The organism is Tritonibacter mobilis, from assembly GCF_001681715.1.
GTDB classification, from domain to species: domain Bacteria; phylum Pseudomonadota; class Alphaproteobacteria; order Rhodobacterales; family Rhodobacteraceae; genus Epibacterium; species Epibacterium mobile.
The window spans coordinates 1-56,789 of the sequence record NZ_LNWY01000003.1 but is presented as its reverse complement, the minus strand read 5'-3'; the positions used below and the strand labels follow the sequence as shown (position 1 = coordinate 56,789).

Here is a 56,789-nt window from a genome sequence, read left to right as displayed (position 1 = left end):
CCGGACGGGCACCGCTCCTCGGGCTTGGATCGGGGGTGCTTTTTGCCTTTTCCGCGGTAAGTTACCGTGGCGCATCATTGCAATTGCTCGAGCCGGACGCGGTGCTGCGTGCGGCGGTGACGCTGGGCGTGGTGGTCTGTTTGCAGACCGCGATGATGCTGGTCTGGCTGGTGCTGCGCGATCCGGGCCAGATCGCCCGCGTTTGGGCCGCGCGCCGGGTGGCGGTCTGGGTGGGGCTGACCAGCATGGGCGGGTCGTTTTGCTGGTTTCTTGCCTTCACCTTGCAAAATGCAGCCTACGTCAAAGCACTGGGGCAGGTGGAGTTGCTATTGTCGCTGCTCGCGTCGCTGGTGTTCTTCAAAGAAGACGTCACCCGCCGCGAGATCATCGGCATGGCGCTCTTGGTGCTGTCGATCCTTGCCCTGATCCTCGCTCTTTGAAGTTGAGAGTCTGATTCAAATCACCTCAGCGAGACACGTTAGGGTCGGGGAGGCTCCCGCCCGTCGCTGCAGTCTTCCCTATCGGGAAGCACAGCGCTCCCGTTGGGCCGGGCACCGCGCGTGCCGCGCGGTGCCGCAGCCTGCCCTCAGGGCAGGCTGCCGGGCCCAAGACCGATTGGCGGTGACCCTTTGATAAAAGGGGCGCAGCCGAGGGCGCGGGAGGCCCCCTCATCTGCGGGTTCACCGCCGCGCTCAGTCTGCCCGTGACATCGGACGGCCGTGCAAGCGCAGAAACAGGCTCTCTTCGTCGTCATTGCAGAAAAAGGGTGTGCTTTCCGGCGGGGTCTCGCTGCGCAGATTGGCGGTGACCTCTGCCAGCACCACTTCGGTGATGAAGGGCAGATCAAAGCTGCGCACCTGACTGAGCGGGATCCATTGCAGATGCGACAGCTCGTCCGAGGCGCGGGAGAAATCATCGAGATCGCCCACCAGCGCTTCGGCCTCCACCAGAAAGAACCGGGCATCAAACCGGCGCGGGCGTCCGGGCGGGGTGAGGGCGCGAAACACAAATGTCAGCGCCGAGGCATCGGGCAGGTGACCCGTCGCGGCAAAGCTCTGCCAATCATCAGGCACCGCGTCATCCCATGTCCCGCGCTGGCCAAGGATCAGGCCGGTTTCCTCCCACAACTCACGCGCGGCCGCCACACAAAGTGCGCGCCACACATCCGCACCACCATCCGCCTGCAGGCGGCCCCGGCAGGGTTCGGCGATGTCACCGCCCAAGGCGATCTCGCGGTCGCCTGCATCCATCGCGCCACCGGGGAAGACGAATTTGTTGGGCATAAAGGCCGCCTTGGCACCGCGCTGCCCCATCAGCACCCTTGGGTCATCGCTGTCACCGTCGCGCACCACGATCACCGTGGCAGCATTGCGAATCGCGGTCTTGTCGACCCGTGCTTCGCGTTCACCAATCTGTGTCATCGCTGCGGCCTCCGAAATGAACAAAACGGCCCGCAATCTGCGAGCCGTCCTCAGTGTCACGTCTTTAACATGGAAAGGAAAGAGGCAGGATCAGGCCGCCGATACCTTTTGCTCTGACGTTTTGTCAAACCCATGCATCCGGCGTGCCCATTGATAGGCGACCACCACACCTTTGAGATGCGGCAACAGATAAAGCGACGCCGCCAGACAGCCGGTCGAGAACACAGATGCCATGACCCAGGGCGAGGGACGCCACTCAAACGCCATATAGTGCATCAAGGGCGCCATCAGGTGCCCCACGATCAGAATCGTCAGGTAGGCCGGGCCGTCATCGGCGCGGTGGTGGTGGAATTCTTCGCCGCAGTTGGAGCAGCTGTCATTCACCTTCAGGTAGCTGTGCAGCAGCTTGCCTTCGCCGCATTTGGGGCATCGCCCGCGCCAGCCCTTCCACAGGGCAGGTTTGGTGGGGCGGTCTTCATGGATCGGAGCCTTCTGCGGGGTGAGGCCTTGCGTGTCTGTCATCTGATACTCCGTGACCTATGCGCGCCGTGTGATTTAATCTGAATGGCAATGGTCGTCTTAATTTCAATATTAGACCGAAATATGCAAATCACAGATTTATTTCGCTGTGACCGGGTGACGCGGGTGTGGAGAAATTGACTAAAAGTCCTTTTCCAAAAGGGACATAGAAAAAATCCACAAATATGCGACGGAAAGCGGGGAGCGGGCCGTTTTACTCATACATCGGGCAGCATGGTGCTGCTGAGGCTCAATAAAGGAACGATGTTATGAAGAAACAGATCCTGATTGCTACCCTTCTTTCGCTGACCACTGCTGCGGCAGGAACGCAGGTTTTGGCAAAGCAAGGGGCCGGGCCACGGCACGAAAAGCCGACATTCGAACAGCTGGACGCCAATGGTGATGGCGCATTGACACGTGACGAGCTTGAAGCGCGCGGGCAAGAGCGGTTTGCCAAAGCGGACCAAAATGGAGATGGCGTGCTGAGCGCGGATGAACTCAACGCCCGGGCGCAGGAACGCGCTGCAAAACGCACCGCTGCCATGATCGAGCGGTTTGACAAGGATGGCGATGGTGCATTGAGCGCAGAAGAAATGCCCAGCCGCCGCGGCCCGTTCAATTTGCTGGAAAAGGCAGATACCGATGGCAATGGCTCGATTTCCAAGGCGGAATTCGATACGGCTCAGGCTATCATTGAAGCGGTGACAAAACGTCAGCATCATCGCGGCGGGCCGGACAAACCCCGTCATGGCCAAGGTCACGGCGAGGCATCGGAGTAAATCATATCCGAACGACACAGTGCATATGCGTGCCACAAAACCGGTGCTCCCGCCAAAGGGCGGAGCATCGATGACCGAGGCGGGCCAGCGACTGCAGGCGCGACAGGTGGCGTCTCGGTCGGATCCCGAGGCCAGCGATGAGGCGTTGCTGGTCCGCTTTGGCAATGGCGATCCATCCGTGGCGGCCGAACTCACCCGGAGGCTCGCTCCACGGGTGCTGTCACTGGCGACACGGGTGCTGGGGAGCCGGGCCGAGGCGGAGGATGTGACCCAGGAGGCCATGATCCGGCTGTGGAAGATCGCGCCCGAATGGCGTTCGGGCGAGGCGCGGGTGACCACTTGGCTCTACCGTGTGGGGATGAACCTCTGTATCGACCACAAGCGCAAGGCGCGCGGCGGTCATGTGGATCTGGATGCCATCCCCGAACCGCCAGACCCGGCCGCAGGGGCGGCGGAGGCCCTGCAGGAGGGCGCGCGGCGTGATGCGTTGCAAGAGGCGCTTATGACCTTGCCGGAGCGGCAGCGTCAGGCGGTGGTGCTGCGCCACATCGAGGAACTGACAAACCCGGAAATCGCCGGGATCATGGACATCAGCGTGGAGGCCGTGGAAAGCCTGACCGCGCGAGGAAAACGGACCCTCGCCAAAGCACTGGCCGGGCGTCGCGAGGAATTGGGGTATCAAGATGGCTGATCATCACAACCAGCGGGATGGGTTCGACGATCTCGATACGCTCTTTGCAGAGGCGCGCGCGACCCGCCCCGAGGTGCCGGATCGGCTGATGCAGGCGATCCTTGCCGATGCCGCAACCGAGCAGGTGCAATGGCAGCTTGAGAGTGCGCCCGAGCGTGCGAGCCGAGGGCCAATTGCGTTGCTAGTTGCCGCGCTCGGGGGCTGGCCGGCGGTCGGCGGTCTGGTCGCCGCAAGCTGCACCGGGTTGTGGTTTGGCATCAATGCGCCGGACCTGATGCTTGATGCACCGGGGTTGCAGACGCTGGCGATGACAGGCAGCGAGACCTCTGACTATGAGGTTTACGAAACTTTTGATCTGGCCACGGTACTGGCTGAGGACTTGCAATGACACAGACACCTGAACCCAAACGCGCGTCGCGGATGCCCCGCTGGATGAAGGCGGTGTTTGCGCTGTCCCTAGCGGGGAACCTCGCCGTGGTTGGCATCATGGCAGGGGCGGCCCTGCGCGAGGATGGCCCCGGTCATCGCCGCCACAAAGCGCCGCCACCGCCTGCGGCTGCTGATGCCATCGGGGCGGTGATGTATCGCAGCTTTGACCGTGATGAGCGCCGCGCCCTGCGCGACATGGCCGGTGGCAAGCATGGTGATATTGTTGAGCGTCGGCTTGCGGAACTGAACGACTTGCTGGAGGTGATCCAGAGCGATCCGCTGGATGTGGACACCCTGCACGCCCGGATTGAGGCGCAAACACGCGCGGCGCAGGCGTTTCGCAGTACTATGCATGAGGTCTGGATTGCTGAGCTGCAAAAGATGACACCCGAGGAGCGCGCCGCCTTTGCCGAGAAGGTCAAGGAACATGTGGCCCGCTTCCGCAAACCCCGCAGCGAACGCGAGAGAGGCGAGGCCCCGCGCAACTAACCGCGGGCACATTACTTTGGGCGTTACCTAGGGAGTGTTTGGGCGGATCAGGCCGCCGCGCTTTGCGGCAGGCCTTTGATCACGGCCTGGTTGCGCCCGGCGTTCTTGGCCTCATAAAGGGCGCGGTCAGCGGCAGTAAACAGCTCCTCTGAGGACAGTTGGCGTTCGCCCTGACCCCCGACAATTGCGCCGATACTGATCGTCACATCCAGTGGCGTGGCGCAGCCTTTGACGACAAAGGGCGCAGCATTGATCGCGCGACACAGCCGGTTGGCCATGGTGGTGACCTCATCGCGGCGCAGGTTCGGCAGCACCAGCATAAATTCCTCACCGCCGATGCGGGCCAACAGATCACAGCCACGCAGTTCGGCCTGCAAGCGACGGGCTGCTTCGATGAGCACCGCGTCACCGACCGGATGGCCATGCGCGTCGTTGATATGTTTGAAGTGGTCCAGATCCGCGACCATCACCGCAAAATTCGACCCCGCGCATTGGGCGTCCTGTGTCACCTGCTCAAGGAACGGGCGGGCGTAGCGGCGGTTATAAAGCCCGGTCATCGGGTCGCGCATCGCCGCGCGGTAGCCGTCGCGCAGGTTGTTGCGGATCATCTCGGCGCGGTGCTGGTGTTGCAACTGAGTGTTGATGCGCAGCGCCAGCTCATCCACCTGAAAACCGCAGTGCAATACATCATGCGCGCCACGGTCCAGCGCTTCGGCGGCGATGCCAGCATCGGCGGGGTTGGGCACTGCAATCACCACACTGTCGCGGGTGCTGATGCGAGCGCGCAGATCGGCCAGCAAGCGCAGCGCCATGCCTGCGGATTGCTCGTTGAGTTCGATCACGATCACATCCGGCACCGGCGTGCGCATGAGATCCTGAATGGCGTCCACGTTATAGGCACGTAGGCTGTAACCGACGCTGGCCCCCAGCCGCGCCTTCCATTTATGAGCGGTTTGCAGGTCATGACAGACCAGCGCGACACTGGCGTCGGACTGACTGATTTGCCCGCCAACGGCGTCTTTAGGCGCCATAACAAAGGCGGCAACCCCGTCTTCGCGCAGGTGCAAATCGTCCTCTTGCATGCGCATGCGCAACAGGCTGCGGATGCGGGCCTGCAGGATCATATCGTCCACCGGCTGCGGCAGTACCTCGTCGATACCTGCCGACAAGGCCATGATCCGTGTGCCGCGATCATTGTTTGCGCTGAGCGCGATCACCGGCACCCCGGTGCCGTGCTGCATCCGGTCAAGCGCACGCTTTACATCGGCGGCGTCGCCATCAGGCAGGCTCATGGCGGTGAGAACCAGATCGGGACGGTTGTCCTTCATCAGCGCCATCGCAGCCGACAGGCTGTCTGCCTGCAGCACCTGAAAACAGGCGGCAGTCAGTTGCACCTTTAAAACGATGCGATTGGTGGATACCCCATCTATGACCAGGATCGTGCCTTGCACGTTAAAACACCTTCAGTTCCGGCTTTTGCTTGCGATTGAGTGTTGATGAGACTGGTTAACAAACCCTTTCGGGGTTAGTGCAAATTGACGTAAAAGTGTCGACAAGGGGGCTGATATGCCATTTTCCGCCGATCACGCCGAGGTTCTGGGCTTAAAGGCGCTGAGTTGGCTGGCCAGCAGCGATGAGCTGTTGCCAGTGTTTCTGGGATCAAGCGGTGCATCGATCTCGGATCTGCGGGATCGGGTCAATGATCCGGAGTTTTTGGGCGCGGTGCTCGACTTTCTCCTGATGGATGATTCTTGGGTCGTGGCCTTTTGCGACAACGAGGGCGTGGCCTATGCCTCGCTCGTTGAGGCGCGCGCGATGCTGCCCGGGGGTGATCAGGTCCATTGGACGTGATAACCGCACTGACAACAGATACTTCGACCAAGGATGTCCCATGACCCTCTCTGCGCTTCTGTTTGACAAGGATGGCACGCTTTTTGACTTTGCCCGCACATGGAATGGCTGGTCGATGGCGATGCTTACGGAACTCGCTGCGGGGGATCAGGCGCGCCTTGCGGCGATGGCCGATGCGGTGCGTTATGATCTGAGCGCGGCGGCGTTTCGCGCCGACAGCGTGGTGATCGCGGGCACCAACGAAGAGGTGGCGGAGGCCCTGCTGCCGCATCTGCCGCACATGACGCTGAGCGATCTGGAACAATTCCTGATCCGCACGGCGGGTGAGGCAGAATTGGCGCAGGCGGTGCCGCTCGCCCCTTATCTCAGCGCGTTGCGCGACATGGGGCTGAAGCTTGGGGTGATGACCAATGACGGGGCGCATTCGGCCCAGCGGCATCTGACGCGTTCAGGGGTCTATGATCTCTTTGATATGGTGATCGGGGCCGACAGCGGCTTTGGCGCGAAGCCCGACCCAGACCCGCTGCTGGCCTTTTGCTCAAACGTGGGTGTTGCGCCCGAGGCAACCGCGATGGTCGGCGACAGCCGCCACGATCTGATCGCCGGACGTGCGGCAGGCATGCGCACCATTGGCGTGCTGACGGGTATGGCCCGCGCCGAGGATCTGGCGGATCTGGCCGACGTGGTGCTGCCAGACATTGGCCATATCCCCGAGTGGCTGGCGCGCGCATAAGCGGCAGGGCGTTTTCGCGGCATCAGGCTGGTCAAAAACGACATGCTGTGTCGGTAATGGACAGGTGTGTCTGGTGCCTTCCGTCCCAATCTGGACCGGAAACGATCCGTCGCAGGAGAGGGGACCCCATGTCGCAGACACAAGCGCGCAGGCGCCGGGGCGGTGGCAGGGCAGGCGCAGCCGCCCGTCGCGGAACCGCCACATTGGAGCAGATGCCGTGGAAGCCTCCGACCAATATTGATCGCCCGGTTGAACCGCTCACCGAGGAGGGCATTGCCGCGATCCACGATGGCGCCATGCGTATTCTTGAGGAAATCGGCGTCCAGTTTCTCAATGACGAGGCGCTGGAGATCTTTAAAGAGGCGGGTGTTCAGGTCGACGGCGAACTGGTCCGCATGGACCGCGATTTTGTGATGGAAATGGTGGGCAAAACGCCGTCGGAGTTCACTCTGACACCGCGCAACCCAGATCGTGCCATCCGGATCGGCGGCAATTCCATGGTCTTTGGCAATGTGTCGTCGCCGCCCAACTATTGGGATATGGACCTGAACAAAAAGGTCCCCGGCACCCGCGAACATTGCCAAAACCTGCTGAAACTGACCCAGTATTTTAACTGCATCCACTTCGCCGGGGGCTACCCGGTAGAACCCGTGGACCTGCATGCGTCGATCCGGCACCTTGATGTGCTATATGACAAACTCACCCTTACCGATAAGGTGATGCACGCCTATTCGCTCGGCAAAGAGCGGGTCGAGGACGTGATGGAGATGGTGCGGATCGCAGGTGGCCTGAGCCATGCGGAGTTTGACGCCACACCGCATATGTACACCAACATCAACTCCACTTCGCCGCTCAAACATGATGAGCCCATGATTGACGGCTCGTTGCGGCTGGTGCGGCGCGGCCAGCCGGTGATCGTCTCTCCCTTCACGCTGGCCGGTGCAATGGCGCCGGTGACGATGGCCGGTGCGGTGGCGCAATCGCTGGCAGAGGCGCTCTGCGCGATTGCCCTGTTCCAATATGTCCGCCCCGGCACCCCCTGCGCGATCGGGACGTTTACCTCCAATGTTGATATGAAATCCGGCGCGCCTGCTTTTGGCACTCCTGAATATATGCGCGCGACTCAAATGACCGGGCAGATGGCGCGATTCTACGGCCTGCCACTGCGCTCGTCGGGGGTCTGCGCGGCCAATGTGCCCGATGGGCAAGCGATGTGGGAGACATCCAATTCGCTCTGGGCGGCGGTGCAGTCGGGGACCAATATGGTTTACCATGCCGCAGGCTGGTTGGAGGGCGGTCTGATTGCCTCGCCTGAGAAGTTCATCATGGACTGCGAAGTCCTGCAGATGATCCAGCGTTACATGGACCCGGCGGTCAATGCGACAGGCCCCGAGGAGATTGCGTTGGATGCGATCCGGGAGGTTGGCAACGACGGTCACTTCTTTGGCATTCAGCACACGCAGGACCGCTATGCCACCGCCTTTTACCAACCGTTTCTCAGCGACTGGCACAACTATGAGGCGTGGGAAGCTGCGGGTGGCACATGGACGGCCGAGCGCGCAAACGGGCTCTTCAAGCAGATCATCAATGAATTTGAGGCCCCGGCGCTGGATGAGGGCATCCGCGAAGAGCTGCAGGCCTTTGTTGCCCGTCGTAAGGAAGAGGGTGGCGCGCCCACAGATTTTTAACCATTGTTACCATTTGGACGCGGCATGGGCAATTTTACGCGCTTATGTGCGATCTATGTTCAGTATTCGGTTGGAGCAGCCCCGCGCCTTGCGGTATGGTCCGCCCCGATACGATTGAGTGGGGTAGGGCTTTCATAAGTTCAGAGCTTTGGATTATTGAAATCCGCAGGCAACGTAACTGAACGCAACGCAGCAAGTAGACACTACAAGTCTTGGTGGTATTCTTTGGCCGTGGGAAATGTCCCTCAGGCTTTTGTTTTGCATGGGCGACATGCATGATTTCGGAGCCGTTTCACATGATTTTGTGACATCCGGCTTCGGGTTGGACGCAGATATTTGGGCTTTCTTAAGTATGTCAGCTTAAGAAGGGGCAGAGGTGAAATAGGGAAACGACCGTATGCACGGTTTGATCAACAGGGCTGTTCAGGCTTTTGTCATTACCACCTATGGTGACAAGCGTTGGATGGAAATCATGGATGAGAGCGGCCTCGGGTTTACCGAGTTCGAAGCAATGCTTGTCTACCCCGAAGAACAGTCCACCCGTATGCTGCGCGCGGTCGAAACCAAGCTGGAGCGCCCTCTGGATGAAATCCTCGAGGATGTGGGCACGTTTCTGGTGTCCAATCCGCAGGTCGAGGCCCTGCGCCGCCTGTTGCGCTTCGGCGGCGTGAACTACGTGGATTTCCTGCATTCCCTCGATGATCTTCCGGACCGTGCGCGCCTCGCGGTTTCTGATTTGCATTTGCCGGGGCTGGAATTGATCGAACAGGCTCCCGGACAGTTTCAACTGCTTTGCCAACCCGGGGTGCTGGGCTACGCGCAGGTGATGACTGGCGTGCTGCGGGCGATGGCCGATGATTACGGCGCGCTGGTGATTCTCGATATCACGGGCAAGCAGGACGGATCGGATGTGATTTCAATCACCCTCGTTGAAAGCGAATTCAGCGAAGGGCGAGCCTTTGAATTGGGGGCGCATACATTATGATGAGCTTCGATCAACTGACGGGCCTCGCCGATCAACTGTGCCCGATGCATGTGATTATTGATGCAGAGGGTTTGGTGGTGAGCCACGGCCCAACACTGAACAAGATTCGCGGCGACGAAAGCTGGGTCGGAAAACCGTTCCTTGAGGTATTGGACCTGCAGCGCCCGCGCTCGGTCAAACAGGTCTCAGACCTGATGCAAACTGCTGGCAGCAAACTGCATTTCCAACTGAACGAGGCGCCGCACACGCGGATGAAAGGGGTCTTGGTGCCCCTGCCCGAAGGACAGGGCGCGTTCATCAATCTATCTTTCGGGATTTCGGTTCTGGATGCGGTGCGCGATTTCAACCTGACCAGTCAGGATTTCTCGCCCACCGACCTCACGATTGAGATGCTCTATCTGGTTGAGGCAAAATCCGCCGCGATGGAGGCTTCGCGCCAGCTGAACCTGCGTCTGCAAGGGGCCAAGATCGCAGCCGAAGAGCAGGCCTTTACCGATACGCTCACCGGGCTCAAGAACCGCCGCGCCATGGATCATGTGCTCAATCGCCTGATCAGCGGGGGGCGGGATTTTGCGCTGATGAATGTCGATCTCGACTTCTTCAAATCCGTGAATGACACCTACGGCCATGCGGCCGGGGATGCGGTCTTGCAGCGTGTGGCTGCAATCATGGTCGAATGCACCCGCAAGTCGGACACCGTCGCCCGCATCGGCGGAGACGAGTTTGTGCTGGTGTTCGAGGGCCTTATGGACCGCAACCGACTGAATGATCTGGCCTGCCGCCTGATTGCGCGCCTAGAAGAGCCGATCATGTACGGTGCCGATGAATGCCGGATCTCCGCATCTGCGGGCACGACGCTCTCGACGGATGTGGTTCAGCCACTGCCAGCGACGCTGCTGCATCAGGCCGACATCGCGCTTTATGCCTCCAAGCGGGCGGGTAAAGCGCAGCATATGTTCTACACCCCGCGTCTTGAGGACGAGATGGAGATGGAACTGATCGAACAGGACAGCAAATCCGCCTGACGACGTCTCGCACTTGCCACCGCCGCTGTCATGGGGCTGGCAATCTCGCCAATCCCCACGTTTGATGCTTGAAGGCGAACACCAATAAAACGCGTATATTGAGCTGTTAAAACAGACAGCTTTCCGAAACGGCGAGTCTGATAATTGGTCTGCCTGAATTGATCATTATTGGAACTTCTGGCTGGGCTTATTTTGGTTTAGCCAAAAATAAAGCCATTATGGAGCACAGCCATGTCCAGCCAACGCCCGTCTTCCGCGCTCACACAGGTCTTGCCCAGCGTCTGCCCGTTGGATTGCCCCGACACGTGTAGCCTCACCGTTGAGGTCACGGGCGATCAGATCACCTCGGTGCGCGGCTCTGACGCCAATCCGTTTACCGCCGGAGTGGTCTGCAACAAGGTCACGCGCGCCTATCCCGATTTTGTCCACGGCCCTGCGCGGCTGACCCATCCGTTGCGGCGAGTTGGCCCGCGCGGGTCGGATCAGTTTGAGCGCATCAGCTGGGATGCGGCGCTGGACTTGGTGGTGGCGGGCTTTCGCGCCGCAATCGACGCCCATGGCGCGCAATCCATCCTGCCGCTGAACTACGCCGGCCCGCATGGCGAACTGGCTGGCGGCTCGCTGGACCGGCGGTTCTTCTACCGCCTCGGGGCCACCCGGATGAACCGTGGCCCGCTCTGCGGCGGGGTGCGCAGCCTCGCCTACGAGAGCCTTTATGGCAACGCGCCCGGCATGCCGCCAGAGCAGGCGCAGCACGCCGATCTGATCGTGGTCTGGGGCAACAATGTCACCGTCTCTAACCTGCATCTGACCCGCATCGTGAAGGCGGCGCGGGCCAAGGGCGCGCGGTTGGTGGTGATCGACCCCAAGCGCATCAAGATCGCGCAGCAGGCTGACCTTTATCTTCAGGTCAAACCGGGCACCGATGTGGTGCTGGCCCATGCGCTCGCGACTGAACTGGAGCGGCGCGGGGCCTTTGATGCGGAGTTCATCGCGCAGTGGGTGCATGCTGCGGAGGCCTATATGGCCGAGGCGCGCAGATACTCCATTGAAGACGCAGCAGAAATCTGCGGGCTTGAGGCGCGCGACATCCTGCAACTGGCCGACTGGATGCAGGCGGCAGAGCGCCTCGCGACCTCCACCGGCAACGGGATGGAGCGTGGCCGCTCCGGCGGGTCCGGCCTGCGTGCGGCCATGGCGCTCAATGCGCTTCTGGGTCAGCACGGGCGGCTGGGGGCCGGGGTGGTGGCCAAATCCGGCCTTGCCTCACCCAAGACCCGGGCACGGCTGCAAGGCGACCACCTGATCGACCCGGACACACGGGTTGTGAATATCCTCGACGTGGCGCGGCTGATGCTGGACCGGAACCAGCCCACGCCGATCAATGCGGTAATGATCTACAATCACAACCCCGTGGCCACCCATCCGGATCAGGCCCGCATGATTGCGGCGCTCAGCCAGCCGGAGATGTTCACCGTCGGCTGCGACGTGGTGATGACCGACAGCATGGCCTATTGCGACGTGATCCTGCCTGCCGCCACCCATTTTGAACATGACGAGATCTTTGCCGCCTATGGTCAGAACTACGTGCAACGCGCCGAGCCGGTGATCGCGCCGGTGGGGGAGAGCCTGCCCAATACGGAAATCTTCCGCCGTTTGGCGGCGCGCTTTGGCTATACCGAGGCCGCCCATCAGGCCTCGGACGTGCAGCTGATGGATGACGCCATGGACGCCAGCCATCCGCAGTTCGAGGGCCGCCCACCAAGCCAGATGCCCACCGACCACGCGCTGGAAATGCAAAACAGCGACGGTGCGGCGCTGATCCTGTGCGATACGGTGACGCCGGACACGGAAACCGGCCGGATTGAACTCTTCAGCGCCGCGCTGGAGGTTGAGACCGGCTTTGGCGTGCCGCGCTTTGATCCGGTGCCGCAGGATCTGCCCTTGGTGCTGATTACGCCCAGTTCCGACAAACGCATCAACGCGACCTTCGGCAGCGCACCGCTCTCTGCCGGTCCCGAAAGCATCGAGGTCCACCCCGAGGACGCCGCCGTGCGCGGGCTTGAGGAGGGTGATACGGTCGAAGTTGCAAATGCCCGTGGGGCCGTGACCTTCCGTCTGAAACTCTCGGACGCGATGCAGCGGGGGGTGGTCTATGCGCCCAAGGGCACATGGCGCATCAGCTCTGAAACCGGCCTCACCGCCAATGCGCTGATTCCGGTGGAGGTGCGCACGGATATCGGCGACGGAGCCTGCTATAACGAGACCTTCGTGGAGCTGCGCGCCTACGGTGGGCGTCACGCGGCCGAGTAAAGATCCCGCCGAACGCGACCAAAAGGCCGGGCCGTGTGTCCGGTCTTTGCTTGTGTGCAAATTGGCTGAGGCATAACTTTGATTTTGGATCACTCTGAACGGACCAATTCTATGCCCGGTGACACGCCCGCCTTTATGCCGGATCGCACGTCAGATGTGCCGATCTTTGAGCAGATCTGTGCCTCGTTTCGGGGCCGTATCCGCTCCGGCGCGCTTGAGACCGGTGCCCGGCTGCCCGCCACCCGCGCGCTTGCGGGGGATCTGGGGGTGGCGCGGGCCACGGTGGTCACCGCCTATGAGCAGCTCGTCGCAGAAGGCTATCTCGCGTCGCGTCGCGGTTCTGGCTACACGGTCTGCGCCATGGGCGAGGTGGAGCTGTCACCGGGCGCGTCAGCAGCCCCTGCGCCCAAACTCAGCGAACGCGGCGATCTGCTGCTGGAGGCGGGCCAGCCCGATATGCGGCTGTTTCCGCATCGTGCCTGGGCGAAATGCGTCGCCCGCCTGTGCCGGACCCGGCCCGAGGACATGCTGACGGGCTGTGGCCGCTTTGGTCACCCGGAGCTGCGGCAGGCCATCGCCAGCCATGTGCGCGACTGGCGTGGGATTTCGGCACGTCCCGAACAGGTGCTGGTGACCTCTGGCGCGACCGAGGCGCTGGACATTTGCCTGCATGCGCTGGCCTCGGCTGAGGGCCGCGTCGGCGTCGAGGATCCGGGCTTCCCGCCGATCCGCCGCTTTGCCGAGGCACAGGGCCGCCGCACCCGCGATCTGGCACTGGATGCGCAGGGAGCAGAGGTGCCGAGGCTTGGGGATGAGACCGATGTGGTGGTGCTCACCCCGTCGCATCAATATCCGTTGGGCGGCGCGATGAGTGCGGGCAGGCGGCAAGAGTTCGTGCGATGGGCGGCGCAGTCGCAGGGCTGGATCATTGAGGACGATTACGATTCGGAGTTCCGCTACGCAGGCCGACCGATTCCGGCCTTGGCGGGCGTCGACGGGCAGGGGCGTACCGTCTACATCGGCAGCTTTTCCAAGATCTTCTCCAATAGTCTGCGGATGGGCTACATCGTGGCGCCCGAGGGGCTGATCGACCGGCTTGCGCAGGCGATGCGCATGAAGGGCGCGCGGGCCAGCGCCATGCCGCAGGCGGCACTGGCAGAGTTCATGCAGCGCGGCGAGTTCTACCGTCATCTGCGCCGCGTGCGCCGCACCTACGCCGAACGACACCGCACGCTCATCGACCGGCTGCGCCGGGATTTTGCCGATGTGGGTCATGTGGAGGATCATCACGCGGGCATGCAGGTGGTGCTGCATCTGCGCCCGGATCTGTGCGATCAGGCCATCACCGCGGCAGCGCGCGCGGGCGGGGTGGGGGTGGAATCGCTCTCGACTTATAGCCGACGTTCCGGGGCATATAATGGGGTGGTTCTGGGGGCTTGTCTCAATGATCTGGAGGAGCAGGCAGAGGCGCTCACACGCCTGCGGCGGGCGATTTCCTCAACAGGATAATCCCCCGCCGCGTGCGCAAATAATGCGCGCGTGAGTGGTGGAACGTGCCAGTTTTCAAAATGAAAAATGGTACTCCGTAGGGGAATCGAACCCCTCTTTCCAGGTTGAAAACCTGGCGTCCTAACCGATAGACGAACGGAGCACACTTGGTGTGAGCGGGTGTTTACTGAAGCCGTCCGGGCCGCGCAAGAGGAAAATTGCACAAACTGCAAAGTTTTTGCGACAGCGCGAGTTTTCCAAATAATCGAAATTATTTCAACGCGTTAAGCGCCGCATCTGAGGGCAGAGCAGCGCAATAGCGGCATCCAGACAGGATGTGTGTCAGATTTCTACGGAAGGAGAAAATGGTACTCCGTAGGGGAATCGAACCCCTCTTTCCAGGTTGAAAACCTGGCGTCCTAACCGATAGACGAACGGAGCACTCTTGGTGTGAGCGGGTGTTTAGGGTTTTGTGCCGGGTGCCGCAAGCGAAAAAAACGCTCGCATCGCAAAATTCTTATCCACAGGCAAAATCCTCGCCAGATGTGGCGAGGCTCAGGCCTCCGCCGCATCCTCCAGCCGCAATTGCGCGCTTTGGCGGCCGCCCCATGTGTTTATTTCCAGCCGTCCGGCCACATGAAACCGCGCGCCGCCATGCTCCAGCAGGCGCGGGCCAAGGTTGGTGTCAAACGCGCCAAAGGCGATGGCATCGATGTTGCCGCCCATACCATCGGTGAAACTCACCTTGAGGTGCGATTCTCCAACCCGCTTGGCAAAGCGCACCGCCAGATCGGGAAAGCCATAGCGCGGGGCAGGGGCCCCGGCCCCAAACGGTCCGGCCTGTTCGATCTGCTCGATCAGCTCCACCGTGGCGGCGCCGGGCATCAGCATCCCGTCCAGCTTCAGATCCGCCGGGCCCAGATCGCCCGCGCCCTGTTTGTCCAAGAGCTCCGCCAGCCGCGCCATCGCAGGCTCCAACTGGTCGCGCGCCACCGTGAGGCCCGCCGCCATCTTGTGGCCGCCGCCTTTCAGCAAAAGCCCCTCCATCGCGACCTTCTGGATCGAGGCCCCAAGGTCGATGCCCGACACCGAGCGTCCCGACCCTTTGCCCTCATCGCCATCAAGCCCGATCACCACCGCCGGGCGGCCCGTGGCTTCTTTCAGGCGCGAGGCCACGATGCCCACCACGCCCGGATGCCAGCCTTCGCCCGCCGCCCAGACCAGCGGCGCGTCAAAACCGCGCTCCTCAGCCTGCTCCAGGGCGGCGGCGCGCACGGCGTTTTCAATGTCGCGCCGCTCGGTGTTGAGTTGATCCAGCCGCTCGGCAAGGGCTGCGGCCTCATGCGGATTATCCGTCGACAGCAGCCGCGCACCCAGATCGGCCTTGCCGATGCGCCCGCCCGCATTGACGCGCGGACCCAGCAGAAATCCGAGGTGATAGGTGGAGGGCGCCGAATCCATTCGGCTCACATCCGCCAGTGCCACCAATCCTGCGCGCTGACGCCGCCCCATGACCTTGAGGCCCTGCCGCACCAGCGCCCGATTGGCCCCAATGAGCGGTGCCACATCCGCCACCGTCGCCAAGGCCACCAGATCCAGCATTGCCATCAGATCCGGTCCCGCGCCAAGCCCCTTTTCACGGGCCTGACGGCGCACCTCCACCAGCATCAGGAACACCACACCGGCAGCGCAGAAATAGCCCAGATCGCCGTCTTCATCCTGCCGGTTGGGGTTCACCACCGCCACGCAGTCGGGCAGGGTCTCGCCGCCGAGGTGGTGATCCAGCACCACCACATCCGTGCCCTGGGCCGCCGCGATCGGCCCATGCGAGAGCGTGCCACAATCGACACAGACAATCAGGTCGTGATCGCGCGCCAGCGCCGCCATCGCCTCGTCATTGGGGCCATAGCCCTCGTCGATCCGGTCGGGGATATAGAGCGTCGCCTGCTGACCCATCTGCCGCAGATAGACCAGCAACAATGCCGCCGAAGATCCGCCATCCACGTCATAATCGGCAAAGATCGCAATCCGCTCGCGCCGCTCCACCGCTTGCAGGAACCGCGCAGCGGCGGTCTCCATGTCTTTCATTCGGCGCGGATCGGGCAGCAGCTCCTTGAGTTGCGGTGTCAGGAATCCCGTTGCCTCATGCGCGGGCACGCCCCGGCGCGCCAGCACCTGACAGACCGCAGGGGGCAGGCCGGTTTCCTGCGCCAGATGTTCGCCAGCACGGGCCTGCTCCACACCGGGACCGATCCAGGACCGCCCGGTCAGAGAGGTCTCAACACCCAGAAAACTCAAATCCACTCTCCCGATCTTTTTGCAGAAAAGGCCGGACCCGCGCGGGACCCGGCCTTTCATCTTTTCCCAAATACCTAAATCCCGACCGCAGCTGCAAGCGCCGTGGCCCGATCAGGATTACTGATGCGCGCTCAGCGGTGTGCGGTAGCTCATGCGGCGCACCGATCCGGTCTTGGAACGCATCAAGAGCGTGGTGGTCTCAACCCAGCCCGGCTCGCGCTTGATACGCGGCAGCAGCGAGCCACCGGTGACGCCAGTGGCGGCAAAGATCACATCCTGCGTCACCATCTCGTCACGGGAATAAACGCGGTCCAGATCGGTGATGCCGGCCTTGGCGGCACGGGCTTTTTCATCGTCGTTGCGGAACAGCAGACGGCCAAAGATCTGGCCCCCCATGCATTTCAATGCGGCCGCAGCCAGCACGCCTTCGGGCGCGCCGCCTTGGCCCATATACATGTCGATGCCGGTGGTTTCGGCCTCGGCGCAGTGCATGACACCCGCGACATCGCCATCGGTGATCAGGCGGATCGACGCGCCGGTTTCGCGCACCTCGGCGATCATCGCCTCGTGGCGGGGGCGTTCCAGAATGCAGACGGTGATATCCGAGGGCGCGCAGCCTTTGGCTTTGGCCAGCGCCTCGACCCGCTCGCGCGGCGACATATCGAGCGAGACCACGCCCTCAGGGTAGCCCGGACCCACGGCCAGCTTGTCCATGTAGGTGTCGGGCGCATGCAGCATGGAGCCACGCGGCCCCATGGCGATCACGGTGAGCGCGTTGGGCATGTCCTTGGCGGTCAGCGTGGTGCCTTCCAGCGGATCCAGCGCAATATCGACGCCGGGGCCGTTGCCGGTGCCCACTTCCTCGCCGATATAGAGCATCGGCGCCTCGTCACGCTCGCCTTCGCCGATCACCACGGTGCCGGCGATATCCAGAAGGTTCAGCTGCTCGCGCATGGCGTTCACGGCGGCCTGGTCGGCGGCCTTCTCGTCGCCGCGCCCGATCAGCGGGGCAGAGGCCAGAGCGGCCTGTTCCGCAACCCGGGCGAGGCCCAGGGACAGCAGGCGATCATGAAACGGCGCGTCGGCGGTGGTCGATGTCATTCCCAATATTCCTATCTCAAACTTGCGCGATCCAACCCGGCATAGCCCGCCCGCCCCCGGAGGGGCAAGGCCATGGCAGCGGTGGTGTCGCTAACAACACGTCTTTTGCGTCTCAGTTGTGCGGATCAGCGGCGCGTTGCCAGCCGCCGGTCCGCATATGCCCAGCCTAGGGCAGCAATGTCACAGTTCTTCGATGCGCAGCGCCACGGGCGCGCCTTCGACCACGCCGGTGGCTGCCAGCGCCTCTAGCGCTTGTTCCAGCATGGTGGAGGTGCATTTGTGGGTCACGATCAGCACCGGCGCGACAGTGGTCGCGTGGTCATACTGGCGCATCCGGTGGATCGACACGCCCGCATCGCCAAGGGCTGCGGCCACTTTGGCCAGCGCGCCGGGTTTGTCTTGCAAGGCCATACGCACGTAGTAGGGCGCAGGCAGGCCGGTCTGGGCGGCGGGTTCTTCAGAGAGGGTGGTTGCGGGTTGACCAAAGGTGGCAATCCGCAAGCCGCGCGCGATGTCCAGAACATCGCCCATTACCGCACTTGCGGTGGGGCCTTCACCGGCACCGGGGCCGCGCAGCACAACCTGATCGATCGCATCGCCTTCGATCACCACCATATTGGTGCCGCCCTCAAGCTGCCCCAGCGGCGAGTCCGCAGGCACCAGACAGGGGGTCATGCGCTGCTCCAGCCCGCGGGCCGAGCGCTGCGCCACACCCAAGAGTTTGATCCGGTAGCCCATGTCGGCGGCGTGGCGGATGTCCTCAATGGCGATGCGCTGGATACCTTCAAGCTTTACATCATCAAAGGCGGGTTTGGTGCCAAAGGCGATGGAGGCCAAGAGCGCCAGTTTGTGCCCGGCATCGATGCCGCCCACATCCAACAGCGGGTCCGCCTCAAGATAACCAAGCTGGCCGCATTCTTCAAAGAGGGCGTTATAGCCCCGGCCCGTGGCTTCCATCTGGGTCAGGATGTAGTTGCAAGTGCCGTTCATCACGCCCATGACGCGGGTGATTTCATTGCCTGCAAGGCTCTCGGTCAGGGATTTGATCACCGGGATGCCGCCCGCAACAGCAGCCTCAAAGCGGATCACGCGGCCATTGGCCTCGGCCTGCTCGGCCAAGGCCTGACCGTGAATGGCCAAAAGCGCCTTGTTGGCGGTGACCACATCCTTGCCTGCGGCAAGGGCGGCTTCGGTTGCAAGTTTGGCAGGGCCTTCGTGGCCGCCCATCAATTCGACAAACACATCCACGTCATCGCGGGTCGCGAGTGCGACCGGGTCGGTCTCCCAGGCGTAATCCTTAAGCGACACGCCGCGATCCTTAGTGGCGTCGCGGGCAGAGACGGCGGTGATGACCACCGGACGACCAGTTCGTGCCTCCAACAGGGCAGCATGGCGGCGAATGATCTTCACCACGCCAATGCCGACCGTGCCCAAACCTGCAATCCCCAGTCGAAGCGGTTCAGTCATAGTGGAGGTCCTTATTGTCTTGACGGTCTATGGGTTCGATGTCGCCTTAGCGGCTCTGGCCCGGTGGTGCAATGTTCAACACTGTGAACGCGAGGCTTAGGGCTGGCGGCGGCGCAGCGCCTCAGCCCGTCTGCGCAACCGGTCCGCGCGAGCATCCAGCGCATCCGACAGCGCGGCGCTTTCCTCTTCTGGCAGCGGCTCCTGCGCCAGCGCGGTGTCCAGCGGCAGCAGTTCAGGGTAGGGCTGGCTGCGCAAATCCGCAGGCAGGCGGTCTTCAAGCTGAGGCACGCGCGAGCAGGCGGCCGATACGCTCAGGAGGGCACAGGCCGACAGCACCGTCAGGCGCGCCAGTCGGGGCGCGGGTGTCATTCGCATCAAGGCGGTCTGTCTGGCAGGCATGAAAGTCCCAAATCTTCTGTCTGAGGTTTCGCCCTTGATGCACAAATGCGCCTAAGGGTACAAGTTAATCCGCGCAGCACGCCATGGTGCTTTTATCTGAACAGATGTTCAGATACCTTGGGTCTATGGCACGTACGCAAGGTTCTCATTCCGAATTCACCGGCCCCCGCATCCGCGCGGCGGCACAAGAGCTGTTCGCCCGGCACGGCTATGCTGCGGTGTCCATGCGCCAGATTGCGGGCGCGGTCGGGGTGCAGGCCGGGGCGCTTTATAATTATACCGCAGACAAGCAGAGCCTGCTCTTTGATCTGATGCAGGCGCATATGGAGGGCTTGCTGTCCGCATGGGCCGCAGAAGAGGTGCCGGTCGATGTGATGGGGCAGCTTGAGGGCTTTGTGCGGTTTCACATCCGCTACAATCTGGAGCGCCCAGATGCGGTTTTTATCGCCTATATGGAGCTGCGTAACCTGACAGAAGAGAACTTTGCCAAGATCGAAGACCGTCGCCGCGCCTATGAGGACCAGCTGGAGGGGATCCTGAAGGCTGGCGTCGCGCAGGGGCTGTTTCAGGTGCCCGACACCAAGATCGCGGCCCTTGCGGTGATTGCGATGCTGAACGGGGTTTTGACGTGGTATCGCGACGGCGGGCGGCTGTCTTTGGTGGAGGTGGAGACGCTCTACTGGGACATGGTGCGCAAGTCGGTGGGAGTGTAGGCCACATGGCACTATTGGACTTGCAGTCGGAGCTGTTGCGGGCGGTTCCCGTCGCGCGACTGTCGCCACAGGATCGCGAAGCGCTTTTCGAACCCGAGGTGGTTGCCTATCTGCCGGACGGCTTTCAGAGACTGAAGACGGATGCCGCACGCTGCGCGCTGCTGGACGGGGTGCAGCAGGAGGCAGAGGTCGTGGTGCTGGCAACCCGGGGTGGTGACGCCATCGGTCTGCTGATCCTGTCGCATGGGGCTGCGGGAGATCGCCTGCGTCATCTCGGTTATCTCTTTGTCCGAGTGGCCTGGGGGCAGGGATACGCCAGTGAAATGCTGCGCGCGCTTCAGGACTTGTATCGTGGCCAGCCTGTGGTCCTGTCCGGTGGTGTGATGGCGGACAACGCCGCCTCTGCCCGTGTGCTGCAGAAATGCGGTTTTGTCTCGGGAAAGGCGAGCGAGGCTGGTGAACTCACCTATATCTGGGATGCGCAGCGCGGCTGAGAGGGGCCAAGCGGAGTGCTTCCGCGCGCTTTTATTCTGCTGGAGGCGAGGTGATGGCTGTTTGCAGGCCAGAGTGTTTGGCGCTGGCGTTTTAAGACAAGGCTGCTGAGACGGTCCTGAGGGGCAGGTCTGCCCTCAGGAGCCGCTTTCAAGTGTGATGAGGTTGGGCGCGTCAAGGGCAGGCCGCCCGTGCCGGGCGGGGCCTCTGGCCCCCTTGACCCGATCCGCGCCTGTTGTGGCGTATTTCGGGCGAGCGGACTCAGCGTGCCGCTCGCAGGGGGCAGGAGATACCGGTTTTCCCGATCAGGTGGCGGGCCGACGCCGCTCGCAGGGAAAAGTGGATACCGGTTTTCCCAATCAGGGGGCGGGCCTTATAAATGTCCCGTTGCGCAGCTCGGCAAAGGCTTTTTGCAGCTCAGCCTGCGTGTTCATCACAATGGGGCCGTGCCAGGCCACGGGCTCCTCGATCGGAGCGCCGGAGATCAGCAGGAAGCGCACGCCCTCGGGGCCCGCTTGCACGGTGATCTCGTCGCCGGTGCCAAAGCGCACCAGCGTGCGGTCGCCGGACATATCGCGGATGTTGACCTCTTGGCCTGCGACCTCCTTTTCCAGCAGCACGCCTGTGGGACGCGAGGCATCGGCAAACGCCGCCTGACCGTCAAAGACATAGGCGAAGGCGCGGCGGTAGGTGTCGATCCTGAAGGTCTTCTTGATGCCCGCAGGCACATAGATATCGAGATATTGCGGATCGGCTGCAATATCGTCGACCGGGCCGCGTTTGCCCCAGAATTCGCCCACGATCACCTTCACACGAGTGCCGTCGTCGTCGATCACTTCGGGGATGTCTTTGCCCTGCACGTCCTGATAGCGCGGCGCGCACATCTTCTGGCTGCCGGGCAGGTTACCCCAAAGCTGAAAGCCGTGCATCTGGCCCTTGGTGTTGCCGCTGGGCATCTCCTGATGCAGGATGCCGGACCCGGCGGTCATCCACTGCACATCGCCCGCACCCAGGGTGCCGGTGTTGCCGAGGCTGTCACCATGCTCAACGGAGCCTTCCAGCACATAGGTGATGGTCTCGATGCCGCGATGGGGGTGCCATGGAAACCCCTGTTGGTAGAGCTCCGGGTGATCGTTGCGGAAATCGTCAAACAACAGGAAGGGATCAAGCTCGCTTGGGTCCTGAAACCCAAAAGCGCGGTGCAGATGCACGCCTGCGCCCTCCAGTGTGGGCTGTGCGGCGCGTTTTTCCAGAATGGGACGCAGGGACATGAGACTTCTCCTGATGAGAGGGTGTGGCTCATAGATAGGAGGATCGCGCCTTGGGTAAAATCTGCGCAGACTCACCGGGTCTGTGCGTGAATGCAGGGCAGGCGCAGGGGCCTGCACAAAAAAGGGGCAGGATGATCCTGCCCCTGTTGGGTCGTGACATGTGTCTGCGGTTATTCGCCCGCGACCACCTGCAGTTCCGGCTCATCATGGTGGTGATGTTCCCGTACCGGGCGCATCACAAGGTTGGCGACAAAGGCCACCACCAGCAGCGCTGCCATGCAATACATCGTGGTATTATAGAGCGAAGGCGTCGGGTCGATGGTGCCTGCGGGCGCGATCTCCATCAGCTTGGCGATGGTCACGGTCTTGGCCGCAACCAATTGATCCAGCTGCGCCAGCGGCGCGCCGAATTTCGCCGCAAAAGCTGCCGGGTCGACGCGGGTCGCCAGATCCTCGATTGCGCTGGTCACCGACATCTGCCTTAGCGAGGTGATCGCCAGCGGCCCCAGCACACCAGCGGTGGACCACGCGGTCAGCAGGCGCCCATGGATGCCGCCCACATGCATGGTGCCGAACATATCCGCGAGATAGGCCGGGATGGTGGCAAAGCCGCCGCCATACATGGAGAAGATAATCATCGTCGCCGCATAAAAGCCGATCAGATAGATCAGCGACGGGTTGGTGGCCACTGCGCTGGCGAAATAGGGGATCGACAGGTAGAGCAGCGTGCCCAAGACGAAAAAGCACATATAGGTGGCCTTGCGCCCGATATAATCGGAGGTGGAGGCCCAGAAGAAACGACCCACCATGTTGAAGACCGAAATCATCAGCACGTAAGTCGATGCAAACGCCGCCGTCACCACCAAGGGCATCACCGAGCCGAAGATCTCTGACATCATGGTCTTGGCCACGCCGATCACCCCGATGCCTGCCGTCACGTTAAAGCACAGCATCACCCAGAGCTGCCAGAACTGTGGCGTCTTCAGGGCTTGGTCGATATGGACGTTGTTCTGCGACACCATGCCGGAGGCCACGGGCTTGGGTTCCCAACCTGCGGGCTTCCAGTCTTTTGCAGGGACGCGGTATTGGAACGACGCGAGGATCATCACGATGAAATAGACTACGCCAAGGGTCATGAAAGTCTGCGCGGCACCCGTGTTGCCGGTGCCCACCACATAGACGCCTGCCTCGCCGCCAAAGCTCGCGGCCTGCGTGGCAGTGGCCACCACCACCTCCAGCCGCCCAGTGGCGGTCTCTGCAAAGACACGACCGCCCTCGACGATGGTTTGCACCGTGTCCGAGGAGCCGAGGAATTCGGGTGCTTTTTGATAAAGACCCAGCAGCCAGCCCTTGACCGGGGCGGCAATCATCGCGCCGCCGCCAAAGCCCATGATCGCCATGCCGGTGGCCATACCACGCCGGTCCGGGAACCAGCGCAGCAGCGTGGATACCGGGGACACGTAGCCAAGGCCCAACCCGCAGCCACCCAGCACGCCATAGCCGATGTAGACCAACCACAATTGATGGGTGGAGATGCCAAACGAGCCCAAAATAAAGCCACCGCCCCAGAGAAACGCCGCAACGACGCCCACCATGCGGGGGCCGACCTCTTCGAGCCATTTGCCAGCAAAAGCCGCCGCAAGCCCGAGGAACACGATGGCGACCGAAAAGATCCAGACCACCGAGCTGAGGCTCCAGTCCTCCGCGCTGGAGGCCAGCACCCCCAACTCGCGCGTCAGCGGCGGATTGAAGACCGACCATGCATAGACAGAGCCAATGCAGAGATGAATGGCGATGGATGCGGGCGGCACCCGCCAGCGGTTAAATCCCGGCTCTGCGACGATGTGTTCCTTGCGCAGAAATGACAATGCGCCACCTTGTGCGGTGCTCATGTGGTTTCCTCCCTTATGGCCTAAGCTCAGGCTGTTCGCTCTGCGGTCGTGCCTCCTCATGCACGCGGCCGCATATGAGAGGGAGAAAGGCAGGTGGAAACTTGCGATGTCAAATAATTTATTATCAATAACAATCGCTTATGTATATTTTCTGTCCTTGGGGCGGCGGTCAGATGGCGCAGTTTGAGACAAATTGTCCTGCGGGCAGGCCGTGTCTGCGGGAAAACCGGGTTAGTTTGTCCGGTTTTGCAGTTTTTGCGCTTTTTCGCTGTTTTTAGTCGGAAATACGCAGATCGGGCGCAGCGCACCCAGATGCGGCCCAGATGCGGTTCGGGCGCGCGATGCAGGACTCACAGCCCCCAAGTGGCGCATTTGCGGTCTATGGTCTTGCGCGACACACCAAGCCGTCTTGCGGCCTCTGTGCGATTGCCCCCCACCAGTTCGAGCGCGCGCAGGATCTCGCGGCGCTCCACATCCTCCAACGGGGCAATCTCGGCATCATGGCCATGGTCTTCACCAATGGCGGCGGGGAAGCGGCCAAAAATCAGGGCGCGTTCCACAAAATTGCGCAGCTCGCGGATATTGCCGGGCCAGTCATAGCGCAACATGGCCGAGCGCACGCCGGGAGGGATTTCCAGCGGCGGCACACCCATGGTGCTGGCAATCTCAGAGAGGAACAGCTCCGCCAGATCCACCACATCCGCGCCACGCAGTTTGAGCGGCGGCATGTCCAATTCGACCACATTGATCCGATACAGAAGATCGCGACGGAACCGGCCTTCTGCTACCGCCTGTTGCAGCGAGTGCGCCGAGGACATCACAAAGCGCAGATCCAGCTGCACGTCGCGCTCTGATCCGACCGGGCGGATCACCCCATCCTCAAGGACGCGCAACAGGGCGGTTTGCGCATGGGCGCTGAGTTCCGCCATATCGTCCAGAAACACCGTGCCGCCCTGCGCGGAGGCCAGCAGCCCCTCGCGCGCACCCTGCGCACCGGGAAAGGCACCGGGGGCATGGCCAAACAATTCGACCTCAATCGTCTCGGTGGGGATCGCGCCGCAATGGATCGCCACAAAAGGCGCATCCGCGCGGGCAGAGCGTTTGTGCAGGTGGCGTGCGGCAACTTCCTTGCCCGTGCCAGAGGCACCGGTGATCAGCACGGGGGTCTTGAGCTGCGCCACCCGTTCCAGCACCGCCCGCACGTCTGAAATGGCGGCAGAACTGCCAATCAGGTCTGTGCGGCGGCTGCCGGGGTCAGATTGCGCCAGCGCCCGGCGCAACGCCTGATTTTCACGCTTCAGCTGCGCCACCTCAAGGCTGCGCCGCAGCGAATTGACGATCTGATTGGAGCGAAAGGGCTTGAGCACCAGATCCGAAGCCCCCGCCCGCAAGGCCTCTAGCGCGATGTGAAAATCTGCATAGGCGGTGATCATGATGGTTTCGGTAAAGCCCCCGGTGCGCTGACGCTCTGCCAGCCAGTCCAGCCCTTTGGTGCCGGGCATGATGTTATCGAGCAGCATCACATCGTAATGCTGGCGCGCGAGACATTGTTCGGCTTCTGCGGCGGTTGCAGCCTCATCGACGCCCCGGCACAGCGGGCGCAGCGTCTTCACGAGGAAATTGCGCATCCCCGGCTCGTCATCGACCACAAGGATTTGCGCGCGCGCCAAAGGCTCGCTTGTCTCCGGGCGCTCCATCACCTCCATGCCCGCGCCTCCTCCTCGCTGCAGTGTCGGGGCATCAAATCGTGACGGGGCGGTGCTGGCAAGCGTGTTTTTCAACGACAAGGCGAACAGGCAGACCTGAGCGCATCACAGCAAAGGCGTTCAGCACAGATGAAGCGTCAGGCGGGGATGTTCGAAAAATGCGTGGCTGCCCGTCAAAAGGGCAATGCCAGAAGGGGGGGATTGCTCCCGGTCATAGCCAGGAGCAATCTTGTCAGAGCTTACTCCGCCGGGCGCTGGGCTGCGTCCGGTGCGACCTCGCCGGTCTCTTCGGCCTTAGGTGTAAAGAAACCCGTCCATGCGTAGAAGATGCCAAACACCGGCGCCAGCCAGCAGGCAAAGGACAGCGGGATATAGAGAAGGTTCTCCATCTTGCCCTCCGAGATCCCCAGCGCCAGCGCCGAGATCACGAAGGCACCGCCTGCGTTCCATGGGATCAGCGGCGAAATGATGGTGCCGCCTTCTTCGGTGGCGCGGGCAAGGTTCAGACGCGAATAGCCGATGCGGTCATAGACCGGCTTGAACATCCGACCCGGCAGCGCAATCGACAGATAGGGGTCGCCTGCCACGGTGTTGGTTGCCATCGACGACAGGATTGCCGAGGTCTGCACGCCCGCGATGGATTTGACCCGCTTGGTCAGCAGCTCGATGATCGCGGCCAGACAACCTGTGCGCTCCAGCGCGCCGCCAAAACCAAGCGCAATCAGGATCAACGAGATGGTCCACATCATCGACTGAATGCCCCCCCGGTTCATCAGCGCATCCATCGCCTCCACCCCGGTTTCAACCGAGTAGCCGTAGTTGGCATAGGTAAAGACGTCATGCACCGATGCGCCCTGCACAAAGATCGCGATCAGCGAGGCCACCACGACACCAATGAACAGCGTCGGGATTGCGGGCATCTTCATCATCGCAAGCCCGATCACCAGAAGCGCGGGCAACAAGAGCCAGGGTGTGATGTCAAAAGAGCCATCCAGCGCGGTCTTAAAGCTCTCGATCCGTTCAAAGGACGGCTCCCCTTCGCCAAGGTTGAAGCCCATCACCGTATAGATCGCCAGCGCGATCAGCATGGCCGGAACGGTGGTCGGCAGCATGTTGCGGATATGGTCAAACAGCTGCGTATCGGTCACGGCGGGCGCAAGGTTGGTGGTGTCCGACAGGGGCGAGATTTTATCGCCAAAGAAGGCCCCCGAAACCACCGCGCCTGCAGTCCAATATGCAGGAATGCCAAAGCCTTCGCCAATGCCCATAAGCGCCAGACCCACGGTGCCCACGGTGCCCCAGCTTGTCCCAAGCGCCAATGAGACGATGGAACACAGGATCATGCCCGCAGCCAGAAACAGCTGCGGCGACAGCAGCGACAGCCCGTAATAGATCAATGTCGGAACCGTACCCGAGGCGATCCATGTGCCGACGATCATGCCGACAAGGATCAGAACCGAGACGGCGGGAAAGGAGACCGCGATCACATGGAATGCGCCTTTTTCGATCTCATCCCAGCTCAGACCTTCGATCAGGCCCACGACGGCCGTCAGTGCGATACCAATGGCCAGCGGGATATGCGGGGTGAAATCCCCAAAATAAAAGATCTGCACCCCAAGGATGCCGAGCGTCAGCACAATCGGCAGCAGCGCCAGACCGATTGATGGACGAACGTCCGTTTTTTGTAATGGCATGAAACATGTCCTCTCTGTTGGGTGGCGAACCGTGACCTGGCCTCAATGAGGGCATCACCGAGTGCAGTAGGGTCCGGTGCCGGTTGTCGTCTCTTTGGGATCAGCTGGTGGATCTGTAGGCGAGTATTGCGGCCGACAGATCTTCAATCGCGGTACCGACCCCTTTGAAAAGGGTAATTTCCTCTGGCGACTGGCGCGGGGACAGATCCCCTTCGCACAGGTCCTTGAGCGTAGCGCGAATGTCGCTTTCGACGAGCACGCCGGTTTCCAGCGGGGTCTTGATGTCGCCGCTTTCCACCAGCGCATCCATCGTGTCCACATAGACCGTAGCACGGGTCAGCACCGCGTCATCCGCTTCGCGCATGGTTGGAGTAAAGCTGCCGATCAGGTCGATGTGCTGGCCGGGGTGCAGCCACGCACCTTGCAGCACCGGTGTCTGCGACAGGGTCGCGCAAGAGATCACATCGGCCTCTGCTGCGGCGGCCTCGACGCTTTCGGTGACCTCGGCGGCAATGCCCATCTCGTTCAGGTTTGCCACCGTGCGCGCCGCATTGTTCGGCATGATGTCATAGACCAGCGTGCGCGTTATCGGCAGCACCTCGCGGTAGGCCTGCGCCAGATTAAAGCCCACGCGCCCGGCGCCAATGATCAGATGCGTGGCGCTCTCGGGGCGGGCCAGCCGCCGTGCCGCCAGCGCCGAGGCGGCTGCGGTGCGCCGCGCTGTCAGCTCTCCGCCATCTGCCAGCAGCAAATGCGCGCCGGTTTCGCGGTCAAACAACACATAGCTCGACGACAGCGCCGCGCGGCCACGTTTGCTGTTGCCGGGCACCACATTGACCAGTTTGATGCCGCCAAAGCCCTCCGCACGCCATGCTGGCATCAGCAGCAGCACATCGTCTTCTTCTTCGGCGTTTTCCAGATAGTGGTGATGGCGCAGCGGCGCTTCATACGCGCCGCAAAATCCCTGATCCAATGCATCAATCAATTCCGCATAAGGCAGGGCGGCGCGGGTCTGTTCCTGGTCGAGAATTTTCATTGAACGATCCTAACTGTGAAGAGGAGGCAGCGCCGGGCGGATAACGCCCGTGCCTAGGCGGCGATCAGCCAGCGGGCTGTCTCGGAAACGCCGTATGAGGGAGATTGAGCGCCATGCAGCCGCTCGGCGAGGAGCTGTCCTGCGCCCGCCGCCATGGTCCAGCCAAGCTGGCCATGACCGGCGTTGAGCCAGACATTACTGTGGGTGCGCAAACGGCCCAGATAGGGCCGCCCGCTGGGGGTGGTGGGGCGCAGACCGGCCCAATGTGTAACCGCATCCAACTCGACCGCGCAGCCAAAGTGGCGCGCCACATAGTCATCCAGATACGCCGCGCGCTCCGGGTTGGGGCTGCTGTCGTGACCTGCAAATTCGGCAATGGCGGTGACGCGCAGGTAAGACCCCAGCCGGGTGACTGCGATCAGATTGGTTTCATCGACCAGCGGGCGGGCTGGCATATACGCCCCATCCCGTATCGGGTAGGTCGCCGAATAGCCTTTGACCGGGTAGATCAGCGGGCGCACCCCTAACTGTTTGCCGAGCGCGACCGTGCCAACACCTGCCGCGATCACCACCTGATCGCAGGGCACTGGCCCGTTTGTGGTCTGCACCGCCGACACGCGCCCCTGTCCACGCTCGAACCCGGTGACCGTTGCGCCATAGTGGAACGTGACCTGCCGGTACTGCTCCAGCCACAGCGCCAGCGCTCTGGTGAACCGGCGGCAATCGCCCTTACTGTCGACCGAGGACAACAGCCCGCCTTTCAGCCTGTCGCCGTAAACCTTCAGCGCCGGGTCCCATTGGGTCAGTTCTTCGGCGCTCATGGGGGAGAAGCCTTCGAGATGATCCGACGCCTTGCGCGCGGCAAAGGCGCTCTCTTCCCCATAAAGATAATAGGCCCCGTCATGCCCCTGCTCAAAAGCAAGCCCAGTGGCTTGCTCCAAGGCTTGCAACTCTTGCCGCCCATGGCGGGCGAGCCACGCCATCGCGCCGGAATTTTCCCGATGCGCCCGCGCCGAGCACTGACGCAAGAACGCCAGCCCCCAGCGCCACAGCTGCGGGTCCATCAGCTTGCTGATCTTCACGCTCGGGGTACGGCCCAGCAGAGCATGTATCATTTGCGCAGGCGCGGCAGGCCCGGCCCAGCTCTCGGCATGACCGACAGCAATGATCCCCGCATTGGCAAAGCTGCAGCCCTCGGCCGGGGCCTTTGCGCGTTCGATCACGGTCACATCATGGCCGCGTTCCGCGAGGTGGTAGGCGGTGGCCATCCCAACCACCCCCGCTCCGATCACGGCAATTCGCTGGCCACGCTTCTGCTGGTCATGCATACTTTCATCCAAATAGCTCGGGCACGCGGCCTATGGGCAATTTTTTGGTAAAATAAGAAAAATCATGTCCCAAACAACAAAAAAAGACTCTCCCTTTTCCTCCGATGTCCAAGCGGCATTGCTGGATGACAGTGAAAAGCAAAGGATCCGGCTTGAACTCGGCAGGCGTGTCAAAGGCTTACGCAGTTCCGCTGGGATGACGCTGGAACAAGCCGCAGAGCGCACGGGCCTTGCGGTTTCGACCATTTACAAGATCGAAAACGGCAAAGTGTCCCCGAGTTTTGAGAATCTGCTGCGACTCGCACGGGGCTATGGTGTCGGGCTGGAGAAGCTCATCGCTGAGCCCGAAGACGAGGTCAGCACCACCCGGCTGACGGTCACGCGCGCCGGGCAGGGGCGCTCGGTCGAGGGCAAGGTGTATGAGTATGAGGTGCTCTGCAACGGGCTCACCGGCAAGAAGATCATCCCCCTGATCGGCACCATCAGCGCCGCCGGCGACAGCGTGCCCGCCCATCTTGACCGCCACGACGGCGAAGAGCTGTTGTTCGTGCTCGAAGGCGAGGTGGAACTGATGGTCGAACATTACGAACCCGTCCTCCTCGGCGCGGGCGATTGCGCCTATTACGACAGCACCATGCGCCACGGCGTGCGCAGCACCGGCCCGAATGAGGCGCGGGTGTTCTGGGCCTGCACCCATCTGGGGGGTCTCAGCTGATCCACATGCGGCAGATGCGAAAAGGACTGTTAGATCCCGGCATTTTTCGCTAACCCGACGCCAAGGATCTGAGGGAGAACAACAGATGAGCAGCCAGATGGACCGCGGCGAAATCCTCGCCACCGTAGAAGCATCGCCCGCCCGCCGGGTGATCGGTGTGGGCATGCTGGTGGTGCTGGGATTGGTGCTGCTCTATCTGTCGATGATCAGCACGCCCGGTTTGGCGTGGCAGGGGTTCTTGCTGCTGGTCGCGGGGGGAGCGCTTTGGATGGGCTACCGCATGTGGCACGCCACCGCCCATCGGATCGAACTCACCGCCGAGGGGCTGCGCTGCTCTGACGGCACCGAGATCATCCGTATCAGCGACCTGCAACATCTGGATCGCGGGTTCTTCGCCTTCAAACCCTCAAACGGGTTTTTGATGCGCAGCAAAACCGCCGGTGACAAGTGCTGGTATCCGGGTCTGTGGTGGCGCCTGGGCCGCCGCATCGGCGTCGGCGGCGTCACACCGGGATCACAGACCAAGACCATGACCGAAATCCTCGCCGCCATGATGGTAGAGCGCGACGCGGGGTGATTTTAGGACTGTTCGGACCAAGCGCGCTCCGTGCGTGCCTTCACCACATGCAAGATCACGTCGTGGAAATCGTCAAAAAAGAAGTTGTGCCAAAATTCGGCGTAAACCCCCATGCCTGATCCATCATAGGTCCAGCTGGTCAGGGTCAGCTGCGTTTTGCCGTCTTTTTCCTCAAGCAGATACTCGCCGCGCAAGACATCAAAATAGGGTCCGCCAACTTTGACATGCTGATCCTCAATACCTTCTGGGGCCCAGCCCTCGGGGAACTCAAAATCCCATGCGATGCGGCGGGCAGGATCATATGCGGTGATGCGTTCAAGGAAATGCACCTCATCGCTCCAGTAAGAATGCCGCAGCGCACCGTTTTCCCCCTCTTCCCACACCGCTGCGGTCGGTTTGGGCACGCCCAGCAAATGGGTGGGGCGCGTCTCCACCTCATCTGGCGAAATGTCGGGGATGGATTTCAACATCTGAAATACAACAGCGGGCGGAGCATCTATCAGTATGCTGTTGGAAATTTGATAAACTTCAGGATTTGCGGGTATAACGTCTGCCAGAGCAATGGCCAGTATCGGCAGGCTCGCAACGCTCAGGGTGCTCTTTGAGAGCTTTTTCCAGCGGTCATAGCAGAGATATAAAACGCCCCCAAGCAATGTGCCAAACAGGATCGGGATGAGGGCGACCGTGATGCAGATCAGCCCCTCAAGGCCACTGACCCAAGAGCCAAGCACAGACAGCAGCATGATGGACAACAACCATGCAACCGATTTGCCAAAGGTCTTGAATGAATTCTTGGGGCGGAACCACATGATAATGAAACCGGCCAAGGCAGGAAAGCCGAACAGATACCCAAAGCCCACGGGATCGACCATCGACACGCTCAGGGCAGCAAGGCCCAATACGCCAACAACCAGCGCAATGGCTGGCGCAAGTATCCGAAGTAAATTTGAGAGCATGTCCATAACGACTTTCTGTAAACTGCAAAAAACAAAGGAAAAATTCAATTCGCTCTGGGCGGGCCGGGTACCTGAAAATAACTCAGGCAAAAAGAGACGGTGATCGCCCTTAGTTGGGATAAACCAAAAACGCGGCTGAGGGAACGCGACCAATGGTGCGATCATCGGGACTTGACGCACCTCAAGACACCGCCTATCCGATAGCGCAGGGGAGCAGACCCCCGCCGCCCGCGGGCCTTTGGCCTTGGTGAAGTTCTGCGGACATCTCTGTCTATCGATCATCCTCCACGCATATCGCGCGGGTGGTAATGCGGGCTCCATCCTGTTCTTGCGCGACACTTGCAAGAGGAGATCGGGGATATGACGTCTTCCCCCACCAACCATTTTTTGACCGGACGATTGGGTCCGACCTATGCCAAAACCGCTTTGCCCATCATCTTTGTGATGGGGATGAACGGGTGTCTCACGGTGGCCGATGCGCTGTTTCTGGGGCATTTCGTCGGGCCGGAGGCGCTGGCCGCCGTCACCCTGATGTTTCCCGCCTATATGCTGGTGGTGGCGCTGGCGACGCTGGTGGCCAGCGGCATGTCGAGCCGCCTTGCCAGGCACCTCGGTGCGGGTGATGTGCCAGCGGCGCAAGCGGATTATGCCGGGGCGCACGGGCTGGCGCTGGCGGTTGCGGTGGCGCTGATGGTGGCCTTTGTGCTCTGGGGCGATGCGGTGACGCAGGCCGCTGCCGGGGGCGATGCCACACTGGCCGCCATGGGCCATACCTACCTGCGCATCACCGTGGGCTGCACGCCGCTGTTGTTTGTGCTGTCGGTCAACTCCGACGCGCTACGCAACGAGGGCCGCGCCGGGCTGATGGCGCTGATGAGCCTTGTGGTCTCGCTCTCCAACATCGCCTTCAACTATTTGCTGATCGCCAAAGCCGAACTGGGCGTGGCAGGTTCGGCGCTGGGCACCGCTCTGGCGCAGGCCTTGGCGCTCGCGCTGATCCTCGGGTTCCGGTTGCGCGGCAATACCGTGCTGCGCCCTGCGACCCTGTGGCAACAGAGCCTAATTGCAGGGTGGGGGCGCATGCTGGCGCTCGGCGCGCCACAAAGCCTCAATTTCATCGGCATCGCCTTGGGGTCGGCGGCGATCATGGCGGCGCTGCAATGGGTGGAGGCACCAGATTACGCAAAGACCCTCACCGCGTATGGGGTGATCACCCGGCTTTTGACCTTCACCTTCCTGCCGCTTCTGGGGCTGTCGCATGCAATGCAGAGCATCACCGGCAATCTCTATGGTGCGGGTGAGGGGCTGCGGGCGCGTCAAAGCCTCCGGCTCGCCATCTGGATTGCGCTGATCTACTGCGCGGTGACACAGGCGACGCTCAGCTTGGGTGCGGCGCAGATCGCGGGCTGGTTTGTTGCGGACCCCGGCGTCATCGCGCAGGTTGCGCGCATTCTGCCGATCCTTGGCGGGTTGTTCGTGCTGGCGGGGCCGCTGATGATGGTGGCGATGCATTTTCAGGCCATCGGAGATGCGGCGCGGGCGGCACTCTTGGGGCTGGCAAAACCCTATCTCTTCTCGATCCCGCTGACCTTCGTGCTGGCAGCATATTTCGGAGAGACAGGCATCTGGCTGGCCGCCCCTCTGGCGGAGGCGGCGCTGCTGTTGCTCACACTGTCGGTGTTGGTTGACCTGCGGCGCAGACACGGCCGACGGCGATATGCAGCCCCCACCCGCGCTTCGGAGGGCAACTCATGAGACAGCCTCTCCCAAGCCTTTCTGAGGCCAAGGCTTTGGCGCGCGCATGGCGCAAGGAACGGGCGCAGGCGGGCGAGATACGTAGCCATAGCGCGGCGCTCGAACATGTCGCACAGCAGCTGGGGTTTCGCGATTGGAACGCCTGCGTCGCCACATTGGCGCAGTCCGAGGCGCGCAGCTATGCAACGGGTGATCACGTGAGCGGCCACTACCTGTCGCAGCCGTTCACCGCCCGCATCCTGCGCGCCATCCCCGCCGAGGGGCGTCCCGGTTGGGTGCAGCTGGAGCTTGAACTGGATCACCCCGTCGACGTGGTCACATCCGAGCGGTTTTCAAACCTGCGCCGCCGGATCAGGGCCGTTGTGGGACCAGAGGGCTACAGTCGGGAAAAGACCTCTGACGGGGTGCCGCATCTGGTGCTGGGGGTCTACGGCGGACACACTCAGGCATAAACAGAACGCTAAACTGGTCATTAAAACGCAAGGCCGCCGCTCCAAAAGGAGCGGCGGCCTCAGCCTGACGAAACAGGCTGCGTCAACAGATCACCTCACGTGCCGGCGTTATCGTCGTCGTCATGTACAGAGCCATCGCTGACCACGGAGCCTTCAAACGCCACCTGTGATGCAAAGCGGGGGCGGGTGAAGACGAGGTTATAGATCTCGCGTTTGCCAACCCCGATCGCCTCAAGCCTGAAGGCAGGCTCCACATCGTTCCACGTTTCCACCACGATGACCCGTTCCTGATCGGGCATGAGGGGCAATTTGTTGTTGAGTGCGGTCACATTGGCGTCGGTCCAGATCTCCATCTGATCGCCACGTTCCACCGACCAATCCACATAATGGCGATCATCGTCCGCATCCCAGCGGATCACCGAGACCCGCATCGACATATCAGAACCCGCCCGCGCCATCAGCTTGCCCAGCGTATAGATACTGTCGATGTAGTCATCGTTCAGCGCGGCTGTCTCTCGGGAAATCAGGTCCGATACGGTATAGGCGGCTTTGCTGTTGACGGTTTCCTGCCGGAACAGGTCAAACAGCGTGTAGGTCGCCGCAAAGACCCCAAGCAAAAGCGGCAGATACAGCGCGGCCTCAAGGGCGATATTGCCATCTTCTTTGCGGCGAAACTCTTGTAACTTATGTGTGATTTTTCTGAACATGGGTCACTGAGGCTCCTGAACAAACGCACTGGACGCATAGAGGTTCACGCGCCCGCCTTCGTCTTTCTGCAACGCGTCACCAAGACCCCAATTCGGGAAGAGCACATCGACACTGGCACAGGCGCGCAGGAACATCAGGTCGTTAGAGCCACCATTGGTGAAGTTGATCAACGGATCGGCTTCCTCGATGCTGTCGACGCAGTCGGCTTGTGGTGGGATGCCACCCCAGTTGAACGGGTCCAGACGCACCATCTCCAGCTTCAGCGACACATTGCATTCCGCCATTTTGATAAAACCCGAGCGGGCACAAATGGTGTCGCGGATATCGTCATGCTGCATATCGCCACCGGTGCCGAGCCGGATGTCTCGCACCGTCATATCCATGGCGCGATCCAGCATGATCTGGCGGTAGTTGATCATACCCAACTCAACCGCGGCAAACAGCATCATCAGCATCAGCGGGAAGAGGATTGCAAACTCGATGGTCGCATTGCCATCCTCGTTGCGGCGGAACTTTTGGACCAGTGCAGGTATAGAGGTTCGATAGATCATTCTGTCAGCCTCAGTTGGCGGATCGCAGAGGCGATCGATGCGAAGGCGTCTGAGATCTCCAGCCCGTCCACATCATAGTAGTGGGACGCGGAGCTCGCACATTGTTGCAGGACTTGCTGACCTCTCCAGGGGGCTTCGAAACCGATGGTGAAGACCACGATCCCCTTCTCTTTAGCGGCATCACAGACCGCCAATGTGCGGGAGTCTTTGGTGCTGTCGCCGACGTAGCTATAGAGGCGGTTGTACCAATACCAGCTGGCGTTGCTCATCCAATCGCCAAAGAGGTCTCTGTAGAGATATCGCAAAGAGGTCTCGGCAAAGAGGTCAGCGTAGCTGAGTTGCAGGGCTTCACCGGGTTCATCCACGGTCCTCGTCTTCCAAGAGCCGTCATAACATCTGCCGTAATACTCTCTGCCGTCGCAATACGTCTCTTGATAGGTGCCATTGCCATAGGGGTGATCTTCCCACTCTCCAGTTTGGTGCCAATAGTACTTATCGCTTCCGTACCGGTTGGGATCGTAGGTGGAATATACATTCTCTTCAGGGTTGTACCAAACTGGCGTCAAACCCTCGCGGTAGTCGTTCTTGATGTAATATTGCGCGGTGTTTTGACCATCGGTCATCATTACGATGACCTTCAGCGTTTCGGTGTCCTGATAGGATACCGGGCGATTGGCGTAGCGGGCTTCAATCGACTGGTTCGGGTTGGCGTCATTCGCAAGCGTGGCGATAATCGGCTGCACGGAGGGGTCCAGCAGCGCGGTTCCCCATTTCATGCCCAGATCGATGGATGTGTTCTCGGAATGCTCAAAGGCATCGATATAGTTTTGCAGCTGTGCCACGTTGTCTGACATCAACAGCGCCGTGCGCTCTGGATTATCCGCGTCAGAGGCACAGGTCGGCTGACGCACATGCTCATCGTCGTCGCGGTAGTCATAGTAGTTCCAGACGCTGAAGTGCATCGTGCGTTCATATTCGCGCGACAGATTGAGGCCCGTCGTGCTGAAATCGGAGCCATCGAAGTTGATGCAATTCGAATAGCTGTGCTCATCGCTGACACGCATCTCATCAAGAAAGGCCGCAGGCATCGACACTTGGGTCGAATAGGGTACGATCGAGATCGACATTTTGCCGTCTTCGGTGTTGTCGTCCATGGTCTGGACGAACTCCTTGGCGGCGCGTTTCAGGTTCACCAGACGATTGTTGCTGCGCATGGAACCCGAGACGTCGAGCACCAGAGAGATCTCCACATTGCCGATGCTCTCCACCGCGGTCGAGGACGCCAGCAGCGGCAGTGTAATCGGCTCCAGCTCATAGGTGTCTGGATTGCGCATGTAGTCTTCGTAGAAGATGCTGTTCATCCACCCGGCGGTGAATTCGGTGTCCACGCTTGCCTTGACGCGCTTGGCGGTGGGCGAGACCTCGGGCACAACCACGGTTGTATATTCACCCAGACCCGATTTCGACATGTAGTCGATCACCACCGCTTCCGGGTCCAGCGGCTGGTCGAGGTCGGCCGCCGCCAGCACCGCACGGTCCAGCGTATATTGCAGATTGGTCCGGTCGCGCTCCATGCGCACAAGGTCCATCCCCAGACCGCCTAACGCGAACATCAAGACGAGGATCATGATCATCGGCTTGGCGAGAACACCACTTTCGTCACTGCGAAACGCGCGCAATTCGTCAACAAAGCCCAGGCGCGGCTGCGGTCCGGTCAAGGCAGATGAAGTCCAGAAGCTTACCTTCATAGTTCATTCTTTCCTTCGGTCAGCGGGCGCGGGGCGCACAACAGGCAGGCGCAGGCACGCGGACATGAAAATACTCTTTATTATTCGTTGACGAAGGTGGCTGAACTGGGGCGAAATCCCGCCTAAATTGGCGTTTCTAGTGAAAGTTTGAGCTTAATCCGCTGGGTGTCTGAGGGGTTGTTTGCAACATAGAAACAATCCCGCCGTGGCCCGCCTGAGCGTGAGCAGGGCCATTAACGATTCGTTTTCGAAAAAGTTCACAAACTGCCAAAAATTTGTGCAAAATCGGGGAATACCGGTCGCAGTTGGTAACGTTCTCTGCATAGATGGGGCGCATAGTAACTGCTTGAGTCGTTTCAGAAGGACGGGGATCATCCCATGAGCAATCTCAAAGAACCCAGCTTCCGCGAAAGTGTGGATCTCATGTTCAACCGCGCGGTGGCGCTGATGGACCTGCCGCCTGGACTTGAGGAGAAGATCCGCGTTTGTAACGCCACCTACACGGTGCGTTTCGGCGTGCGCCTGCGCGGTCAAATGCATACGTTCACCGGTTATCGCTCGGTCCACTCCGAACATATGGAACCCGTGAAGGGCGGTATCCGCTATGCCATGGGTGTGAACCAGGACGAAGTGGAGGCGCTGGCGGCGCTGATGACCTACAAATGCGCGCTGGTCGAGGCACCCTTTGGTGGCTCCAAGGGCGGTCTGCGCATCGACCCGCGCCAATATGAAGAACACGAACTGGAACTGATCACCCGCCGCTTTGCCTATGAGTTGGCCAAGCGCGACCTGATCAACCCGTCGCAGAACGTGCCCGCCCCCGACATGGGCACTGGCGAGCGTGAGATGGCGTGGATTGCGGACCAATACGCCCGCATGAACACCACCGACATCAACTCCCGCGCCTGTGTCACCGGCAAGCCGCTCAACGCAGGCGGCATCGCTGGCCGGGTCGAAGCCACCGGTCGCGGCGTGCAATATGCGCTGCAGGAATTCTTCCGCTACGAGGAAGACAAGGCCAAAGCCGGTCTCTCCGGCACGCTGGATGGCAAACGCGTCATTGTGCAGGGTCTCGGCAACGTGGGCTATCACGCGGCCAAATTCCTCTCTGAGGAAGACGGCTGTAAAATCGTCGGCGTGATTGAGCGCGATGGCGGGCTGTTTGACGAAAACGGCTTTGACATCGAGGATCTGCGCGCGTGGATTGAAAAGCACGACGGCGTCGATGGCTACCCCACCGGGCGCTACATCAAGGACGGTGCCAAATACCTCGAAGAAGAATGCGACATCCTGATCCCGGCGGCGCTTGAGGGGGTGATCAACCTCTCCAACGCCGAAAACGTGAAGGCCAAGCTGATCATCGAGGCGGCAAACGGTCCTGTGACCGCAGGCGCGGATGAGATCCTGCGCAAAAAAGGCACGGTGATCATTCCTGACATGTATGCCAACGCCGGTGGTGTGACGGTCTCTTACTTTGAGTGGGTCAAGAACCTGTCGCACATCCGGTTTGGCCGCATGCAGCGCCGTCAGGAAGAGGCGCGCCACCAGCTTGTGGTCGACCAGCTTGAAATGCTCTCGGAGAGCATGGGCAAAGCCTGGACGCTCGATCCCAAGTTCAAGGAGAAATACCTCCGCGGCGCGGGCGAACTGGAGCTGGTGCGTTCGGGTCTCGATGACACCATGCGCATTGCCTATCAGTCCATGCGCGAAGTCTGGCACGAGCGTGACGATGTCTCTGACCTGCGCACCGCTGCCTATCTGGTCTCCATCGGCAAAGTGGCCGCAAGCTATCGCGCCAAGGGCCTCTGAGGCGAACCCTATCGCAATCAATGGAAACGGCGGGTGTCATCCCGCCGTTTTTGTTTTGAAGCAGATGGGGGAAGGCGATGCTGCTTCTCGACCACTTGACCGTCATCGCGCCCTCACTGGCAGAGGGCTGCGTGACAGTCAGGACTTCAAGGTATCATTGATTTGAATGCATTTAGGAGGCTTGAAGTGAAATTACTGAAAACAGCATTTGAGAGTATATTTGGGCGCAAAGACAAATCTAACAGCGCATCTGAGACAGAAGTGGGCAAGCCCTCAAGCGGTTTTGTGCCGGACCCAGATTCTGAAGAGCCCTCCGCTGCACGAGCGTGGCTGAAAGAGGTCTCAGAGCGAGATTTTGTATGGAAAGATCTGGGCGTTCTTGCCGTGCCAAGTCAGGAACTATTTGTGTCCGATCCTGCGTGCGGTTCTGATTACCACATGCGCCATACGGCAAGTGTTGAAGCTGTCGAATTGCATATTTGGGTTCTTGAATCTGGTTTGGACCACAAAGGGTTTCATGATCACACCAATGGACTCGTATGGCTCGAAGCGAATGGAAACAGGCCTTTCACACGTGGAACTGAATTGGGTTTCAGTGTGGACTCGGCGAGTCTGGGCATCGGCAATATTGAAGCGGGCCAAGCTTTTACGCGTTTGACGGATTATGAACTGGACGCAGGAAGAGGCGATAGCTTTGATTGGATAAGCCCCTTCTTGCAGGAAAAACCACACTTTGCCCGTTGGCTGGAGATCCCCCCGGACAGGCACCGTATCTTTGTCGCAAGCACGAGTAACGATGGTGGCTTTGCGGCTGTATGGTTGCATGACGCCAATGACCTTTTATCAGGTGTTTTGATCGATATTGCAGGCCGCGCGAGTGACAGGCTGTTTTTAGACAAGCTTTTGCCAGACAGAAGCTGAGTACTCAGTCTCAGAACTTCATAAAAGACCCTTTAGCGGTTAAACCTGTTTCGGAACTGCGTTCAATCTCGACGCCCCTTCCCAGCGTGTGGGAGCGGGATAGATTCTATACTGCAGTCCTCTGTGCCCAAACCGAACCTAGCCCGAGTGGCGACTGTTCCGAGCCGCAGTCAGCCTTCGGTGGCCGCCGATAACTTTTCAGTCTTTTTCGGTTAGACGCGCGAAAATGATCGGAGGCCTCGCATTTCTGGCTGAAGAAGCACTGGACATAACTGCCCAGTTCGTGCCCATCTGCGGCAATCGGCTGCTGCTTTGTCGCGTACGGACTAGGACTCATGGTTCAAACCCGCTAGCACTTGGCACAGAGGGTGCGTTGTGTATTCCTGCAGCGCAACGTCGAGACACCGTTTGGGGAGTGGGCCATGGGGTTTTCGGGAAAATTTTCCGGCTGGCGCGTATTAAAAGAAGGGCTAACCGGCAATAAGGGCTGGACCGCCCATTGGCGCGACCCGGAGCCGAAGCGCGAATATGATGTGGTTATCGTGGGCGGTGGTGGCCACGGGCTGGCCACGGCCTACTACCTCGCCAAGGAACATGGCCTCCGGAATATTGCGGTGCTTGAAAAAGGCTACATCGGCGGCGGCAATGTCGGGCGCAACACCACCATTGTGCGCGCCAATTACTACCTGCCCGGCAACTCGGAGTTTTATTCCCATTCCCTGAAGCTCTGGGAGGGGATGGAGCAGGATCTCAATTATAACGCCATGATGTCCCAGCGCGGCATCCTGAATGTGTTTCACAACGATGGCCAGCGCGACGCCGCCGTGCGCCGCGCCAATTCCATCATCAATCAGGGCGACGATGCAGAGATCCTCTATCGTGACCAGCTGAAGAAACTGGTGCCGTTCCTGAACTATGACAACAACCGCTTTCCCATCATGGGCGCATTGCTGCAGCGCCGAGCGGGGACGGCACGCCATGACGCGGTGGCCTGGGGCTTTGCGCGCGGTGCGGATCAATATGGCGTCGATCTGATCCAGAACTGCGAAGTCACCGGCATTGATGTCGAAGGGGGCAAGGTGACCGGTGTGCAGACCGCGCGCGGCCCGATCAAAGCCAAGAAAGTGGCGCTGGCGGCGGCGGGGCGCTCGGGGCAGGTGGCGGCGATGGCCGGGCTGACCTTGCCCATCGAGAGCCACGTGTTGCAGGCCTTTGTCTCTGAAGGGCTGAAGCCGGTGATCGATCACGTCATCACCTTTGCCGCCGGGCATCTTTATATCAGCCAGTCCGATAAGGGCGGGTTGGTGTTTGGCGGCAATCTGGATTTCTACAGCTCTTATGCGGCGCGCGGCAATCTGCCAACGCAGGAACATGTTATGGAGGCGATCACCGCCATGGTGCCCGCGGTGACCAAGGCGCGGCTGCTGCGCAGCTGGGGCGGCATCATGGATATGACGCCGGATGGCTCGCCCATTATTGATACGACACCGATTGACGGTCTCTATCTCAATGCGGGCTGGTGCTACGGGGGCTTTAAGGCGACGCCCGCCTCGGGGGATTGTTTTGCGCATCTGATCGCCACCGGTCGCCCGCATGAGGCGGCCACCCGGTTCAAGCTGGACCGGTTCCGCAGCGGCTATGGTCTGATGGATGAGGAGGGCACCGGTGCGCAACATAATCTGCACTAAGCGCCTGTCGCGCAGCTGGGGAGCCTCCGGCGGGGATATTTTTAAGAAGATGAAGGGGCGGTTGTCATGAGGATCACCTGTCCGCTGTGCGGCGCGCGCGATCATCGCGAGTTCACCTATAAGGGCGCGGCCTTGCCGGTGCCTGCCTTGGACTCTGGAGTGGCGGAATGGGACGCGCATGTGCATCTGCGTGAAAACCCCGCCGGGCCGCATGAGGAGCTTTGGCAGCACGCGATGGGCTGCGGGGCGTGGTTGAAGGTCCGTCGCAACACCGTATCTCATGAGATTTTGGCTGTTGAGCTTGCGCAGGACGCGGGCCTTGTGATCAAGGAGGACAGGTCATGAGGATCGCGGGCAAGGGGCTGGTCTCGCACAATCGGACCGTCAATTTTTCGTTTAATGGCAAGGATTACATGGGGCTGGAAGGCGACACGCTGGCCTCGGCTCTCTTGGCCAATGATGTGCATCTGGTGGGGCGGTCGTTTAAATATCACCGTCCGCGTGGCATCCTGACCGCAGGTTCTGAAGAGCCGAACGCGCTGGTCAGCACCGGCAAGGGTGCTGCGCGAGATCCAAACATCCGCGCCACCCAGCAGGAGTTGTTTGAGGGGCTGGCGGCACAGAGCCAGAACTGCTGGCCCTCGGTCGAGCGCGATGTGATGGCGGTGAATGACCTGGCCGCGCCCTTTCTTGGGGCGGGGTTTTATTACAAGACCTTCATGTGGCCCGCGCCCCTGTGGGAGAAGCTTTATGAGCCGATCATCCGGCGCGCGGCGGGGCTTGGGGCCTTGTCCGGGGCGGCCAACAAGGACCCTTACGAGAAGGCCTTTGCCTTTTGTGACCTGCTGGTGATCGGGTCTGGCCCGGCCGGGCTGATGGCCGCACTGACGGCGGGGCGTGCGGGGGCGGATGTGATCCTCGCTGAGGACGACAGCCGCATGGGCGGGCGTCTTCTGGCCGAGGTTGAGGAGGTCGACGGCAAGCCTGTGCATGTCTGGGTAGCAGAGGCTCTGGCGGAGCTGGAGGCCATGGACAACGTGCGCCTGATGCCGCGCACCGCGGTCACCGGCGTCTACGATCACGGCACCTATTCGGCGCTGGAGCGGGTCTCGCACCACCTGCCGCCGAGCCAGTCCCTGAAGACCGCGCATCGCCCGCGCGAGTGTTTCTGGCGCATCGCCGCCAAAGCCTCGGTGCTGGCGGCGGGGGCCATTGAGCGCCCCATCGCCTTTCGCAACAACGACCGCCCCGGCATCATGATGGCGGGGGCGGTGCGGGCCTATCTCAATCGCTGGGGGGTGGCCCCGGGCGAGCGGATCACCGTATTTGCCAACAACGATGACGCCCATCGCACCGCGCGGGATCTGGTGGCGGAGGGCGTGCATGTCACCGCCGTGATCGACAGCCGTCATGACGCGCCAGATAGTGGCGAATTCCCCGTCATCAAGGGCGCGATGATTTGTGACAGCGCCGGGCGGCACCGGCTGGAGAGCGTCACCATCCGCAGCGTCAATGGCGAGGAAAAGCTGCAAACCGATTGTCTGGCCGTTTCTGGCGGCTGGAACCCCTCGGTGCATCTGACCTGCCACATGGGCGCGCGCCCGGAGTGGAACCGGGAGCTGGCGGCGTTCCTGCCAAAACCGGATGCGGTGCCGGGCATGGTGGTCGCAGGGGCCGCCAATGGGGTGTTTTCCACCTATGGTGCCTTGCAGGACGGCGCACAGGCGGCGATCACCGCATTGGCCGGCATCGGCACATCGGTTGACGCTGTGCCCTTGCCAGAGGCCAGCGATGCGCCCTACCGGATCAGCCCCTTGTGGGCGGTGCCGGGCAAGGGGCGGGCGTGGCTGGATTTCCAGAACGACGTCACCGTCAAGGATGTGGCGCAGGCGGCGCGGGAGAACTTCCGCTCGGTCGAGCATATGAAGCGCTACACCACCCAAGGCATGGCCACCGATCAGGGCAAGAACTCCAACGTGGCCGCATTGGCGGTGCTGGCCGATGCCACCGGGCGCAGCATTGCGGAAACCGGTGTCACCACCTTCCGCCCGCCTTTTGTGCCCACGTCCATTGCCGCGATGGGGGCAGGGGCCGAGGATCAGGGATTTATGCCGCAGCGCTATCTGACCTCGCATAAGGCATCGCTGCAGCGTGGTGCGGCCAATATCGAGGTCGGCCTGTGGTATCGCGCCAGCTATTTCGCCAAGGACGGCGAGAGCACTTGGCGGCAATCCTGTGATCGCGAGGTCACCATGGTGCGCAATGCGGTGGGCGTCTGCGATGTCTCGACGCTGGGCAAGATCGACATTCAGGGACCGGATGCGGCAAAGCTGCTGGATCTGGTCTATACCAATCTGTTTTCCACGCTGAAGCTGGGGCGCGTGCGCTATGGTCTGATGCTGCGCGAAGACGGCTTTGTCATGGATGATGGCACCACCGCGCGGCTGGGGGAAAACCACTATGTGATGACCACCACCACCGCGGCGGCGGGGCAGGTGATGGCGCATCTGGAATATCTGACGCAGGTGGTGCGCCCGGATTTTGATGTGCGGTTCACGTCCGTCACCGATCAATGGGCGCAGTTCTCGGTGGCCGGTCCCAAGGCGCGCGATCTGATCGACGCGCTGGTGGATGAGGACGTCAACAGTGAGACCTTCCCCTTCATGGCCTGCGGGGCGATCACCGTGTCGGGCGTGGCCGGGCGGCTGTTCCGGATCTCGTTTTCGGGCGAGCACGCCTATGAGATCGCGGTGCCCGCGCGCTACGGCGAGGCGCTCTATCGCCTGCTGCTGGAGCGGGCGGATCCCCTCGGCGGTGGTCCTTACGGGATGGAGGCGCTGAATGTGCTTCGGATCGAGAAGGGCTTTATCACCCATTCTGAGATCAACGGCACCGTCACCGCTTTTGACCTTGGCATGCAGGGGCTGGTCTCGAAAAAGAAATCCTGCTGGGGCAAGGCTTTGTCGGAACGGGACGGGCTGATGGATGACGACCGGATGCGGCTTGTGGGCCTCAAACCCGTGGGCGCGATGCAGGCGCTGAGCGCCGGGGCACATCTGTTTGACCCGGACGCCACGGTGGAGCGGGTCAATGACCTTGGCTATGTGACCTCGGTGGGGTTCTCGCCGACGCTGGGACATATGATCGGGTTGGCGATGCTGTCGGGCGGGCCGGACCGGATGGGCGATACCATCCGGCTGGTGGATCACACGCGGGGCATCGACACCCTGTGCGAAGTGGTGAACCCTGTGTTCTTTGACCCCGAGGGAGGGCGCGTTCGTGGCTGAGACTGAGATGCAACTTGCCGCAAAATCCCCCTGCGCGGGGCTGCTGCCGCTGACCATTGGTGATGTGACCCTCACAGAAGACACACCCGCCGCCATGACCCTGATCGCGCCCTACAAGGGGCAGGAAAAACCGCTGAGCGATGCGTTGAACGCCGCACACGGCATGGGGTTTCCCGCGCCCAACCGCGCCACCGGCAATGCGGAGGCCCGCGCGATCTGGTTTGGCCGGGCGCAGGCGCTGCTGGTCGGCCCCGTGGCCGATCCCAAACTGGCGGCGCATGCCGCGCTCACCGACCTTAGCGATGGCTGGGCGGTGGTGCGGCTGGAGGGCGCGCACGCCGAGGAGGTGATGGCCCGTCTGGTGCCCATTGATCTGCGGCCTCAGGTGTTCAAACGCGGCCACACCGCACGCACGGAGTTGCAACACATGATGGCGTCGATCACACGGATCGGGCCAAAAGCCTTGCAAATCATGGTGTTCCGATCATTTGCAGACACGCTTGTTCACGATCTGAAAAGAGCCATGGAAGCCGTGGCGGCACGGGGCTAGATTAACGGGGATCACGAAACTGATTCCGGAGCTGATCCATGATCCGCAACATCTTCGCAGCCGCACTTGTGGCCGCGCCCCTCTTCGCCAACCCCGCAGTTGCTGCCGCAGACCTCGGCAAGGAGGAAAGCTGCAAATATCAGGGGCAGGTGATGGCCGCCGTGCAAGCCGCGCGTCTGGACCGGGTGCCCGAGGGCAAGGTCGAAGAGACCATCCGCGCCAGCAACCCTGAGTGGCCGGAGAATTTCTCCAATGCGATCCCGCAGCTCACCCAGCATGTCTATCAGATGAAGCGCCGCGATCTGAAAAACGTCGACCTTGGCGATGTGTTCGAGACCCAATGCGTGCAAAACTGGGATCAGATCCAGGAAATGAAGAAAAACCTCTCTGGAAACTGATCTGAACCTGCGTTTGAGCGGCCCCCGGAGAGGGCCGCTCCCTTGCACACAACTGGACCCTTTGTGAATGTCGCTGCCGCCCGGATTCCTTGATGAATTGCGCACCCGTGTGAGCCTGTCTGACGTGGTCGGGCGCAAGGTCATGTGGGATCAGCGCAAAAGCCAGCCGGGCAAGGGCGACATGTGGTCTCCGTGCCCCTTTCACCATGAAAAAACCGCATCTTTTCATGTGGATGACCGCAAGGGGTTTTATTACTGCTTTGGCTGTCACGCCAAGGGCGATGCGCTGAAATTCGTGCAGGAGACGGAGAATGTCTCCTTCATGGAGGCGGTGGAGATCCTCGCGGGCGAAGCGGGCCTTGAGATGCCCAAGCGCGACCCCAAGGCGGCCGAGAAACAGGACCGTCGCACGCAGTTGGCCGAGGTGATGGAACAGGCGGTGCACTACTTCCGCCTGCAACTCAAAACCCAAGCCGCGAGCGAGGCGCGCGCCTATCTGGCGCGGCGGGGGCTCGATCCGGCGGCGCTGGACCGCTGGGAGATCGGCTTTGCCCCCGATGGCTGGCAAAACCTCTGGGATGCGCTCAAGGGCAAGGATGTCGCCGACGATCTGATTCTTGGTGCGGGGCTGGCCAAACCCTCGAACAAGGGCGGCAAACCCTATGATGTGTTTCGCAACCGGATCATGTTCCCGATCCGCGATGCGCGGGGCCGCGCCATTGCATTCGGGGGCCGCGCCATGGACCCCAATGACAATGCCAAATACCTGAACTCGCCGGAAACCGAGCTGTTTGACAAGGGGCGCAACCTTTACAACCACGGGCCTGCGCGGGCGGCCTCGGGGCGGGGCAGCACGCTGATCGTGGCCGAAGGCTATATGGATGTGATCGCGCTGTCTGAGGCCGGGTTTGCCTCTGCCGTGGCGCCTCTGGGCACGGCGGTGACGGATAATCAGCTGCATTTGCTGTGGCGGATGTCGGACGAGCCGGTGATTGCGCTGGATGGGGACACCGCCGGTCTGCGCGCGGCGATGCGGCTGATCGACATGGCGCTGCCCTTGCTGGAGGCTGGCAAGAGCCTGCGGTTTGCCATCATGCCCGAGGGCAAGGACCCGGACGACCTGATCCGCGCTGAGGGGCCAGAGGCGGTGCAGACGGTGCTGGATCAGGCGATCCCGATGGTGCAGTTGCTGTGGCGGCGCGAGACCGAAGGGCGCGTCTTTGACAGCCCCGAACGCAAGGCGGCATTGGACAAATCCTTGCGCGAAAAGATCAAACTGATCCGCGATCCCTCCATCAGGCTGCACTACGCCGAAGACATCAAGGAGCTGCGCTTTCAGCTCTTTCGTGGTCAGCGTGGCGGCGGCGGGCAGGGGGGCACCGGCTATGGCCAGCGGTATGGCGGTTACAAATCGGGCTCCCGCGTTCAGGGCGGGTTTCGCGATGGCAGCCGTACGCCATGGGGCGCACCACCGCCCCCGCGCAGCACCACGCGGGCGTCGATGGTGGCCTCCTCTGAGGAACAGGATTTTGCCCGTGTGCGCGAGGCGGTGATCCTCGCCACCGCAATCACCACGCCAACGGTGATCCCGGAGTTTGAGATCAATCTGGAGCGCATGCAGTGTCAGGACATGGATCACGCCCACCTGCGCGATCTGGTTTTGCGCTATGGAATCGATGCACCAGAGCGACTGCGCGATGAAATTGCCTATGCTCTTGGGCCGGATGCCCTTGAAAACCTCCTGTCGCTGCGCCATGTGGCTATTAGCCCCTGCGTGCGAAAACCCGGCGACCTAGACATGGCCAGCCTGACTCTGGCCGAGGAATTCGCAAAACTCGAGAGCATCGCGGGGCTCAATGCCGAACTGGCGGAAGCCGAGGAGGATCTGGACGGTCTGGCGGATGAGGCCCTGACCTGGCGTTTGCGTCAGGCGGCAGAGGCCCGCAACCGGGCTGTGCGCAGTGAAAATGAGGATAAGGCAACTTATGATGTGGGTGAAAACGGGGCGCGGCTCAATCGGGATGAGCGCGATGCCTTCGGGGACCTGCTCAAGCGAATCGGTTTCAACAGCAAGTGACGAATCAGCCGCGAATCGCACTGCCAACTGTGGCCGCGACGCCGCGATGTGACGTTTTGCTAAAGAAGCCTACAGAAAAATTGGGTAAACGGGGTGACGAATCACGAGAGCGCTCTAAAGATTCGCTCCACCCGAATCGCCCGCAGCCCCTTAGAGGAGCATTGAATGGCCGCCAAAGATACTGACGACCGCAAGCCTGACGATCAGGACGCCGAAATCTCGCTCGACATGAGCCAGGCGCAAGTCAAGAAGATGATCGCCGAAGCCCGTGAGAAGGGCTACATCACTTACGATCAGCTCAATCAGGTTTTGCCGCCGGATCAGGTCTCCTCCGAACAGATCGAGGACGTCATGTCCATGCTGTCGGAAATGGGCATCAACATCATTGAAGATGAAGACGCCGAGGAAGAAGAGAACAAAGGCACCACGGAACTGGTGACGACGGAATCCAACCGCGAGGTTGCCGTCGCCGGAACCGGGACCGAGAAGCTGGATCGTACGGACGATCCGGTGCGCATGTACCTGCGCGAGATGGGCAGCGTGGAGCTTTTGTCGCGCGAGGGCGAGATTGCCATCGCCAAGCGCATCGAGGCCGGTCGCAACACCATGATCCTCGGGCTCTGCGAAAGCCCGCTGACCTTCCAGGCGATCACCATCTGGCACGACGAACTCCTCTCCGAGGATATTCTGCTGCGCGACGTCATTGATCTGGAGGCCACCTTTGGCAACCAGATGGATGAAGAGGGCGATGTGGCAGAGCCGGTGGTGGACCCTTCGGCGGTGTCCGGTGCGGCCAAGCCTGAAAAGGACTCCGGCCCTGAGCTTGACGCCGACGGCAACCCGATCCTCAACAACGACGACGATGACGACGACGATGAGGATCAGGCCAACATGTCCCTTGCGGCCATGGAAGCGGCGCTGAAGGATCGTGTACTGGAGACGCTGGAGCGCATCTCCAACGACTTTGTGACGCTGTCGGAAATGCAGGATCTGCGGATCTCCGCGACCCTTAACGAGGACGGCTCGTTCTCCAAGGACGATGAGGCCAAGTACCAGCAGCTGCGGTCTGAGATCGTGGAACTGGTGAACGGTCTGCACTTGCACAACAACCGCATCGAGGCGCTGATCGACCAGCTTTATGGCATCAACCGCCGCGTCATGCAGATCGACAGTGCCATGGTGAAGCTGGCGGATCAGGCCCGCATCAACCGCAAGGAATTTGTCGAAGCGTACCGTGGTCGTGAACTCGATCCGAACTGGCTGGCGGAAATGGGTGAAAAGCCCGGTCGCGGCTGGCAGATGTTCATCGAACGCTCCACCGACAAGGTTGAAGAGCTGCGCTCAGATATGGCGCAGGTCGGTCAGTACGTCGGTCTGGACATCTCGGAATTCCGCCGCATCGTGCAGCAGGTGCAAAAAGGTGAAAAAGAGGCCCGTCAGGCCAAGAAGGAAATGGTCGAGGCCAACCTGCGCCTCGTGATCTCCATCGCCAAGAAATACACCAACCGCGGTCTGCAGTTCCTCGATCTCATTCAGGAAGGTAACATCGGCCTGATGAAGGCGGTGGACAAGTTCGAATACCGTCGCGGCTATAAGTTCTCGACCTATGCGACGTGGTGGATTCGTCAGGCGATCACCCGCTCCATTGCCGATCAGGCGCGCACCATCCGTATTCCGGTGCATATGATCGAGACCATCAACAAGCTGGTCCGCACCGGTCGTCAGATGCTGCATGAAATCGGCCGCGAGCCGACGCCGGAAGAACTGGCCGAAAAGCTGCAAATGCCGCTCGAGAAGGTCCGCAAGGTGATGAAAATCGCCAAGGAGCCGATCTCTCTCGAGACTCCCATCGGGGACGAGGAAGACAGCCAGCTGGGCGATTTCATCGAGGACAAGAATGCCGTGCTGCCCTTGGACAGCGCCATTCAGGAAAACCTCAAGGAAACCACCACACGGGTTCTGGCCTCGCTCACCCCACGCGAGGAACGGGTTCTGCGGATGCGTTTTGGCATCGGCATGAACACCGACCACACGCTCGAAGAGGTTGGCCAGCAGTTCAGCGTGACCCGCGAACGGATCCGTCAGATCGAGGCCAAGGCGCTCAGGAAGCTGAAGCATCCAAGCCGCAGCCGCAAACTGCGCAGCTTCCTCGATCAGTAAGACCCATGATGATAAAAGCGCCCCCGCAAGGGGGCGTTTTTTATAGGGCTACCTATAGTTGCAATGCATATTATGCGCGTCGTGTGGGGTTTCATTCATCGCAGCGTAATGCCGGACTTATATAGGCGGGCTGGTTTAGGCCGGGCCCTCTGTTTTGTTCCTTTTGGACAGTTGAAATGATCTCGGCCCTGATGTTTCATCTCTGTGTAATTTAGATGCGCGCACTGATGTGCTGCGTGTGATTTAATATAAGACGTCTCAACACAGGTATTTAAAACCATGAAAGCCGTGACCAAATGCGCCGCGATCCTTGCGACCCTCTTTGCAACCCCGGCGCTGTCCTGCCCTGATGGGTCTATTACGCTGGTGTCCTGTACGCTCAAAGAGGGCGCGAAATACCTTGAGACCTGTTTGATGGGCGATCACGCGACCTATGCCTTTGGCACTGCAGAGCGACGCCCGGATCTGGCGCTTGCGCGCCATGTGGATGAGGTGGAGATGACCCCATGGCCCGGTGTCGGGCGCGAAATCTGGGAGGATTTCACCTTTCATAATGGCGAGACCTCTTACCGCGTCCACTACAGTATCGACCGCTTCTCCGAACCGGGGGATGGGCTCAGCGGGGGCGTTACGGTTCTAAAAGGGCAGGAGCCTCTGGCGCAGCTTGAGTGTGATCCGGGCAGCGTCGACGCAGGCTATCCGTTGCCATTGTGGGATGCCAAAGAGGCCGGATCGTTAAGCCGGTAACGCGTGTTGGTCTGAGAGGCGCGGTTGAACTGCATCCCAGCCGGGGCAGCCCAATTGGCCCGTGGCCAGTGTTGGGCATACATATTATTAACCAATTTCGGCAAATTCGTTAACCATTACCACTGTCAGAATATTGATTAAAGAAATCGATAATTTATTCCTACCCCGTGCGCTTGTGATACATTCAAGCCATACACCGGGGGGTGAACATGAGTGGAACCAACGAAATGCAAAGCGCATTGGGTGCGCTTGACGAAAAGCTCGATGCTTTGGACACGATGACAGAGGTTAATTCCTTTCTGGTGTCGGCCCTGCGCGAGCACGAACAGGAGCTCATTCGCATGAGCCCGCAAGAGACCCGCGAAATGCTGCGCCAAAAAGCGCGCGCCTATTATCGCGTGGATGGCGGCGAGCGGCCCAATCCAAAGGCGCTCGATCTCTTGGAGAAAACACTGGGCAACGGCCACACGGCGGAAATCATCCAGTTCCCGGGGCGTCGCTAAACCCATTCCAGCCGGAGAGTGTGCAAGGGCGGCCGTAAGGTCGGGTGTGCGGGCAGGCGATGGCTTGTCCCCGACACGGGGCTACACTACATTCTGGGCAACCCTCCAGAAGGATGCCTTCAATGCCCACACGTTCTCGCTCTGCCACACGCGCCCTGACGCTCTCAACGCTTGCGGCGACAGCTGCTCTGGCAGGCTGTGTCGATCTGCAAAGCACTGGACCACAAGCGGATTATTTCTCGTCCCGCGCGCTTGCCCGCATTTACGCGCTCGATGACGGAAGCTTCGAGGTGGTGCCGGAAATCGGTGCGCAAGGGGCGGCCTACTGGTGCGCGGCCTCTGAATATGCCCGTCGCCGCCTTGGCGCGGACTGGTCGCAGGACATCTATGTCGCCAAAGGGCGCGCCCCCAGCACCGTGAGCGGGCGCATCGACAGTGTCACCTTTACCCTGTCACACGTGCCCAGTGCCGAAGGAAAGCGTCCGTTTATCAATACCTTTGGCTTTAAGCCCGGCGATAATTTCAGCGTCTCCAGCGGCGACAGCTTTTGCCGCGATCTCGAGCCGCTGTTCTTCTTCTGACGCGTTGCCCGCCGTGCAGCAGCGCGAATTCATCCAGCCGACACGCGGGCAGGGTCTTTATGAGATCACCCGCGAGATCCGCGCCTTTGTGGCAGGTTGCGCGCACCCGCAGGGGCTGCTGACACTCTTTGTGCGCCACACCTCCTGCTCTTTGCTGATACAAGAGAACGCCGACCCCGATGTGCAAAGCGATCTCAGCGCCTTTTTTGCGCGCCTCGTGCCGCCGACCACGCATCCCGACATGGCCTACCTGCGTCACACCTATGAGGGCCCGGATGATATGCCCGCCCATATCAAGGCGGCGATGATGCCGGTGAGCCTGTCGATCCCTGTCTCGGGCGGCGAAATGGTGCTGGGCACCTGGCAGGGGATCTACCTCTTTGAACACCGCGACGCCCCGCATCAGCGCCGTATCTTTGCGCATCTCACCGGATAAAGCGATAAGCTAGGCGCGAAACCAACCAAGGTCTTGGGGTTGAATTTCCCCTCTACCCAAATCCTAGCAGCTCCCCTATAGTTGTGGATAAATGCGCAAGCCTGCGCACTAGAACGATCTGTCTCGAGGGGAGGAGCCCGAGGATGCGGTGCCCATTTTGCGGAAATGTCGATACGCAAGTTAAGGACTCGCGTCCGGCGGAGGATCACGTCTCGATCCGCCGACGCCGCTTCTGCCCGGCCTGTGGCGGCCGTTTCACCACCTATGAGCGGGTGCAGCTGCGCGACCTCGTGGTGATCAAAACCAACGGCAAACGCGAGGATTTCGACCGCGACAAGCTGGAACGTTCCATTCGCATCTCAATGCAGAAACGCCCGGTCGACCCGGAGCGTATCGATCAGATGATTTCCGGCATCGTGCGCCGACTGGAGAGCATGGGCGAGACGGATATCGCCTCCAAGAAGATCGGCGAGATTGTGATGGAGGCTCTGGCCCGCATCGACACTGTCGCCTATGTTCGCTTTGCAAGCGTCTACAAGAATTTCCAGGCGGCGGATGATTTTGAGGACTTCGTGCACGAGCTGCGCCCCCCGGCGCCGCCCGAGACGTAAATCCCGGCCCTGCTGCCTGCGCATAGCCCGGCGAAAGGTCTGATTCAGTGAGCAAAAGCGACCATCGGTTTATGGGGCTTGCCCTGTCGCTCGGGCGGCGGGGGCAGGGGCGTACATGGCCAAACCCGGCTGTGGGCTGCGTCATCGTAAAACAGGGTCGCGTGGTGGGGCGGGGCTGGACCCAACCCGGTGGCCGCCCTCATGCCGAACCTATGGCGCTTGCGCAGGCCGGTGCAGCAGCTCGCGGTGCCACCGCATATGTGAGCCTTGAACCCTGCTCGCACCACGGCAAGACACCCCCCTGCGCGCAGGCGCTGATTGATGCAGGTATCGCCCGCGTGGTCGCCGCGATCGAAGACAGCGACCCCCGCGTCAGCGGACAAGGCTTTGAAATGCTGCGCGCCGCGGGCATCAAAGTCACCACCGGGATCCGCACGGAGGAAGCAGGTTTTGACCACGAGGGGTTCTTTCTCAGAACCGAACAGGGCCGCCCTTTTGTGACGCTGAAACTCGCCTCCAGTTTTGACGGGCGCATCGCCACAGGCTCCGGTCAGAGCCAGTGGATCACCGGCCCCGAGGCCCGCCGCATGGTCCATGCGATGCGCGCGCGCCATGACGCGGTCATGGTCGGCGCAGGCACCGCGCGCGCCGATGACCCCTCACTCACCGTGCGCGATCTTGGCATTGATCACCAGCCCGCCCGCGTGGTGGTCTCTCGCCATCTTGACCTGCCTTTGATGAGCCAACTGGCCCGCAGCGCCAAGGACATCCCGCTTTATCTATGCCACGGAACGGGTGCTGATACCGAACGCCTGCGCGCATGGGAGGGGCTGGGTGCGCAGCTTCTGTCCTGCAATGCTCTGGGCACCCAGCTTGATCCGCATGACGTACTGGACCAATTGGGCAGCGCCGGGTTGACACGGGTGTTCTGCGAGGGCGGTGGCGCACTTGCCGCCACCCTTTTGGCGCATGATCTGGTGGATGAGCTGATCGGCTTTAGTGCCGGGCTGGCCATTGGGGCCGAAGGCCTGCCGTCCATTGGCGCGCTTGGCATCGGCCACCTCAAAGAGGCCCCACGCTTTGAGCTGATCGAAACTCGCCCCGTCGGCGCCGACATCCTGCACCGCTGGCGCCGACCGCAAAGTTGAGACCACAACACCCCTCTTCATCTTCTTAAAAATATCCCGGAGCGCGAGGCAGCGCCTCGCATCCTCGCTCAGCGCCAAAGTGGTGCAAATGAGGCAAACAAACCCTGCAGTTTCGACAGGCTGCGGTTCATCGGACCGGGCGATGGCAGATCGCCTGCAATCAGCCGATCCACCGCCACTTCTGGCGAACAGGGTAGGTTTGAAACCGGGTCGAAATAGCGCGGATAATCAATCAATGCCGCATGGGCCAGCCCCAAAATACCGGGGCGTGCATCGCGCCAATGGGGCGCTTCCAGCCGATCCCGCGTTAGCCCCCAGCCTGCATAAAACGGCAGCCCCACGCAGGTCACCGGTACCCGGCGCAGCAGTGCTTCAAATCCCAGAAGCGAGGTCATGGTCCAGACCTCATCGACGCTGTCAATCAGCGCCGCCGGGTTGGCGTGTTCGGCCACCACATCGGCCCAGGTCTCGGCGGATTTAATGCGCCCCTTGCGCAGGCCGGCCTCCACATCGGGATGCGGTTTATAGATCACCACCGCATTGGGGCGTGCTGCGCGCACCGCCTGCAACAGCTTCATATTACTGTTGATCTTGCCCGCGCCCATCTCGATTGAGGCGTCATCCTCGACCTGACCGGGCACCAGCACCCGGTGGCCTTTGGGCAGATCCGGCAGCGTGCCGTCGAGGTTATACTTCGTAACCTCATGCTTGATCAGCCGCATCACCAGCGCCTCAATTCGGCGTTCCTGCTGCGGTGTCAGCGCCACCCGCTCGCGGATCAGATCGTCCAGATCGCTGTGGCGGGTGGGGTCGTAGTAGATGCCCTGACGGTCCAGCACCAGCGACAAGGGCGGCACCAGTTCCGCCCCCAGCCCGCGCGAGCGCAGAAAGCCATCCTCCAGGTGATGCGCCCCGGCGTGGTCCTTGGTGGCCTTGCTGGCCCAGACCATCCAGTTCTTGCCGCTCTTCTTGGCGGTCTTGGTCTTTTCCGTAAAGGTCATGCGCTTGTGCTGACCAAAGAACCGCTGCAAGGGCGCGCGTTTCCACAGGCGGATTTCCGATGCGGCCCAGCCCGCGCGGTCCTCGCGCCACGCCCGCACCTGAGCCTCCAGCGAGTCGATCACCTGTTCGAGCTGGCACAGCCGGTCGTGATGGGGGTCATACCATGTGGGATAGAGTATCATCGCCGCCGCAAAAAGCTGCGCGCGGGTCAGGCGACGGTGGCGGCCGGGTGGGGGAAACTCGTCCTGCGTCAGCCCCCAGCCTGCATAAAACGGCTGGCCAAAGATGCGCGGTTTGTGACCGGCCAGAATGGCCTCGAACCCCAGTTGTGACGACACCGTATAGACGCCGACCGCGCCTTCCAGCAGCAAATGCGGCGAGACCGGCGCGTCAAACAGCTCCACCCGGTCATTGGTATCGCGCGCGTCGAAATAACCCGCGCGGTGGCCCTTGGTGGTTTCGGGGTGAGTTTTAATAAGAACGCGCGCGCCGGGGTTTTCCTCCTGCGCAAAGGCGAGCATTTCCTGAAACCGCCCCTGATCGGCACCGGGAAAGGGGATGGACGCCTTAACAGAGGCATCCTCGCGCAACTGATCCACCACCAGCACATAGCCGGGCTCCGGCGGTGGCACATCAGGGTGGAAGGCGTTGTATTTGCTCAGATGTGCGTCCTGCAAACGCGCCATCGCATCGCGCGCCCGTTTCATCAGGGCGCTGTCATCTAGGGGATGGTCTTTCAGCAGCGTGACCAGATCGCTCGACAGGGAGGGGTCAAAATGCACGCCGGTGCGGTCGATCAGCAGGCCCAGCGGCGGCTCTCCGCTGCGACCCGGATGCACCGAGCGCAAGAATGCATCCTCAATCCGCACCAAGGGCGCGCCATGCTCCTCGGCGATTTTCTTGCCGCGATGGGCGGTGGGGCTGTCGCCCCAGATGCCGACCAGATCGCCCTCCTTGGGTAGGCCAAGACGGATGTCATACCCGGCTAGATCAAGGATACGGCGCACGCGGGATTGGGTCAGAAAGCCGCCGTTATACACAAACAACCGGGAGCGCTGGCTCCCGGTTTTTGTCTCGTTCGGATGCGGCAAAGGCCCTTGCATCATCTGCGCTTAGCTGCCGCCGAACAGGGTCTCGACACTTGCGGCCGTGGACAGCGGGCTGGTCAGAAGCGACAGCGTTTTGGTCCACTGGGCATAGGGTGCTTCGGTCACATAGATGGTGTCACCGTCGCGGATCACGAAGTCCCGGGCGATGAACAGACCGTTGGGCTGAGTGAGGTTCAGCACGTAGATCATGCGCTGTGCGCCGACCAGATCGTCCCGGCCCAGCACCTGATTGGAGATCTCCTCCGGTTCATTGCGGAACACAAAGACGCCGGTCGGATCAGACGCGGTGGCAATCAGGCCACCGACCTGCGCGATGGCCTCCAGCGCGGAGAGGTTCTGGCTCTCGAAAGGCACGCGGGCCTGCGCGGCGGTGGCCCCCAATGCGGTGAACGAACGGGTGTCGCCCTCAACGAGGATCTTGTCGCCGTTGCGCAGCGGAATATCGAGCTGGGGATGATCGTAGAGATCCTCGAACCAGATCGTGCCGGTCTT

General features: G+C 61.3%; 51 protein-coding genes, 2 tRNA genes and 1 pseudogene (1 of these 54 running past the window's edge). 33 read left to right on the top strand and 21 right to left on the bottom strand.

Going from position 1 to position 56,789, the window contains the following annotated elements; genetic code table 11:
* Positions 1 to 440, top strand: partial view of a DMT family transporter gene (locus UB90_RS01805; protein WP_065326450.1) — the end only. Its footprint begins 463 nt before the window's first position; 440 of the gene's 903 nt are visible here — the last part of the coding sequence; its start codon lies off the left edge, out of view; the stop codon is at positions 438 to 440.
* 252 nt (positions 441 to 692) lie between these two features.
* Here the strand turns inward: UB90_RS01805 and UB90_RS01800 are convergent, their stop codons facing one another.
* Positions 693 to 1,421, bottom strand: coding sequence for an NUDIX hydrolase (locus UB90_RS01800; RefSeq protein ID WP_065326451.1), 729 nt, complete (start codon positions 1,419 to 1,421; stop codon positions 693 to 695).
* Between the two features lie 90 nt (positions 1,422 to 1,511).
* On the bottom strand, positions 1,512 to 1,943 hold the full coding sequence (locus tag UB90_RS01795; protein ID WP_009177142.1) for a DUF983 domain-containing protein: 432 nt from the start codon (positions 1,941 to 1,943) through the stop codon (positions 1,512 to 1,514).
* 266 nt (positions 1,944 to 2,209) lie between these two features.
* Here UB90_RS01795 and UB90_RS01790 point away from each other — a divergent pair, with 266 nt between their 5' ends.
* The 4 genes from UB90_RS01790 to UB90_RS01775 all read left to right on the top strand — a co-directional run bounded on the left by UB90_RS01790 (position 2,210) and on the right by UB90_RS01775 (position 4,328).
* Positions 2,210 to 2,719, top strand: a complete 510-nt coding sequence (locus tag UB90_RS01790; RefSeq protein ID WP_065326452.1) for an EF-hand domain-containing protein — start codon at positions 2,210 to 2,212, stop codon at positions 2,717 to 2,719.
* 70 nt (positions 2,720 to 2,789) lie between these two features.
* Positions 2,790 to 3,410 (top strand): RNA polymerase sigma factor, encoded by a 621-nt coding sequence (locus tag UB90_RS01785; RefSeq protein WP_081285504.1) that lies wholly within the window; start codon positions 2,790 to 2,792, stop codon positions 3,408 to 3,410.
* Positions 3,403 to 3,798 (top strand): hypothetical protein, encoded by a 396-nt coding sequence (locus UB90_RS01780; RefSeq protein WP_065326453.1) that lies wholly within the window; start codon positions 3,403 to 3,405, stop codon positions 3,796 to 3,798. The genes UB90_RS01785 and UB90_RS01780 overlap by 8 nt, the downstream gene beginning before the upstream one ends.
* Complete coding sequence (locus tag UB90_RS01775) at positions 3,795 to 4,328, top strand: periplasmic heavy metal sensor (protein WP_065326454.1); 534 nt, start codon at positions 3,795 to 3,797, stop codon at positions 4,326 to 4,328. Before UB90_RS01780 ends, UB90_RS01775 begins: the two co-directional genes overlap by 4 nt.
* 47 nt (positions 4,329 to 4,375) lie before the next feature.
* Here the strand turns inward: UB90_RS01775 and UB90_RS01770 are convergent, their stop codons facing one another.
* Positions 4,376 to 5,779: a diguanylate cyclase gene (locus UB90_RS01770; RefSeq protein ID WP_065326455.1), complete on the bottom strand. Its 1,404-nt coding sequence runs from the start codon at positions 5,777 to 5,779 to the stop codon at positions 4,376 to 4,378.
* 115 nt (positions 5,780 to 5,894) lie between these two features.
* Here UB90_RS01770 and UB90_RS01765 point away from each other — a divergent pair, with 115 nt between their 5' ends.
* The 7 genes from UB90_RS01765 (at position 5,895) to pdxR (ending at position 14,432) form a co-directional block, all read left to right on the top strand.
* Positions 5,895 to 6,179, top strand: a complete 285-nt coding sequence (locus UB90_RS01765) for a DUF3572 domain-containing protein (protein WP_009177194.1) — start codon at positions 5,895 to 5,897, stop codon at positions 6,177 to 6,179.
* Between the two features lie 40 nt (positions 6,180 to 6,219).
* A complete protein-coding gene (locus UB90_RS01760; RefSeq protein ID WP_065326456.1) occupies positions 6,220 to 6,912 on the top strand; it encodes an HAD family hydrolase in 693 nt (230 codons plus the stop codon).
* Positions 6,913 to 7,040: 128 nt separating this feature from the next.
* Positions 7,041 to 8,600, top strand: a complete 1,560-nt coding sequence (locus UB90_RS01755; protein ID WP_065326457.1) for a trimethylamine methyltransferase family protein — start codon at positions 7,041 to 7,043, stop codon at positions 8,598 to 8,600.
* A gap of 397 nt (positions 8,601 to 8,997) precedes the next feature.
* Positions 8,998 to 9,585: a heme NO-binding domain-containing protein gene (locus tag UB90_RS01750; RefSeq protein ID WP_065326458.1), complete on the top strand. Its 588-nt coding sequence runs from the start codon at positions 8,998 to 9,000 to the stop codon at positions 9,583 to 9,585.
* Complete coding sequence (locus UB90_RS01745; protein WP_009176146.1) at positions 9,582 to 10,610, top strand: GGDEF domain-containing protein; 1,029 nt, start codon at positions 9,582 to 9,584, stop codon at positions 10,608 to 10,610. Before UB90_RS01750 ends, UB90_RS01745 begins: the two co-directional genes overlap by 4 nt.
* 231 nt (positions 10,611 to 10,841) lie before the next feature.
* On the top strand, positions 10,842 to 12,923 hold the full coding sequence (locus UB90_RS01740) for a molybdopterin-containing oxidoreductase family protein (protein ID WP_065326459.1): 2,082 nt from the start codon (positions 10,842 to 10,844) through the stop codon (positions 12,921 to 12,923).
* Positions 12,924 to 13,034: 111 nt separating this feature from the next.
* Positions 13,035 to 14,432: a MocR-like pyridoxine biosynthesis transcription factor PdxR gene (gene pdxR, locus UB90_RS01735; protein ID WP_065326540.1), complete on the top strand. Its 1,398-nt coding sequence runs from the start codon at positions 13,035 to 13,037 to the stop codon at positions 14,430 to 14,432.
* 67 nt (positions 14,433 to 14,499) lie between these two features.
* Here the strand turns inward: pdxR and UB90_RS01730 are convergent.
* From UB90_RS01730 to UB90_RS01705, 6 genes are all read right to left on the bottom strand, one after another.
* Positions 14,500 to 14,574 (bottom strand) — tRNA-Glu (locus tag UB90_RS01730).
* Between the two features lie 203 nt (positions 14,575 to 14,777).
* Positions 14,778 to 14,852, bottom strand: a tRNA-Glu gene (locus UB90_RS01725).
* A gap of 114 nt (positions 14,853 to 14,966) precedes the next feature.
* Complete coding sequence (gene recJ / locus UB90_RS01720; RefSeq protein ID WP_065326541.1) at positions 14,967 to 16,709, bottom strand: single-stranded-DNA-specific exonuclease RecJ; 1,743 nt, start codon at positions 16,707 to 16,709, stop codon at positions 14,967 to 14,969.
* 117 nt (positions 16,710 to 16,826) lie between these two features.
* Positions 16,827 to 17,810 (bottom strand): class II fructose-bisphosphatase, encoded by a 984-nt coding sequence (gene glpX, locus UB90_RS01715; protein WP_009176434.1) that lies wholly within the window; start codon positions 17,808 to 17,810, stop codon positions 16,827 to 16,829.
* Positions 17,811 to 17,990: 180 nt separating this feature from the next.
* Positions 17,991 to 19,277: a homoserine dehydrogenase gene (locus UB90_RS01710; RefSeq protein ID WP_046002412.1), complete on the bottom strand. Its 1,287-nt coding sequence runs from the start codon at positions 19,275 to 19,277 to the stop codon at positions 17,991 to 17,993.
* A gap of 96 nt (positions 19,278 to 19,373) precedes the next feature.
* Positions 19,374 to 19,676, bottom strand: coding sequence for a hypothetical protein (locus UB90_RS01705; protein WP_046002413.1), 303 nt, complete (start codon positions 19,674 to 19,676; stop codon positions 19,374 to 19,376).
* 125 nt (positions 19,677 to 19,801) lie between these two features.
* On the opposite strand from UB90_RS01705, the gene UB90_RS01700 reads away from it, so the two are divergent.
* A complete protein-coding gene (locus UB90_RS01700) occupies positions 19,802 to 20,389 on the top strand; it encodes a TetR/AcrR family transcriptional regulator (RefSeq protein WP_046002414.1) in 588 nt (195 codons plus the stop codon).
* Between the two features lie 5 nt (positions 20,390 to 20,394).
* On the top strand, positions 20,395 to 20,883 hold the full coding sequence (locus UB90_RS01695) for a GNAT family N-acetyltransferase (RefSeq protein WP_065326460.1): 489 nt from the start codon (positions 20,395 to 20,397) through the stop codon (positions 20,881 to 20,883).
* Between the two features lie 357 nt (positions 20,884 to 21,240).
* On the opposite strand, the gene UB90_RS01690 is transcribed toward UB90_RS01695, so the two are convergent.
* The 6 genes from UB90_RS01690 to UB90_RS01665 all read right to left on the bottom strand — a co-directional run bounded on the left by UB90_RS01690 (position 21,241) and on the right by UB90_RS01665 (position 29,808).
* The gene (locus UB90_RS01690; protein WP_065326461.1) at positions 21,241 to 22,152 is read right to left on the bottom strand and encodes a pirin family protein; all 912 of its coding nucleotides are present in this window, start codon (positions 22,150 to 22,152) and stop codon (positions 21,241 to 21,243) included.
* Between the two features lie 170 nt (positions 22,153 to 22,322).
* A complete protein-coding gene (locus UB90_RS01685; protein WP_065326462.1) occupies positions 22,323 to 24,044 on the bottom strand; it encodes an OFA family MFS transporter in 1,722 nt (573 codons plus the stop codon).
* A gap of 350 nt (positions 24,045 to 24,394) precedes the next feature.
* Positions 24,395 to 25,750, bottom strand: coding sequence for a sigma-54-dependent transcriptional regulator (locus tag UB90_RS01680; protein ID WP_065326463.1), 1,356 nt, complete (start codon positions 25,748 to 25,750; stop codon positions 24,395 to 24,397).
* Positions 25,751 to 25,989: 239 nt separating this feature from the next.
* Positions 25,990 to 27,444, bottom strand: a complete 1,455-nt coding sequence (nhaC, locus tag UB90_RS01675) for a Na+/H+ antiporter NhaC (RefSeq protein ID WP_065326464.1) — start codon at positions 27,442 to 27,444, stop codon at positions 25,990 to 25,992.
* 100 nt (positions 27,445 to 27,544) lie between these two features.
* Complete coding sequence (gene lhpI, locus UB90_RS01670; protein ID WP_065326465.1) at positions 27,545 to 28,480, bottom strand: bifunctional Delta(1)-pyrroline-2-carboxylate/Delta(1)-piperideine-2-carboxylate reductase; 936 nt, start codon at positions 28,478 to 28,480, stop codon at positions 27,545 to 27,547.
* A 53-nt stretch (positions 28,481 to 28,533) separates the two neighbouring features.
* Positions 28,534 to 29,808: an FAD-dependent oxidoreductase gene (locus UB90_RS01665; protein WP_065326466.1), complete on the bottom strand. Its 1,275-nt coding sequence runs from the start codon at positions 29,806 to 29,808 to the stop codon at positions 28,534 to 28,536.
* 64 nt (positions 29,809 to 29,872) lie between these two features.
* Between UB90_RS01665 and UB90_RS01660 the strand changes: the two genes are divergently transcribed.
* Together UB90_RS01660 and UB90_RS01655 are read left to right on the top strand one after the other, a co-directional pair.
* The gene (locus tag UB90_RS01660) at positions 29,873 to 30,523 is read left to right on the top strand and encodes a helix-turn-helix domain-containing protein (protein ID WP_065326467.1); all 651 of its coding nucleotides are present in this window, start codon (positions 29,873 to 29,875) and stop codon (positions 30,521 to 30,523) included.
* 85 nt (positions 30,524 to 30,608) lie between these two features.
* Complete coding sequence (locus UB90_RS01655) at positions 30,609 to 31,100, top strand: hypothetical protein (RefSeq protein WP_065326468.1); 492 nt, start codon at positions 30,609 to 30,611, stop codon at positions 31,098 to 31,100.
* Between the two features lie 2 nt (positions 31,101 to 31,102).
* Here the strand turns inward: UB90_RS01655 and UB90_RS01650 are convergent, their stop codons facing one another.
* A complete protein-coding gene (locus UB90_RS01650; RefSeq protein WP_065326469.1) occupies positions 31,103 to 32,062 on the bottom strand; it encodes an SRPBCC family protein in 960 nt (319 codons plus the stop codon).
* A 354-nt stretch (positions 32,063 to 32,416) separates the two neighbouring features.
* Between UB90_RS01650 and UB90_RS01645 the strand changes: the two genes are divergently transcribed.
* A complete protein-coding gene (locus tag UB90_RS01645; RefSeq protein ID WP_065326470.1) occupies positions 32,417 to 33,811 on the top strand; it encodes an MATE family efflux transporter in 1,395 nt (464 codons plus the stop codon).
* A complete protein-coding gene (locus UB90_RS01640) occupies positions 33,808 to 34,263 on the top strand; it encodes a glyoxalase superfamily protein (protein ID WP_065326471.1) in 456 nt (151 codons plus the stop codon). The genes UB90_RS01645 and UB90_RS01640 overlap by 4 nt, the downstream gene beginning before the upstream one ends.
* 95 nt (positions 34,264 to 34,358) lie before the next feature.
* Here UB90_RS01640 and UB90_RS01635 read toward each other — a convergent pair whose 3' ends face one another.
* From UB90_RS01635 to UB90_RS01625, 3 genes are read right to left on the bottom strand one after another with little or no spacing between them, the layout of a single operon-like run.
* Complete coding sequence (locus UB90_RS01635; protein WP_009176941.1) at positions 34,359 to 34,970, bottom strand: TadE/TadG family type IV pilus assembly protein; 612 nt, start codon at positions 34,968 to 34,970, stop codon at positions 34,359 to 34,361.
* Positions 34,971 to 34,973: 3 nt separating this feature from the next.
* Complete coding sequence (locus tag UB90_RS01630) at positions 34,974 to 35,522, bottom strand: TadE/TadG family type IV pilus assembly protein (RefSeq protein WP_065326472.1); 549 nt, start codon at positions 35,520 to 35,522, stop codon at positions 34,974 to 34,976.
* Positions 35,519 to 37,270 (bottom strand): pilus assembly protein TadG-related protein, encoded by a 1,752-nt coding sequence (locus UB90_RS01625; RefSeq protein ID WP_065326473.1) that lies wholly within the window; start codon positions 37,268 to 37,270, stop codon positions 35,519 to 35,521. The genes UB90_RS01630 and UB90_RS01625 overlap by 4 nt, the downstream gene beginning before the upstream one ends.
* 378 nt (positions 37,271 to 37,648) lie before the next feature.
* Here UB90_RS01625 and UB90_RS01620 point away from each other — a divergent pair, with 378 nt between their 5' ends.
* The 15 genes from UB90_RS01620 (at position 37,649) to ribD (ending at position 54,186) form a co-directional block, all read left to right on the top strand.
* Positions 37,649 to 39,079, top strand: coding sequence for a Glu/Leu/Phe/Val family dehydrogenase (locus UB90_RS01620; protein WP_005634390.1), 1,431 nt, complete (start codon positions 37,649 to 37,651; stop codon positions 39,077 to 39,079).
* 186 nt (positions 39,080 to 39,265) lie between these two features.
* Positions 39,266 to 40,000 (top strand): hypothetical protein, encoded by a 735-nt coding sequence (locus tag UB90_RS01615; protein WP_065326474.1) that lies wholly within the window; start codon positions 39,266 to 39,268, stop codon positions 39,998 to 40,000.
* A gap of 422 nt (positions 40,001 to 40,422) precedes the next feature.
* Entirely contained in the window at positions 40,423 to 41,688 is a 1,266-nt protein-coding gene (locus UB90_RS01610) for a sarcosine oxidase subunit beta family protein (RefSeq protein ID WP_065326475.1), read from the top strand.
* Positions 41,689 to 41,754: 66 nt separating this feature from the next.
* On the top strand, positions 41,755 to 42,033 hold the full coding sequence (locus tag UB90_RS01605) for a sarcosine oxidase subunit delta (RefSeq protein ID WP_065326476.1): 279 nt from the start codon (positions 41,755 to 41,757) through the stop codon (positions 42,031 to 42,033).
* Positions 42,030 to 44,975 (top strand): sarcosine oxidase subunit alpha family protein, encoded by a 2,946-nt coding sequence (locus UB90_RS01600; RefSeq protein WP_065326477.1) that lies wholly within the window; start codon positions 42,030 to 42,032, stop codon positions 44,973 to 44,975. The genes UB90_RS01605 and UB90_RS01600 overlap by 4 nt, the downstream gene beginning before the upstream one ends.
* Entirely contained in the window at positions 44,968 to 45,525 is a 558-nt protein-coding gene (locus UB90_RS01595) for a sarcosine oxidase subunit gamma (protein WP_406707414.1), read from the top strand. Before UB90_RS01600 ends, UB90_RS01595 begins: the two co-directional genes overlap by 8 nt.
* Before the next feature lie 38 nt (positions 45,526 to 45,563).
* Entirely contained in the window at positions 45,564 to 45,923 is a 360-nt protein-coding gene (locus UB90_RS01590) for a hypothetical protein (protein WP_065326479.1), read from the top strand.
* A 67-nt stretch (positions 45,924 to 45,990) separates the two neighbouring features.
* Entirely contained in the window at positions 45,991 to 48,000 is a 2,010-nt protein-coding gene (gene dnaG / locus UB90_RS01585) for a DNA primase (protein ID WP_065326480.1), read from the top strand.
* 165 nt (positions 48,001 to 48,165) lie between these two features.
* A complete protein-coding gene (gene rpoD, locus UB90_RS01580; RefSeq protein WP_065326481.1) occupies positions 48,166 to 50,160 on the top strand; it encodes an RNA polymerase sigma factor RpoD in 1,995 nt (664 codons plus the stop codon).
* A gap of 279 nt (positions 50,161 to 50,439) precedes the next feature.
* On the top strand, positions 50,440 to 50,907 hold the full coding sequence (locus tag UB90_RS01575) for a hypothetical protein (RefSeq protein ID WP_065326482.1): 468 nt from the start codon (positions 50,440 to 50,442) through the stop codon (positions 50,905 to 50,907).
* Between the two features lie 209 nt (positions 50,908 to 51,116).
* Entirely contained in the window at positions 51,117 to 51,410 is a 294-nt protein-coding gene (locus UB90_RS01570) for a hypothetical protein (protein ID WP_065326483.1), read from the top strand.
* Positions 51,411 to 51,532: 122 nt separating this feature from the next.
* Positions 51,533 to 51,991: a hypothetical protein gene (locus UB90_RS01565; protein ID WP_065322791.1), complete on the top strand. Its 459-nt coding sequence runs from the start codon at positions 51,533 to 51,535 to the stop codon at positions 51,989 to 51,991.
* A 4-nt stretch (positions 51,992 to 51,995) separates the two neighbouring features.
* Positions 51,996 to 52,427: a secondary thiamine-phosphate synthase enzyme YjbQ gene (locus UB90_RS01560; RefSeq protein ID WP_065326484.1), complete on the top strand. Its 432-nt coding sequence runs from the start codon at positions 51,996 to 51,998 to the stop codon at positions 52,425 to 52,427.
* 143 nt (positions 52,428 to 52,570) lie between these two features.
* Positions 52,571 to 53,038 carry a transcriptional regulator NrdR gene (gene nrdR, locus UB90_RS01555; RefSeq protein ID WP_005627306.1) on the top strand — a complete coding sequence of 156 codons (468 nt, stop codon included), beginning with the start codon at positions 52,571 to 52,573 and terminating at the stop codon, positions 53,036 to 53,038.
* A 47-nt stretch (positions 53,039 to 53,085) separates the two neighbouring features.
* On the top strand, positions 53,086 to 54,186 hold the full coding sequence (gene ribD, locus UB90_RS01550; protein WP_074712558.1) for a bifunctional diaminohydroxyphosphoribosylaminopyrimidine deaminase/5-amino-6-(5-phosphoribosylamino)uracil reductase RibD: 1,101 nt from the start codon (positions 53,086 to 53,088) through the stop codon (positions 54,184 to 54,186).
* Between the two features lie 68 nt (positions 54,187 to 54,254).
* On the opposite strand, the gene UB90_RS01545 is transcribed toward ribD, so the two are convergent.
* Both UB90_RS01545 and UB90_RS01540 read right to left on the bottom strand, forming a co-directional pair.
* Positions 54,255 to 56,294, bottom strand: a complete 2,040-nt coding sequence (locus UB90_RS01545; protein WP_065326486.1) for a capsular polysaccharide biosynthesis protein — start codon at positions 56,292 to 56,294, stop codon at positions 54,255 to 54,257.
* 6 nt (positions 56,295 to 56,300) lie between these two features.
* Positions 56,301 to 56,789 (bottom strand): annotated as a pseudogene (locus tag UB90_RS01540) (polysaccharide biosynthesis/export family protein); the annotation flags it as partial.

What these genes read in the sequence shown, in the direction of transcription:
- UB90_RS01705 (WP_046002413.1), bottom strand. Translation starts at nt 19,676, where the DNA reads ATGCCTGCCAGACAGACCGCCTTGATGCGAATGACACCCGCGCCCCGA.
- UB90_RS01610 (WP_065326475.1), top strand. Translation starts at nt 40,423, where the DNA reads ATGGGGTTTTCGGGAAAATTTTCCGGCTGGCGCGTATTAAAAGAAGGG.
- UB90_RS01565 (WP_065322791.1), top strand. Translation starts at nt 51,533, where the DNA reads ATGCCCACACGTTCTCGCTCTGCCACACGCGCCCTGACGCTCTCAACG.
- UB90_RS01800 (WP_065326451.1), bottom strand. Translation starts at nt 1,421, where the DNA reads ATGACACAGATTGGTGAACGCGAAGCACGGGTCGACAAGACCGCGATT.
- UB90_RS01570 (WP_065326483.1), top strand. Translation starts at nt 51,117, where the DNA reads ATGAGTGGAACCAACGAAATGCAAAGCGCATTGGGTGCGCTTGACGAA.
- UB90_RS01690 (WP_065326461.1), bottom strand. Translation starts at nt 22,152, where the DNA reads ATGTCCCTGCGTCCCATTCTGGAAAAACGCGCCGCACAGCCCACACTG.
- UB90_RS01785 (WP_081285504.1), top strand. Translation starts at nt 2,790, where the DNA reads ATGACCGAGGCGGGCCAGCGACTGCAGGCGCGACAGGTGGCGTCTCGG.
- UB90_RS01685 (WP_065326462.1), bottom strand. Translation starts at nt 24,044, where the DNA reads ATGAGCACCGCACAAGGTGGCGCATTGTCATTTCTGCGCAAGGAACAC.
- UB90_RS01645 (WP_065326470.1), top strand. Translation starts at nt 32,417, where the DNA reads ATGACGTCTTCCCCCACCAACCATTTTTTGACCGGACGATTGGGTCCG.
- UB90_RS01695 (WP_065326460.1), top strand. Translation starts at nt 20,395, where the DNA reads ATGGCACTATTGGACTTGCAGTCGGAGCTGTTGCGGGCGGTTCCCGTC.
- UB90_RS01640 (WP_065326471.1), top strand. Translation starts at nt 33,808, where the DNA reads ATGAGACAGCCTCTCCCAAGCCTTTCTGAGGCCAAGGCTTTGGCGCGC.
- UB90_RS01745 (WP_009176146.1), top strand. Translation starts at nt 9,582, where the DNA reads ATGATGAGCTTCGATCAACTGACGGGCCTCGCCGATCAACTGTGCCCG.
- UB90_RS01620 (WP_005634390.1), top strand. Translation starts at nt 37,649, where the DNA reads ATGAGCAATCTCAAAGAACCCAGCTTCCGCGAAAGTGTGGATCTCATG.
- UB90_RS01710 (WP_046002412.1), bottom strand. Translation starts at nt 19,277, where the DNA reads ATGACTGAACCGCTTCGACTGGGGATTGCAGGTTTGGGCACGGTCGGC.
- UB90_RS01650 (WP_065326469.1), bottom strand. Translation starts at nt 32,062, where the DNA reads ATGGACATGCTCTCAAATTTACTTCGGATACTTGCGCCAGCCATTGCG.
- glpX (WP_009176434.1), bottom strand. Translation starts at nt 17,810, where the DNA reads ATGACATCGACCACCGCCGACGCGCCGTTTCATGATCGCCTGCTGTCC.
- UB90_RS01740 (WP_065326459.1), top strand. Translation starts at nt 10,842, where the DNA reads ATGTCCAGCCAACGCCCGTCTTCCGCGCTCACACAGGTCTTGCCCAGC.
- UB90_RS01790 (WP_065326452.1), top strand. Translation starts at nt 2,210, where the DNA reads ATGAAGAAACAGATCCTGATTGCTACCCTTCTTTCGCTGACCACTGCT.
- UB90_RS01625 (WP_065326473.1), bottom strand. Translation starts at nt 37,270, where the DNA reads ATGAAGGTAAGCTTCTGGACTTCATCTGCCTTGACCGGACCGCAGCCG.
- UB90_RS01635 (WP_009176941.1), bottom strand. Translation starts at nt 34,970, where the DNA reads ATGTTCAGAAAAATCACACATAAGTTACAAGAGTTTCGCCGCAAAGAA.
- UB90_RS01605 (WP_065326476.1), top strand. Translation starts at nt 41,755, where the DNA reads ATGAGGATCACCTGTCCGCTGTGCGGCGCGCGCGATCATCGCGAGTTC.
- dnaG (WP_065326480.1), top strand. Translation starts at nt 45,991, where the DNA reads ATGTCGCTGCCGCCCGGATTCCTTGATGAATTGCGCACCCGTGTGAGC.
- UB90_RS01750 (WP_065326458.1), top strand. Translation starts at nt 8,998, where the DNA reads ATGCACGGTTTGATCAACAGGGCTGTTCAGGCTTTTGTCATTACCACC.
- nrdR (WP_005627306.1), top strand. Translation starts at nt 52,571, where the DNA reads ATGCGGTGCCCATTTTGCGGAAATGTCGATACGCAAGTTAAGGACTCG.
- lhpI (WP_065326465.1), bottom strand. Translation starts at nt 28,480, where the DNA reads ATGAAAATTCTCGACCAGGAACAGACCCGCGCCGCCCTGCCTTATGCG.
- UB90_RS01755 (WP_065326457.1), top strand. Translation starts at nt 7,041, where the DNA reads ATGTCGCAGACACAAGCGCGCAGGCGCCGGGGCGGTGGCAGGGCAGGC.
- UB90_RS01590 (WP_065326479.1), top strand. Translation starts at nt 45,564, where the DNA reads ATGATCCGCAACATCTTCGCAGCCGCACTTGTGGCCGCGCCCCTCTTC.
- UB90_RS01700 (WP_046002414.1), top strand. Translation starts at nt 19,802, where the DNA reads ATGGCACGTACGCAAGGTTCTCATTCCGAATTCACCGGCCCCCGCATC.
- UB90_RS01780 (WP_065326453.1), top strand. Translation starts at nt 3,403, where the DNA reads ATGGCTGATCATCACAACCAGCGGGATGGGTTCGACGATCTCGATACG.
- pdxR (WP_065326540.1), top strand. Translation starts at nt 13,035, where the DNA reads ATGCCCGGTGACACGCCCGCCTTTATGCCGGATCGCACGTCAGATGTG.
- UB90_RS01760 (WP_065326456.1), top strand. Translation starts at nt 6,220, where the DNA reads ATGACCCTCTCTGCGCTTCTGTTTGACAAGGATGGCACGCTTTTTGAC.
- nhaC (WP_065326464.1), bottom strand. Translation starts at nt 27,444, where the DNA reads ATGCCATTACAAAAAACGGACGTTCGTCCATCAATCGGTCTGGCGCTG.
- UB90_RS01765 (WP_009177194.1), top strand. Translation starts at nt 5,895, where the DNA reads ATGCCATTTTCCGCCGATCACGCCGAGGTTCTGGGCTTAAAGGCGCTG.
- UB90_RS01660 (WP_065326467.1), top strand. Translation starts at nt 29,873, where the DNA reads ATGTCCCAAACAACAAAAAAAGACTCTCCCTTTTCCTCCGATGTCCAA.
- UB90_RS01775 (WP_065326454.1), top strand. Translation starts at nt 3,795, where the DNA reads ATGACACAGACACCTGAACCCAAACGCGCGTCGCGGATGCCCCGCTGG.
- UB90_RS01655 (WP_065326468.1), top strand. Translation starts at nt 30,609, where the DNA reads ATGAGCAGCCAGATGGACCGCGGCGAAATCCTCGCCACCGTAGAAGCA.
- UB90_RS01630 (WP_065326472.1), bottom strand. Translation starts at nt 35,522, where the DNA reads ATGATCTATCGAACCTCTATACCTGCACTGGTCCAAAAGTTCCGCCGC.
- UB90_RS01680 (WP_065326463.1), bottom strand. Translation starts at nt 25,750, where the DNA reads ATGGAGGTGATGGAGCGCCCGGAGACAAGCGAGCCTTTGGCGCGCGCG.
- UB90_RS01665 (WP_065326466.1), bottom strand. Translation starts at nt 29,808, where the DNA reads ATGCATGACCAGCAGAAGCGTGGCCAGCGAATTGCCGTGATCGGAGCG.
- UB90_RS01575 (WP_065326482.1), top strand. Translation starts at nt 50,440, where the DNA reads ATGAAAGCCGTGACCAAATGCGCCGCGATCCTTGCGACCCTCTTTGCA.
- UB90_RS01600 (WP_065326477.1), top strand. Translation starts at nt 42,030, where the DNA reads ATGAGGATCGCGGGCAAGGGGCTGGTCTCGCACAATCGGACCGTCAAT.
- UB90_RS01545 (WP_065326486.1), bottom strand. Translation starts at nt 56,294, where the DNA reads ATGATGCAAGGGCCTTTGCCGCATCCGAACGAGACAAAAACCGGGAGC.
- rpoD (WP_065326481.1), top strand. Translation starts at nt 48,166, where the DNA reads ATGGCCGCCAAAGATACTGACGACCGCAAGCCTGACGATCAGGACGCC.
- UB90_RS01795 (WP_009177142.1), bottom strand. Translation starts at nt 1,943, where the DNA reads ATGACAGACACGCAAGGCCTCACCCCGCAGAAGGCTCCGATCCATGAA.